We start from the raw sequence: 47,448 nt of genomic DNA on the forward strand, positions 1-47,448 counted from the left end.
AATCAGTCGACACATCGAATGGCGCTCCGCGCGCATCTCCTCGATTCCGCCGGAAGCGGGCCGCAATCATGTTTCGGGCCCTGCCATGATCGCCGTCGATGATGCACTAGGCCAGCTGCAGGCAGTTCTTGAGTACGCCAGGTCCCACCGCGGATCGGGGAGGGATGTCCTCGGCGCCGAAGTACTCACCGATGCCGGCACCGCGCTGGGCGCCGTAGTCGATGTGATCGTCGAGGTCGGCGATGCCGAGAGCAGGCGGTGTGATGTCGTCGGGTACGGGATCGAATCATACAAGTCTCTGGGGCACTGCGAGTCCCACTCGCTTCGTGCGCGACGGCCTGGCTGGTTTCGGCGCCGCCGCGTTCCGTGCGCAACTGAAAGGCTCACCTTGATGCGTTTCTCCGCTGCCGTCGGCCGCAGAGTGGCCGGAACCGACGCTGCTGACACGGTCGGACAAGTCGCCGGATTCGTCGTCGATCCGGCTGGGCGCCGAGTGCTTACCGTGCAGGTGAAGAAGTCCGGTTCGGGTACTGCGTTGCCATGGTCGAACATTGGCACGTTCGGCAACGATGCGGTCATCGTGCGCGCGGCGGACGCGATCGGCGAACCTGACGGCGCGATCGCGAGCTGACGGGCAGGGACCATGACCTGATCGACAAGCGAGTGCTTACCTCAACGGGAAACGAGTTGGGCACACTTACCGATGTCGACTTCGATCCGGATTCCGGGCCAGTCACCTCGCTGATTCTCGATGCCGAGGACGTGGGCGGCGCCCGTTTGGTCGGTGTCGGCTCCTACGTCGTCGATGCCCACTGATTCGCAACAGTTCCCGTTCTGGAACCCGCGGCGAGCACCGATCGCCGATGCCCTGCGCACCCGCCTGTGGCCGCTACCGTCACAGGGGGTGATCGCCGCGATCGTGGGGGGGGGGAGTCGGAACCGTGCAGCTCGATGCGGCCGTCGGCGGCTCGCTCCCGCATCGTTGTGGCGCTTGTTGTTCGGCGGCGGACCGAACGAGGCGAGGGAGGTCCTCGGCAGTCGTGGGATTGCTGATCACTGTGATGTCGTTGACCTTCTGGCTGGCGCTGGTGACATTGCAACCGGCCAGTAACCGGCTCTCGCCGCGGCTGTTGCGTACCTTCGCGCGTGACCGCTTCTGCAGCGCACATTGGCACTGTTTCTCGCGACATATTCCTCGCCCACCTGGTTCGCGAAATCCGGGTGGAGACGATGCTGAACAACGTCTACGACGACACCTCGTCCGGGTTTTTGGTTCGCCTGGACGAGCAGGTGCTGCTGGCCGCGGCGGTGCAAGCGGAGGCCGTGACTAGGGTGGACCGCGAGCCTGGCAGTTCCCTGGTGGCGGGAACACCGGTAGCTGTGGTCGTGCGGTCGTGCGGTCGCCGTTTCCGAGGGCGGTATATGGCAACCGAAACGTGAACGGGCGCGGCACGAAATCCCTTGCCGCGCCCGTCAGTTTTGGCTCAGTGACTACTTCACATTCGCGACGCCCGGGGCGAGGAATCGCTTGCTGTTGACAGCCTCCGATGTGCCGGTGCGGTCCAGATACGGCGTGATGCCACCGTTCCAGAAGCCGAACCCGCCGCCGAGGATCAGGCAGAGGTCGATGTCCTCCGCCGCTGCGACGACGCCCTCGTCCAGCATGATCTGGATCTCCTCGGCGAACGCCCGACGCGTGCGCTCGAGGACCTCCTGTGCAGTGGAGGGCTTGTCGCCCTGTTTCCACAGTTCCGCGACCTCGGGGTCGACGACCTGTTTGCCGTCGGCGCCGTAGCTCCACACCGCCGACTTCTTGGCCTCGACCAGGGCCTCGAGTCCGGGCGAGCTCGTGAACCGCTCCGGGTAGGCCGCCTGCAGGGTCTCGCCGGTGTGCAGCGCCACCGCCGGGCCGACGAGGGCCAGCAGTGTGAACGGCGACATCGGCATGCCGAGCTCGGTGATGGCGCTGTCCGCCACGTCGAACGGGGTGCCCTCGTCCACCGCGGACATGACCTCACCCAGGGTGCGGGTCACGAGCCGGTTGAAGACGAAGCCGGCCTTGTCGCCGCAGAGCACGGCGGACTTCTTCAGCGACTTCGCGGTAGCGAAAGCCGTTGCCAGCGTTGCATCGTCGGTCTGCTCGCCCTTGATGATCTCGAGGAGCGGCAGCACTGCGACAGGGTTGAAGAAGTGGAAGCCGACCACACGTTCGGGGTGCTTCAGGTCCGCGGCCATCTCGGTGATGGACAGCGAAGAGGTGTTGGTCGCCAGGATGGTCCCGGGGTCGATGTGCTCCTCGAGTTCCGCGAAGATCTTCTTCTTCAGGTCGAGGTTCTCGAACACCGCCTCGATCACGAAGTCAGTCTTCGCGAACGCGGCCTTGTCCAGCGAACCGGACACGAGCGCCTTCAGCCGATTTGCGGCGTCGGCGGACAGCCGGCCCTTGCCCTGCAGCTTGTCGATCTCGGTGTGGACGTATCCGACACCCTTGTCGATACGCTCCTGATCGATGTCGGTGAGGATCACCGGCACCTTCAACTGGCGGACGAACAGCATCGCGAGCTGGCTGGCCATCAGGCCGGCACCGACGATGCCGACGCCGGTGACCTTACGCGCGAGCGACTTGTCCGGTGCGCCCGCGGGGCGCTTCGCACGCTTGTTCACCAGGTCGAACGCGTACAGGCCGGCGCGCAACTCGTCGGCGAGCAGCAGATCGGCGAGAGCCTCGTCCTCGGCGGCGAATCCCTTGTCGAGCGATGCCGGATCGGTGAGGTCGGTGGTCCGCGCCAGTTCGAGGAGTTCGACAGCCTTGACCGGCCCGGGCGCGTTGTTCTGCGTCTTGCCCGCGACGATCGCCTTCGCCCGTGCGACGGCGTCGTCCCAGCCCTGGCCCCGGTCGATCTCGGGACGCGTGGGAGCGATCTCCCCGGCGAGAACCTGCGCGGCCCAGGCGAAGGACTGCTCGAGGAAGTCGGCCGAACCGAACACCGCGTCGACGACGCCGAGTTCGAGGGCCTTCTTCGGGCTGAGCGTCTTGTTCTGGTTCAGCGCATTCTCGAGGACGACGGTGACGGCGTTCGAGGGACCGATGAGGTTGGGGAGCAACTGCGTACCACCCCAGCCGGGAATCAGTCCGAGGAACGTCTCGGGAAGGCCGAGTGCGCCCGCGCTTTCGGAAGCGGTGCGGAAGTGGCTGTGCAGCGCGACCTCTAGCCCGCCGCCGAGCGCGACCCCGTTGACGAACGCGAACGTCGGCACGGACGACTCGCGCAGGCGGCGGAACACCTTGTGGCCGAGCCTGCCGAGTTCGAGCGCCTGGTCACGGTCCGTGATGCTCGGGACGCCCTTGAGGTCGGCTCCGGCTGCGAAGATGAAGGGCTTGCCGGTGATCGCGATCGCGACCGGGTTGGCGGCGAAGGCCTCGTCGAGTGCGGCGTCGAGTGCAGTCAGTCCACCCGGGCCGAAGGACGACGGCTTGGTGTGATCGAAACCGTTGTCGAGAGTGATCAGTGCGACCGGCCCCTCGATGTTCGGAACCGCGACGATCTTGGTGTATGCGTTCGTCACGACCTCGTCGGCGAATGCTGTTGCGATAGAAGTCATTTACTTTGCTCCGTCAAAAATCGGGTTTTCCCAGATCACCGTTCCGCCCATGCCCAGACCGATGCACATCGTGGTCAGGCCGTAGCGGACGTCGGGACGCTGGGCGAACTGGCGGGAAAGCTGGGTCATCAGGCGTACGCCCGAGGAGGCGAGGGGGTGACCGCATGCGATTGCCCCGCCCCACTGGTTGACCCGCGGATCGTCGTCGGCGATGCCGTAGTGCTCGAGGAAGGCGAGGACCTGAACCGCGAACGCCTCATTGATCTCGAACAGGCCGATGTCCTCGATCTTCAGACCGGTACGGGCCAGCAACTTCTCGGTGGCAGGCACCGGGCCGATGCCCATCACGGCGGGGTCGACACCCTGGAATGCGAATCCGACCATGCGCATACCGATCGGTAGCCCGAGTTCGGTTGCCGTGTCCTCGCCGGCGAGGAGTGCGGCCGTGGCGCCGTCGTTGAGGCCGGCGGCGTTACCGGCCGTGATCCGACCGGCGGGACGGAACGGTGTCTTGAGCTTGGCGAGGTCCTCGACGGTCGTTCCGGGGCGGGGCGGCTCGTCCTCGGTGGCCAGGCCCCAGCCCGCCGCGGAACGGGTGGCGACGGGGACGAGGGTGTCGGCAATGAAGCCGGCCTTTCGGGCGGCCTCGTACTTGTTCTGGCTGGCGACGGCATATGTGTCGGTCCGGTCCTTGGTGATGGTTGGGAACCGGTCGTGGAGGTTCTCAGCCGTGTTACCCATGACAAGCGCGCTGGGGTCGACGAGGCGATCGGCGAGGAACCGGGGATTCGGGTCTGCGCCCTCACCCATCGGGTGGCGGCCCATGTGCTCGACTCCGCCTGCGATCACCACGTCGTACTGGCCGAAGCCGATGCCCGACGCGGTGGTGGTGACGGACGTCATTGCACCGGCGCACATGCGGTCGACGGCGAAACCCGGCACGGTCTCGGGCAGTCCGGCGAGGATCCCAGCCGTGCGGCCGATGGTCAGGCCCTGGTCGCCTGTCTGCGTGGTCGCGGCGACCGCGACCTCGTCGATACGTGCGGGATCTAGTTGCGGATTGCGGCGAAGCAGTTCGCGGATGGTCTTCACGACGAGGTCGTCCGCACGGGTCTCCGCGTACATGCCCTTGGGTCCGGCCTTGCCGAACGGAGTGCGGATGCCGTCGACGAACACGACGTTGCGTTGATTGGTGGTGGATGGAGCCACGCGAATTCCTCCTGATGGAGCAGTTTGGTCCCGGATCACGGCAAGGCGTCCGGCCTCCCGGCCAGCGTACCCCTACCGTTACTCATGGGTAACTTGGTGGGTGCGGCGTCGGAAACCTCAACAGCGTACCCGAAGTGCCTGTGTCGGTGGACTAGTGCGCCGGTGTCGGAGTTCAGCTGTCCTCGGTACTTTTCCGTTCGACGGAGGCGAGCGCCGCACCCAGTACGGGCACCGTCAGCCGACGCTGCCACGGCCGGGCCTGACCGGTATCGAACACTTGCTCGGTCGCGGCCTCGAAGTCGCCGTCCTCGGGCGCCGTCCAATCCCAGCAGAGCCGCCGGACGAGTTCGGGTGTCACCAGATTCTCAACTGGGACCGACACCTCCGCGGCGAGCACCGCCAGGGCGGTACGAGCCGCCGTCAGCCTCTCGGCGGCGTCGGGGTCGTGCCGCGCCCACCGACTCGCGGGCGGCGGCCCCGTAGGGGGCGGGTTCTTGGGCGGGAGTTCGGTGTCCGGCAGCGCGCGGGCATCCTCGAGCGCCTGCAGCCAGATGCGGGAGTGCCGCCGTTGGCGGGGACCGCCGAACACGGGCAGGACCCTGAGTGCCTCGATGCTTCGCGGATCATTGCCCGAGGCGTCGATGATCGCCGAATCCGGCAGGACCCGACTGGGGGAGACGTCACGTTTCAGGGCGAGGTCTTCCCTCGCTTGCCACAGCGAGCGGGCGGCGGCGAATTGCCGCTGCGTCTTCAGCGACGTGATATGCGACGTGCGCCGCCAGCGGTCGGGTTTGGGCCTCGGCGGCCCCGCGAGCCGGACGTGTTCGAATTCCTGGGCCGCCCAGTCGCTCTTGCCCTGTTGGTCGAGTTCGGCGGCCATCTTGTTGCGGAGTTCGACGAGCAATTCGACGTCGAGTGCAGCGTAGTTCAGCCACGAGTCGGGCAGTGGACGCTTCGACCAGTCGGCGGCGCCGTGTCCTTTTCGCAGTTCGAAGCCCAGCACTCGGTCGACCATCGCGGCGAGGCCGACCCGCTCGAAACCGGCCAGACGGCCCGCAAGTTCGGTGTCGAACAGGGTTGCCGGTGCCAGTCCCAGCTCCGCGAGCCCCGGAAGATCCTGGTCCGCGGCGTGCAGAATCCACTCGAGTGGGTTGATCACCTCGGCGAGCGGGGCGAGATCGGCGGCGCAGGGGATCGGATCGAGGAGAACCGTCCCGGCGCCCTCGCGCCGCAGTTGCACCAGGTATGCCCGCGCTGAGTACCGGAAACCGGATGCGCGCTCGGCGTCGACCGCCAGAGGGCCGGTGGCCCGGTTCAGCGACTCCGCGGCTTTCGCGACCCCCTCGGCGGTGGTCACCACGTCCGGCACGCCGTCCCGCGGTGCGAGCAGGGCTACGACCTGCCGGTCTGACTCTTCGACGGGAACGTGTGACGAGGTCTCATCGGTGACTTCTGGCATGAAAGCTGACTCTACGTCCCTTCGAAAATGCCGCAGCACGTCATCGGGTTCACGCCCTAGCCTTCATGGCCTAGCCTTCACGGCCAAGGCGGCCTCCACGAGTTCTTCGAGCGCACGAGGAAAAGCGTCGACCAGGTCCCACAGCTGTGGAGCGAGTTCCGGGCAACTCATGAGACCGACATTGAGCTGACCATTGAGCGACATCACCGTTACGTTGAGCGCCGCGCCGTGGAAGATCGGGCCGAGCGGATACATCGCCTTTATCAGAGCGCCAAGGAAATACATCGGGACGGGTGGTCCGGGCACGTTGGAGATGACCAGGTTGTGAACCACGGGATGTCGCTCCGCCAGCCCGAGTGCCGAGTAGAGGCGCATGGCCGTGCCGAACACCGCCTGGCCGGCGAACTGGGACCAATCCTGAAGCAAAGTCGCCCCGAGCGCTTCGTTGTGCCCTTTGGAGGTGGAATTTCCTTCGGCGATCCCGAGCAGGCGCTCGACGGGGTCCTCCATGTGGGTTCTGAGTTCGCTCAGCATGAGAGAAACCTGGTTGGTTCCGGGACGGTCGGTCTTTCCGTGCACCGACACCGGGACTGCTGCGACGAGTGATCTGTCGGGCAGTTCCCGTCGGTTCTTGAGGTAGTGACGCAGCGCACCCGAGCACATGGCGAGGACGACGTCGTTGACTTTGACGCCGAAGGCATCCTTTACCGTCTTGACCTTGGCGAGGTCGAGTTGGGTGAACGCCAGGTTGCGGTGGCTGGTCAGTGTTCCGTTCAACGAGGTGCGCGGCGCGGTGAACGGCGCGGGCATCGCATCCCCGCGGCGGGCGCGTTCCATCCAGCGGGGCAGCACGGCGAGGCTCTCCGGGAGGATCCTGAGTAGCTTCGCGGGCCGTGAGGCCACTGCCAGCAGTCCACCCACGGCGATGTCGAGGGTGCTCGCCTGGCCGGCGCCCTCTACGGACTCGTCGGGGCTGGACCACGCCGTATCCGCCGTGAGGCCGCACAGTTGGGCGATCATGTTCGCGCCGGTGACGCCGTCGACGCCCGCGTGGTGCATCTTCGACATGACGGCGACGGAACCGTCTTCGAGTCCCTCGATCACCCACATCTCCCACAGGGGTCGAGCGCGGTCGAGCGGAATCCCGGCAATGTCTCCGCACATTTGGGCAAGCTCGTCGCGGCCACCGGGGGACGGAAGAGCGACGCGATGACAGTGCCGGTTGATGTCGAAGTCGGTGTCGTCGACCCATACGGGATGGTCGAGGTTGAATCGGGAGTCCTGCAACTTTCGGCGGAACGCCGGTATGCCCATGATGCGTACGGCGAGTTCGGCCTCGAGGTCCGCGAATGCATATCCGCCTGGAATCGTCGAGACGTCGAGGACGACGACCCCGCAGATATGAAGCAGTTGGGTTGATGTTTCGAGGTAGAGGAAGGACGCGTCGAGCCCGCTGAGTCGCTGCACCACTAGATGCTAGAACACGTTCTAACGAATGGTCCAATGGCTTGGGAAAGTCAGTGGTGAAAGCCAGTCCGTTCGCTTGAACAGCTGGAGTTCATCGTTCTCGATTTGCTGCGGCATCACAGGTTGTACATCTGAGCGATCGGAACATGTTCTACGATGAGGACATGATTCGCGGCTTCGTTCTCCGGCAGGCGGTCGGCGCAGCACTCACAGCCAACGCTCTGCGTCCGTTGCCCGGCGCGCCCACGTCGTTCGTCGCGTTCTTATCGGGGTGGCTCACCACGGAACTCGCACCGCACCTTCTCGCCGCGACGGCCACGGACGTCGCCCAGCACGTCGCACGTCGCGGGACACGGACCCGCGCCGACCGTGTGGGGCTCGCGCTGGCCGGAGCATCCGCGGCGGGCCTCGCCGCAGTCATCGCCATCGGACAGGGTGCCCGTCGGGAAGCTGAATCCGCCCTCGTCGAGGCACTCGGCGAGGGCCACGCGGATCGCGACAGTGCTGTCGGACGCACGGGTCGGCCCGTCTGGCGTCAACTCCTCAACCCGTTCTGGATCCGAGACAAGGCGGTCACCAGGGTCCGGGACATCGCGTACCTGCCGGGCGGGCGACGGACCCGTCTCGACATCTACCACCGGCAGGATGTGCCGGAGAAGAGTCCGGTACTCCTGCAGATTCACGGCGGGGGTTGGGTGATCGGTAGCAAGAACCAGCAGGGACTTCCGCTCATGCTCGAGATGGCCTCCCGGGGATGGGTCTGCGCGGCCGTCAACTACCCGTTGTCACCGAAGGCGAAATGGCCGGCGCACCTGATCGCGATCAAGCAGGCACTGGCCTGGCTTAGGGAGAATGTCGAGGAGTACGGCGGCGACCCCGGTTTCATCGCGGTGACCGGAGGGTCGGCCGGTGGTCATCTCGCGGCGATGGTCGCGTTGACGGCAGGTGACCGGCGGTTTCAGCCGGGTTTCGAAGATGTCGACACGTCGGTTCAGGCCTGCGTCCCCTACTACGGCGTCTACGACATCGCCGGTGACACCGGAATCAAGGGGGGTCTCCGCTCGGGTCTGATGCCGATTGTGCTCGGCAAGCGGCGGGCCAGGTTCCCGGACGACTACCGGGCCGCGTCGCCGTTCGGGCATTTGCGAGCGGACGCGCCACCGTTCTTCGTGATCCACGGCACGAACGATTCGCTGGTGCCGGTCGCCGAGGCACGGATCTTCGTCGACGAACTCCGGCAGGTGTCTGACAACCCGGTCGCATACGCCGAGCTCCGGGGGGCGCAGCACGCTTTCGACATTTTTCCCTCGATCCGCAGCATCGGCGTCACCCGCGCTGTGGGCCGGTTCCTCGAGTGGTCGCGGAGAGGCACCACGGCCACGCCTCCGGCAGAGGTCGTGTCCCCGTAGCTGACTGCTCGCTGCCGAGTGGCGTAGCGAACTACTTGTCGCCGAGCGTGCGCAGTTGCGCGACACCGGCGGGTGGCAGGCCCGCGGCATACGCGAGGACCTCGCAGAAGGCCTCGACGTGCGTTGCCAGCTCGACCGAGGTCGCGGTCCAGGACGCCCGCAGCTCCAGTTGGTGTGCGTGCGAGGGTCCAGCGATGTCGCCGTAACGTACAGACGTCGTGGCGGTCACGGTTCCGCCGAGCGCATTGAAGGGTTCATTGCGTGACTCGAGCGCGTCCACGAGCCAACTCCATGCAACCTCCGGAAGCAGCGGATCCTCCGCCACGGCAGCGTCTAGGTCAGCCTGAATGTAGGCGACCAGTCGCATGGTTCCGTTCCAGGCTTCGTCGCCTTCGGGGTCGAAGAGGAGGATCAATCTGCCGAATGCGTCACTGTCGCCCTGTCCGGCGACATCACCGTCGTCTACGTGAACGACCTCTGCACCGACGGCGTAGCTGTACGGCGCAAGACGCTGCGGGGGCCGGATGGGGCCAATCTCGATGTCAGCACGAACTTGTGCGGAGCTCATCGCGGCGACGGCGCTGCGGAACTCGGCCGGTTCGACGGGCGATCCCGAAGTCGTCACAGTTGGGGACGGTAGACCCGGATCGGCACATCTCGTCGGAGGCGCGCCGAGTAGGGGCGCTCGGAGACGGCGTCCAGGCATGGCAGCATGAGAGCTGCCACATAGGAGCCGGCAGAGAGTGTGAGGGTCGATGAGCGGGTTGGAAACTACCAATGCGGGTATGAGTGAGCGGGCGACGTACGCCTCGAGGCGGGTGCTGCCGGAGGCGCCCTTCTTGGCGGCCGCGGAAGGTCGCACTCCAAGTCACCGCCCGGTGTGGTTCATGCGGCAGGCGGGCCGTTCCCTCCCTGAGTACCGCGAGATCCGGGCGGGCACAGGGATGCTCGAGTCGTGCTTCGACCCGGCGCTCGTCTGCGAGATCACCATGCAGCCGGTGCGCCGGCACGGTGTCGACGCGGCGATCCTGTTTTCCGACATCGTGGTGCCGCTGAAGGCCTCAGGCATCGACCTGGACATCGTGGCGGGCACCGGTCCCGTCGTCGCGGAACCGCTGCGGTCGATCGCCGACGTGGCAGCCCTGCCGCGCCTCGTTCCGGAGGAAGTGGGGGCAGTCGTCCAGGCGGTGCAGTTGCTGATTGCGGAACTGGGCTCGACGCCGCTGATCGGCTTCGCCGGGGCTCCGTTCACCCTGGCCTCGTACCTGGTGGAGGGCGGTCCTAGCCGCAATCATGAGCGCACGAAGGCACTCATGCACTCCGACCCGAAGACATGGCACACGTTGCTGGGAAGCCTGGCCGACACCACCATCACCTTCCTGCAGGCCCAAATCCGCGCGGGAGTCGATGCGGTGCAACTGTTCGACTCCTGGGCAGGCACGCTCTCCCTGGCCGAGTACCGGGAATTCGTTCTTCCCCATTCCGAGCGAGTGTTCGCGGAGGTGGCGAGCGCGAAGGTGCCACGCATCCACTTCGGGGTCGGCACCGGTGAACTGCTCGGCGTGATGGGCGAAGCGGGAGCCGACGTGGTGGGCGTCGACTGGCGCATCCCTCTTGACGTGGCGGCACGCCGAGTGGGCCCTGACAAGGCGCTGCAGGGCAATCTCGATCCCGCTGTGCTGTTCGCGGGACCGTCCGCGGTCGAGAAGCAGGTCCGCCGCATCGCCGGCGAGGCGGACGTGGCCCTCGCGGGTGGAACGGCGGGCCATATCTTCAACCTCGGCCACGGGGTCCTGCCGGACACCGATCCGGGAGTGCTGACCGCAGTGGTCGAGTTGGTGCACTCGCTGTGACCGCGACGTCGCCGAATGTGCTCGTTGTCGGCGGCGGCATCTCCGGCCTGGTTGCTGCGTATCGACTCCGGAAACGATTCGGCGCCGCCGCCCGCATCACCCTGGCGGACGGCGCGCCCCGACTCGGCGGCAAGTTGCGCACGGTGACGTTGGCGGGCGGACCTGTCGACGTGGGTGCGGAGGCGTTCATCGCGCGTCGCCCGGAGGTGCCTGCCTTGCTGGACGAACTCGGACTGTCCGGTCAACTGGTGTACCCGGCGGGTCTGCGACCGCTCATCTGGTCCGAGAACTCGCTGCACCCTCTACCGCAGAACACGTTGTTGGGGATCCCCGCCGACGCCGACAGCCTCCGTGGTCTCGTCGACGAACGGACACTCGAGCAGATTGCGGGCGAGGGGGCGATACCCTTCGACTGGACCCCCGGTTCGGATGTGGCGGTGGGTGACCTGGTGGGCGAGCGGTTCGGTGCCCAGGTGGTCCGGCGGTCGGTGGATCCGCTTCTCGGAGGTGTCTATTCGGGTCTGGCGGATTCGATCGGCGTGCGCGCCGCGATACCGACCCTCGCCGCGGCGCTCGACCGCGGCGCCACGAGCCTGTCCGCAGCCGTGGCCGAGGCGTTGCCCGCCCCGAGCACTGGTCCGGTTTTCGGGGCGTTGCGCGGCGGTTACGGCGTTCTCCTGGAAGCGCTGTCGGCGGCTGCGTCGGTGGAGGTCGTGCACGAGCAGATTCGCTCGCTCCGGCGAGATGGCGACGGTTGGCGTGCGGATCCAGTGGGCCGCGTGGACGGGGTAGTCCTCGCCGTGCCCGCCACCCAGCTGCGTGGATTGCTTACCGGCATCTCCCCTCGCGCCGCTGCGGCGGCCGAGGGGATCCCGCTGGCATCCTCGGCGGTGGTCGCGCTGGCGCTCCCGATCGACGCGGACGTTCCACTCAACTCGGGGATCCTCGTCGCCACCGATGCGGCGCTCGGAGCGAAGGCCTTCACACTGTCGAGCCGAAAGTGGACGCACCTCGCCACACGCGAGGCGACCCTGGTGCGGGCGTCTTTCGGACGGTTCGGCGACGCCGGGATCGTCGATGCCACCGACGAGGAGTTGGTCGCCGCGGCGCGCCGTGACCTCGCGGCCGTGACCGGTGTGTCCGATACGCCCGTCGCTGCACACGTGCAGCGCTGGCGCGGCGGCCTGCCGCAGTACGGTCCCGGGCACCTTGACCGGGTTGCGGCGATCGAGCAGGAAATCGCAGGCCTGGACGGTGTGGAGGTGGCCGGGGCGCTGCTGCACGGGGTGGGTGTTCCCGCCTGCATCGCCGCTGCCACGATGGCCGCGACGAGGCTCGCGGATCGAGTGGCACGATAGACCCATGGCACGCCTCGACTTCGACACATTGAACTCTGACATCCGCTACCTCATGTTCTCGGTGTTCCAAGTGGAACCCGGCATTCTCGGGGACGACAGGGAAGCTGTCGTCAAGGAAGCGCGAATCTTCTTCGAAGGTCAGGCAGAGAAGGGCGTCGTGGTTCGCGGTCTTTACGACGTGGCCGGACTGCGCGCCGACGCCGACTTCATGATCTGGACCCACTCGGCGAGCATCGAGGCGCTCCAGGCCGCCTACTCCGACTTCCGCCGTACGACCGCGCTCGGCCGGGCGAGTGCACCGGTGTGGAGCAACGTCGCGTGCCACCGACCCGCGGAATTCAACAAGAGCCACATTCCCGCGTTCATCGCCGGCGAGGACCCCGGCAACTACATCTGCGTGTACCCGTTCGTCAGGTCCTACGAGTGGTACCTGCTGCCCGACGACGAGCGCCGCAAGATGCTTGCGGACCACGGTATGGCCGCCCGCGGCTACAAGGACGTGCGTGCCAACACCGTGCCCTCGTTCGCGCTGGGCGACTATGAGTGGATCCTCGCGTTCGAAGCCCCCGAGTTGCATCGCATCGTCGATCTCATGCGTGATCTCCGTGCCACCGAGGCTCGACTGCACGTGCGCGAAGAGGTGCCGTTCTTCACCGGCCCGCGGGTGGATGTGGACAAACTCGTCGCCGCTCTTCCATGATCCACGGGACCATTCGGTGAATGATTCCAACCGGGCGGCCCCTGCGGCCCGCCGTCAGCACATGTCGCACTGGGGCATGTTCGAAGCTGAGGTGGCGGACGGTGACGTGGTCGCCGCGCACCCGTACACCGGTGACACCGACCCGTCACCGGTGCTCGGCAACATAGCCGGGTCGGTTCGCAGCAAGGCGCGGATCACCGGGCCCGCAGTGCGCCGGGGCTGGCTCGAGAACGGTCCGGGACCGAGCAGTGGCCGCGGTTCCGACGAATTCGTGTCGGTCGACTGGGAAGAGCTGACCCACCGCTTGGCGAACGAATTGCGCAGGGTCGTCGACACCCACGGCAACAGCGCCATCTACGGCGGTTCGTACGGCTGGGCCAGTGCGGGACGGTTCCACCACGCACAGAGTCAGGTCCACCGGTTCCTGAACACCCTGGGCGGCTACACCCGTTCGGTCCACAGCTACTCGTTCGGCGCGACGGGTGTCGTCATGCCGAGAGTTGTGGGCACGTACTGGAAGATGTTTGCCCGCTCCACATCCTGGAAGATCATCGCCGAGCGCACCGATCTCCTGGTGTGCTTCGGTGGTGTCCCGCTCAAGAACACAGGGGTCAATCACGGCGGCACCAGTGATCACCCCACCCGTGGCGCACTCGACGCGTTGCGCCGCCGCGGCGGATCCATCGTCTCCTTCAGTCCGCTGCGCGACGATCTGCACGGCGCCGGCGAACGGCACGCCCCGGTTCCCGGGACCGATGTCGCGATCATGCTCGCTCTCGCCTACGTCCTCGCGACCGAAGGTTTGCACGACACGTCCTTCTTGAACAGTCACTGCGTCGGCTACGACCGCTTCGAGCAGTACCTCCTCGGAGTCTCCGACGGCGAGCCGAAGTCGCCCGCGTGGGCCGAGCGGATCTGTGGAATCGCGGCCGCCGAACTGGTGACCCTTGCCAGGCGGATGGCCGCCGGGCGCACAATGCTGACCGTCACGTGGTCCCTGCAGCGTGTCCGGCACGGCGAGCAGGCCCCCTGGATGGGCGTCAGCCTTGCGGCGATGCTGGGCCAGATCGGCCTTCCCGGCGGTGGGTTCGGCCACGGCTACGGTTCCATGAACGAACCCGGGCTCGCGCCCGTTCCCTACCCGCTGCCCACGCTTCCGCAGGGGCGCAACCCCGTCCGCGACTTCATTCCGGTGGCCGCCGTCTCGGACATGCTCCTCAATCCGGGCGCACAGTTCGACTACGACGGTCGGCGGCTCACGTATCCGGACATCCGGTTGGTGTACTGGGCGGGCGGCAATCCGTTCCATCATCATCAAGACATCGGGCGACTGCGTCGTGCGCTTGCCCGGCCGGACACGATCGTCGTCCACGACCCCTACTGGACGCCGATGGCGCGACACGCTGACATTGTGGTCCCATCCACCACCTCCCTCGAGAGGGCCGACATCAGTTGCACCCGCAACGACCCCCTGCTCGTCGCCATGCATGCCGCAGTCGGGCCCTATGCCGATTCTCGGGACGACTACGACACGTTCGCCGAGGTGGCCGAGAAGCTGGGTGTCGGTGAGGAGTTTACCGAGGGTCGGTCGTCCGAGCAGTGGCTCGAGCACCTCTACGGTCAGTGGCGGGACTTCGTCCGCGCGGACGATGTGCCCGCGCCGAGTTTCGACGAGTTCTGGACTCAGGGCCACGTGCGGATGCGGACGGAGGACGATCTGATTTTGTTCGGCGACTTCCGGGCGGATCCGGTGAACAACCCCCTCGACACCCCGAGCGGGAAAATCGAGATCTTCTCAGCTGACATCGACGGGTTCGGCTACCAGGACTGTGCCGGCCATCCGCGCTGGTACGAGCCGGAGGAATGGCTGGGAGGCCCGCGGGCACAGCAGTTCCCGCTGCACTTGATCGCCAACCAGCCGCGCACCCGTTTGCACAGCCAACTCGACCACGGCGATACCAGTCAGAAGTCGAAGGTTCAGGGCCGTGAGCCGCTACGGATCCATCCCGAGGATGCGGCCGGGCGGGCCCTCGAGACCGGAGACGTCGCCCGCGTGTTCAACGATCGCGGCGCCTGCCTCGTCGGTGTGGTCGTCGATGACGGAGTCCGCCACGGCGTGGTGCAACTGTCTACGGGCGCCTGGTATGACCCACTCGACGCCAGTGACCCCGATTCGCTCTGCGTGCACGGGAACCCGAACGTGCTGACCCCGGACGTGGGAACGTCGTCGCTCGCCCACGGCAGTACAGGTCAGCACGTGCTCGTCGAGATCGAGCGGTACGAAGGCGAACTACCGCCGATCCGCGCGTTCGATCCGCCCACGATCATTCGCCGGTCGGCTGCAGGACCAACGAGATCGAATTGATGCAGTACCGCTGATCGGTGGGGGTGGGGTAGCCCTCTCCCTCGAAGACGTGTCCGAGGTGGCTGTGACACGTAGTGCAGATCACCTCGACGCGGCGCATGCCGAGCGAACTGTCCTCGCGCAGAATGACGGCGTCCGAGTCTGCCGGATCGAAGAACGACGGCCATCCGCAGTGTGATTCGAACTTCTCCGTGCTGCGGAACAATTCGGCGCCACACGCGCGGCAGTAGTAGACGCCCTCCGTGGTCGCGTCGGTGTACTCGCCGACGAAGGGGCGCTCGGTTCCGGCCTGGCGCAGCACCGCGTATTCCTCGGGCGTCAGCTTCTCGCGCCACTCGCTTTCGGAGAGGGCGACCTTCGGCGACGACTGTGGGGGATCATCCTGCGGCTTCGAAGTCATCACTCCACGCTAATCCCTTTCGCGAAGTTCGGCGGCAGCTAGGTCTTGGCGGGGGTCGGCTCGACTCCGGGCTGTTCGGGCCCTTCGGGGGCGAGCGGATCGTCCGGTTGCTTCTCGCCCGGTTCGAGCAGGAAGGCCGGGTCGATCCCCTGATCGAGTCGACCTTCGCGTCGTGCGGTGATGTAACGTACGGCCAGCACACCGAAGATCACCAAGAGAATGAGGCTCCACCCGAGCGTGGTCTTCATGTATTCGGCAGAACGGCCTGCCTCCATGAACCGACTCGACAACCAGCTGTCATAGCTCATGAACCCGTACACCGCCAACCAGGCCGGCCAGTTCCGCATCACCGAGTTCTTGAGCACCACCGACATCAGGAGCGGGAACAGCATCATCGAGTAGTACATCTGGCCGAGCGATCCGAGAAGCCAGGACGCGGTCAGGAGAACACCGGACGTGGTGACCAGGAAGAAGAGTTCGTCGTGACGGTAGTAGCGGTAGAGCAACCACAGCGATGCGAGCACGATGGCGGCGAAAGCGCCGCGGAGGGCATAGATCATGGCGGTGGGGAGGCCGTAGTACTTGCCGTTGCCAACGATCGCGCTGTTGAAGTAGTCGCGCGATTCCATCAGGTACGGCATCGTGTGGCGTACGAAGTCCATCGGGTCTGCCGACAGTGGCCACGCCACGGCTGTGAGGATGAGCGGGATGCCGATGGCGGTGACGAAGACTTTCCACCGCCCTTGTACCAGCGGTAGGAGGAGTAGTGGGGCCAGGATCGGTTTGACCGCGAAGGTCAGCCCGATTGCAGCCCCGGACCAAAGATCCTTCCGCTTCATCAGCAGAATGAGGAAGCCGATCTCACCGAGCAGGACGAGGCCGTTGATGTTGGTGAAGACGAGCGTGTTCGTGACGGTCTCCGACGAGAACGTGCCGAGCAACAGGATCGGGGCCGCAATGGAGTTCAACCCCAGGCCGAACATGCGTAGGAGCAGGTAGAGCGCAAAGAGGATGGCGACTGCGTTTGCGATGATGAACAACCAGCGAGATTTCTCGGGGTCGATCACTGCGATCGGAGCCATCAGCAACGTGCCGGACGGGGGATATAGATAGTGCGGATCCACCCAGTCGAAGTTGGCGGTATACACCGGGCGCCCGTTCAAGAATGCCAGTGCGGCGTTGTAGACCGGGCGGAAGTCGTCGGTGATGTTGCCGTTGACCGCTTTGACGACTACTCGATGCAGCACGGTCATAACGGCGATCGGCCACAGCGCGAAGCTGATCACCTCGTTGGCAGTCCGCCCGGTGCGCGGTTCGAGTTGTCGAAGGAACACTACGGCACGGTACACCGAGAGGCCCTGACATGCGGTCAGGCACCCCTGCGGAGGTCGCCTTTGCGGGGTTCAGTGCGGCGCCACGGCTATGCGGGGCAGGCGCTGCCGTCCGGTGGCAGCACGCCGTCGGCCAAGTAGGTGACGATCGAGTTCTGGGCGCAGTCCGATTGCGCGGCCGGGTGGCCGCTGCCGTGCCACGTCACTGTGGCGGTGGTTGCTCCCGCGCTCGATACGACACCGGTCACGATCCCGACACCCGCGGTCCCGACGATCGGGTCGGCGATACCGTCGAGCACGAGAACCGGCATGTTCAGCTCACCGGGCAGGGCAGGCGGCGCAGTCGTGGGCCACGAGGTGCACGCCAGCAGTCCGATGGCAGCGCTCGGTCCGAAGAGCGGGAATCGCTCGCCCCATAGATCCTGCAGTTCGCGAACCCTGTCGGGCCCCGGCCACTGCTGGCCGTCGGTGCATCGAGTGATCAGCTGGCCGTCGCTCTCCAGGGCTCCTTCGGACTGGAGAGCCAGCGCGAGGATCGGCGCCGTGTTGCCCGCGACTGCGGTCGACACCGCATCGGACAGCGCCGGGACGCGACCGAGTTGGTCGCCACCGGTCGCGGCGAGGGTGCCGGTCACCGCGGTGAGGAGCGCGTTCGTGGAGACCTGCGGGATCTGACCGTTCGAGGCGCGGGTTACGGCGTCGGTCATCGCTGCGCGCGGATCAGCGCCGAGGGAGCAGTTCAGGGCGGTGCACTGATTGGCGAAGGCGTCGAAGGCCGCTTCCTGACCGGCGAGCCGTTGCTCGGCGACGGTCGCGGCATCCACAGTGGTCGCTGCGGGGGAGTCGAGGACGAGCCGCCCGATCCGGTCCGGGTACTTGGCGGCATAGCTGAGAGCGACGGCACTGCCGTTGCCAGTGGCCAGAAGCCCCACGGAATCGACGTCCCAGATACTCCTCAGTGCCTCTATGTCATCAGCGGCATGGGTGCTGTCGAACGCCAGTTCCTGTGGCTGCAGGTAGTCGGTGCACGCGATGGTGGCGTCCCGGCCGAGCGCCGTCATCTTGTCGACCTGGTCGCCCGGCCCCGGGTCGAACTGTCCGAGATCGGCCAGGTTGCGCCGGAGTTGCGGTGTGAGGCACTCGATCTTCTGGGAAGACCCGATGCCGCGACGGTCCAGGGCGACCACCGGCCGCGTGGACAACAGACGCGTCAGGTCACCGGTGCTCAGTGCGGCGAGAGTCGCGGTCGACGACCGATCCGATCCGGACGTCAATATCAGCGGTGCCACGTTCTCGGGTGTGCCGGTGAGCCGTGCACGCAGCGCACCCATCGTGAATGTGCCGGGCAGGGTTCCGCTCTCGTCGACGGCGGCATCGTATGAGGCGCATTCGAAGATGAGGTCGCCCGGTGGTGGTGTTCCCGGGTCCAGCGCCGTGAGGGTGCTCTGCGTGCAGTCGAACCACGCCAGATCTGTCCTAGGGGCCTGCAACTCCGGCAGGGAAGCGCCGGGGTTCTCGGTTTCGGTCGCGGTCGCGCCGGGTTCGCTGCCGCCGCCCTCGCGCTCCACTGCCACGTGCGGCCGGTTGGACGGTCCGGCACCGCACGCGCTGCACACCACGAGAACCATTGCGAGCAATACCGGTCTGCGCATGCCGACCAGCCTGCCAGGTTCCGTCACGGCCGGGGCAGCCGCACCCATCTCGTGAGGACAGTGCCGTCAGAGTCGATGAGGATGTGCGCTGGAGCCATCGCGGTGACCTGTGCGCGCGGCGACGTCGCGATGCGGCCCGCGGTTCCACCTGCGAGCACGGGTGCTGTGGTAAGGCAGAGTTCGTCGATGGCATCATCCCCGGCGAGCCGACCGAACAGGCTCGGGCCGCCTTCGCAGAGCACCCTGTGCAGTCCCAACCCGTCCAACGCGGTGATCAGCCCGGTGCTGGTTACCTCGTGTTCGCCGGCGGTCACCACGCGTGCTCCCGCGCTCGTCAGGTCCGCAACCCGTGCCGGGTCCGCGTCCGCGCAAGTGACGACGATCGGTGCGACCTCGGTGTCGTTGAACAGGCGTGAGTGTGGGTCGAGATGGGCGCGGGCCGAGACGACCGCGATCGGCGGCAGGTCCGACATGCCTGACTCGACCCGTCGTTGTCGACCGTCGGGGCCGATGCGTACGCCGCCGTAGTCCTCGGTACGCACCGTTCCCGCCCCCACGACGACTACGTCGGCCAACTCGCGCAGGGTGTCGTAGACCTGCTTGTCCGCAGGGGTTCCGAGCGCTCCGCTGCGGCCGTCGACGGAGACGGCTCCGTCGATGCTGCACACGAAATTGGCGCGGATCCACGGACCGGGAATGTGCTTCGGGTACGCGTAGAGGCCGCGCAGGGCGTCCTCGGTCAGCTCACCGCCGTCCGATGTGAAGTTGGTCCCAATATGTGCGCGGTGCATGTAGCTGATCACAACACGTGGATACCCTTCGTGTATGCATGCACGCCTTGTCGATCGCAGCCCGATGGTGCCGGCCGATCAGTTGGTAGCTCAGATGGTGCCGCCGGCCATGTTCGACGAGGTGAGCTTCGCTTCGTATATCCCGGACCCCGCAGAACCCAGTCAGACCGCCGCGGTCCAGAAGGCTGAGGAATTCGCGAAGAAGGTTGCGAAGATCCGTGATGGCGGGCGACGCGGCCTGTTCGGTAGGAAGACCCAGGCTGCCGGTGCCGGCCTCTACCTCGACGGCGGCTTCGGTGTCGGTAAGACCCACCTCCTAGCCTCCATCTTCCATAGTGTCCCGGCGCCCAAGGCGATGGGCACGTTCGTCGAATTGACGCATGTAGTAGGCGCTCTCGGCTTCAACAAGGTCGTCGAAGAACTGTCCGATCACAGTGTTGTTTGTATCGACGAGTTCGAACTCGACGACCCGGGCGACACCATGCTGATATCCCGGCTGTTGTCGGAACTGTCGGCCCGCGGTGTGTCCATCGTCGCGACCTCGAACACACTGCCCGGTCAGCTTGGCGAGGGCCGGTTCGCGGCACAGGACTTTTTGCGCGAGATCAAGAAGCTGGGCTCCATCTTCGAGACGATCCGAGTCGACGGACCCGACTACCGTCACCGTGACCTTCCGCCGGCCCCCGACCCGATGACGTCCGCGGAACTCGTCGAGCGCGCGGAGTGCATCCCGGGCGCCACCCTCGACAACTTCGACGAGCTGTGCAAGCACCTCGGAACGCTGCATCCGTCCCGCTACAACAAGCTCGTCGAGGGCATTCCGGCTGTTTTCCTCGACGAGATCCACCCGGCCCAGGACCAGTCGGTGGCGCTGCGACTGGTGGTCCTCGCCGACCGCCTGTACGACGCGGGCATCCCGGTCGCGGTGTCGGGCGCCAAGCTCGACTCGATATTCACGCCCGAGATGCTGGCCGGCGGATACCGGAAGAAATATCTGCGCGCCACGTCGCGACTGCTCGCGCTCTCACGCTTCGAGGTCGCGGCGAGCTGAGCGCGGTTCGTTACAGCGCCCGCTGCATCACGAAATCGTGGTGCAGTTGGGTGCCTACGACAAACGTTTTCGTTCCCACCCGCTTGAATCCGTGTTTCGTGTAAAACCGTTGTGCGCGAATGTTTTCCTGGTTGACCCCGAGCCACAATCCGGCGCACCCGGCGTCGACGGCGCGTTCGACGATCGCGTTCATCATCGCGGCCGAAACGCCGGTCCCGTGATTGCCGGGGAGTACGTAGAGCTTGCTGATCTCAGTGGTCGGGCGCAGCGACACCACCTTGCCGACCTCCGGATCGGCAGGCTCGCCATCGATCAGCATCGCGTAGCCGACGATGGATCCTCCGTGAGTGACCTTCAGGACAGTGCGGTTCGGGTCGGTGAGGTATTCGGAGAACCGTTCGGCCGATAGGACGTCGTCGATGAATTCGGCGATGTCGTCCTGGGTCGCTCCGGGCGGGCAGGCGAGCGGGAACGTTGCCGCTGCCACATCGGCGATCGCCTCGGAATCCCAGATGCCGGCAGGGTTGATTTCGACAGTCACAGCTGATCCACCGCGTCCTTCGCTTCCTGAAGTGTCATCGTGAGTCACGTGCGGATACCCGGGCCTTCAGGATACGGGCGGAAGCCCAAGCAACGGGTGGGGTGGGTGTGCATATGAGTGCTCCTGGTTGCGGTTGGTGGGGGAGATCGTGCCGTGTAATTACCGGTTGTGGCCGAGTGTGAACACTCTACGTGCGCTCGCACACCGGGGCTTGTCTTGTCGGTCGGGTGTCGCCTACAGTGTCAACCATGCAGCGCATCCTCGTAGTTCTCCGCCGTAGCGGGGTCTGATCCGGACCGACCCCTCGCTGCGGGTCGCTGAGCTACGAGTTGGTCCTCCCTACTTTCAGGAAGACCACGAGCATGAGCACTTCCACTTCTTTCGCTGCACCCATTCCCTCGTCGTTGCCGCGGGCACTCCGAGGCGAATCGACCGGAATGAACTGGTCGTCGTTCGAGAATACGTACGCGCCATCGAACGGAACTTTCCGGCTGGGCAGTTGGTCGGAGACGAAGACGGGTCCGGGAACCTCGGACTTCGAGGCGACCCTCGGTATCGGTGAATCCATCCGCAAGGTCGGAGCGAACGCGTCCGGCCCCGTCGCGGCCATGACCTCGATGCTGTACGACGTCGGATGCTCGATCGAGATCTTGTCGTTCCATCAGCACGAGATCGGGGACCGTACCGCGACGTTCCTGCTCTGCGAGAGCGCCGGAACCCGACTGTGGGCGATGGGAATCGATGAGTCCCACACGGAATCGATTCTCCGCGCGATGATTTCCGGCGCCAACAGGTTGCAGGCGGCCTGATACGGAAAGAAGTTCAGCCCAGGTCGATGACCTGGGCTGAACTTCTCGGTTGACCCGAAATGGTGCGCGATACTGGGATTGAACCAGTGACCTCTTCCGTGTCAGGGAAGCGCTCTCCCGCTGAGCTAATCGCGCAGGATGAGGAATTGAGAGCGGACGACGGGATTCGAACCCGCGACCCCAACCTTGGCAAGGTTGTGCGCTACCAGCTGCGCCACGTCCGCATTCGCGAAAGGCCCCGTGCTCGGGGCCCCTCGCTGTCGAGCAGTCTTACATCTATCTCGGTGCGCGATACTGGGATTGAACCAGTGACCTCTTCCGTGTCAGGGAAGCGCTCTCCCGCTGAGCTAATCGCGCGAGGTGGAGACGGGAATCGAACCCGTGTGCACGGCTTTGCAGGCCGTTGCCTCACCACTCGGCCACTCCACCGTGAAGGTTGAGTCCAACCTCTCGAGCGGACGACGGGATTCGAACCCGCGACCCCAACCTTGGCAAGGTTGTGCGCTACCAGCTGCGCCACGTCCGCATGCACCACGTAAATCGCGGAGAATGTTCTCCGTGGTGCGGTTGAGAACATTAGCCGACCATCCGCGAATCTCACAAATCTGCAGGTCAAGAGATCGGGTCGTGAACTCCGTATGGATGCTGCCTGACCGCCGGCCGTCGAGGGTGGGTGCTGCTGCAATTCTCGACGCCGAGATTTTCGTTCGGCCGGTCGGCCGTGTTAATGTTCCAACTCGTTCGAGCGTGCACGTTTGGCGCGTTTCGGTCCCGTGGCTCAGTGGAAGAGCGTCCCGTTCACACCGGGAAGGTCGCTGGTTCGATCCCAGCCGGGACCACGAGCAGCAGAAGAGGGCGTCTCCGGCATCGGAGACGCCCTCTTCTGCTTTCGTGTGCGGTCGGCCGAAGGGTGGCATCAATTCTGTCAAGATTCGGTGACCGGCACGCCGACGGTGCTATGAGGTACCCCCGCAGGTCGCGCCCGGTAAGGTGGATAGGTGACTGGCGGCAAAACTGGGCGGGGACCCGCGTTCGAGAAAGTGGATGACTCGGATTTGTCCCCGTTCCAAGAGGTGGAGGGGCGCTGGCACAGGTGGCGAGCGCACATCGCCGCCACACCGAGTCTCAACTTCGCGTATCGCGTCGCGGTGGGCGTGATCGGAACTCTGGTACTCGCAGCCGGCATCGTGGCGATTCCCTATCCGGGGCCGGGTTGGCTGATCGTGTTCACGGGACTCGGGATCCTTGCCTCCGAATTCGCGTGGGCCCATCGGCTGCTGCATTACGCGCGCAAACGCTATGACGAGTTCATTGACTGGTTCTTGCGAAAGTCGCTCGTAGTCAAGGGAGTAAGCGCGCTGCTGACGTGTGCCGTCGTACTGGCCACGCTGTGGCTGCTCGGAACCTTGCGTCTGCTCGGAACGTGGGTCGGTCTCGACTATTCATGGTTGGAGAGCCCGCTCTAACCGGACGCGTGGTTGGGTGCCAGTGCTGGGCCGATAGCATGGGCTGGCGTATTCACCATGTCTGCGCCGCACACCCACCTAGGAGAGCATCGCCGTGACCACCCCCGTACCTGTCGCCTCAGCAACCCTCGTCCGGGTGCCTGCGGGGACTACGGCCGGAACAGCGGTTCGGGAGGCCGGCTACCCGAGCAAGGGCCCGGATGTCGTCGTGGTGGTCCGCGACGGTGACGGGGAACTCAAGGATCTGTCCTGGGCCCCCGAGGTCGACGTCGACGTCGAACCGGTCGCGGCGGACACCGACGACGGCCGCAGCGTCATCCGACACTCGGCGGCCCACGTGCTCGCTCAAGCCGTCCAGCAGGAGTTCCCCGAGGCCAAGCTCGGCATCGGCCCGCCCATCAAGGACGGTTTCTACTACGACTTCGCTGTCGATCGCCCGTTCACTCCCGAGGATCTGGTACGTCTCGAGAAGCGGATGAAGAAGATCATCAAGGGATCGCAGCGCTTCTCGCGCCGTGTCGTCGAGTCGCTCGTTCAGGCGCGCGCCGAGTTGGCGGCGGAGCCCTTCAAGCTCGAACTGATCGACGACAAGTCGGGAATCGACGATCCGGAGATCATGGAGGTGGGCGGCAACGAGCTCACCATCTACGACAATCTGGATCCGCGGACCGGTGAGCAGATCTGGGGCGACCTGTGCCGTGGTCCGCACATTCCCACGACGAAGCACATCCCGGCGTTCAAGCTCACCCGTAGTTCCGCCGCGTATTGGCGCGGTAACCAGGACAATGCCGGTCTGCAGCGCATCTACGGCACTGCCTGGGAGTCGGCTGAGGCGCAGGATCGGCACCTCGAACTCCTCGCCGAGGCCGAGCGCCGCGACCACCGCAAGCTTGGGTCGGAGCTGGACCTGTTCAGCTTCCCGGACGAACTCGGCTCCGGTCTGCCCGTGTTCCATCCCAGGGGCGGCATCATTCGCATCGAGATGGAGGACTACTCACGTAAGCGCCACGTGGAGGAGGGGTATGAGTTCGTCAACACTCCCCACATCACGAAGGGTCACCTGTACGAGGTGTCGGGTCACCTAGACTGGTACCGCGACGGCATGTTCCCGGCGATGCACATCGACGAGGAACTGAACGAGGACGGCACCGTGCGCAAGCCGGGCCAGGACTACTACCTCAAGCCGATGAACTGCCCGATGCACAACTTGATCTTCCGGTCCCGCGGTCGGTCGTATCGCGAACTACCCATGCGGCTGTTCGAATTCGGCTCGGTGTACCGGTACGAGAAGTCGGGTGTCGTCCACGGACTCACCCGGGTGCGCGGCATGACGCAGGACGACGCGCACATCTACTGCACCCGCGAGCAGATGCACGACGAACTGACCACAGCCCTGCAGTTCGTTCTCGGTCTGTTGAAGGACTACGGCCTCGATGACTTCTACCTCGAGTTGTCGACCAAGAACCCGGACAAGTACGTCGGTGACGACGCGGTCTGGGAGGAAGCCACGGCGACGCTGGCTGAGGTTGCGGAGGCATCAGGGTTGAACTTTCTGCCGGACCCCGGGGGCGCCGCGTTCTACGGACCCAAAATCTCGGTGCAGGTGCAGGACGGACTGGGGCGCACGTGGCAGATGTCGACCATTCAACTCGACTTCAATCTGCCCGAGCGTTTCGACCTCGAATACACCGCAAGCGATGGCACCAAGCAACGTCCGGTGATGATCCATCGCGCACTGTTCGGCTCTATCGAACGGTTCTTCGGTGTGCTGACCGAGCACTATGCGGGTGCGTTCCCGGCCTGGCTCGCGCCAGTTCAGGTAGTGGGCATCCCGGTGGCGGAGACCTTCGCCGATCACCTCTTCGGCGTGGTCGATCAGCTGAAGGTGGCCGGAATCCGTGCGGAGGTCGACGCGAGCGACGACCGGATGCAGAAGAAGATCTTCAACAACACCGCTCAGAAGGTGCCGTTCATGCTCCTGGCGGGTGCCCGCGACGTGGAGGCGGGTGCTGTCAGCTTCCGTTTCCGCGACGGGAGCCAGATCAACTCGGTGCCGGTCGACGATGCGGTTCGTATCGTGATCGACTGGATTGCTCGCCGCGAGAACGCTTCGCCGACAGCGGAGTTGCTGCGACCCGGTGGGGAAGGGTGACTCGCATGGCCGGAGATGAAGACGTGAGTGCCGACGAATTGTCCGGCGGCGTGGGCCGTCTCGTCGACCGAGGCCCGGGAGAGCCGGATCACCTTCAGCGGATCTGGTCGCCGCACCGCATGTCGTACATCGCTGAGGCCCCGAAGTCGCGGGGAACCTCGAGCGAGCCGTTCATCGACATTCCGAAGATGGATGACGCGGAAGGGCTGATCGTGGCACGCGGAGAGCATGTGTACGCGGTGCTCAACCTGTACCCATACAACCCGGGGCACCTGATGGTCGTGCCCTATCGCAAGGTTGCCGCATTGGAAGACCTCACGCCGGAAGAGAGCGCCGAACTGATGTCGTTCACGCAACAGGCTCTGCGCGTGATCAAGCGGGTGTCGCGGCCGGACGGTTTCAACGTCGGCCTGAACCTGGGTGCGGCGGCCGGTGGCTCGCTCGCCGAACACTTGCACCAGCACATCGTTCCTCGATGGGGCGGCGACGCCAATTTCATCACGGTACTCGCCGGGGTCAAGGTCATGCCGCAGCTATTGCGGGAGACCAGAGAACTACTCGCGCAGGCCTGGAATGGGTGACCGATAGATGAAGAGCGTGCGAGTTCACAGACTTGCGCGTACGGGGTTCTGGCACGAGGTGAAAGACGGGGTGGAGAGGTGCTGAGCTTCTTCGGACGGGCGTCTGTGTCCAAGGTGACGGCACCATTGGGGAAGGCCCTGGTCAAGACTGGGCTCACCCCGGATTCCGTCACAATTATCGGCACCGTAGCGACAGTGGCCGGTGCGGTTACGCTATTTCCCAGCGGGCATTTGCTCTGGGGCGCGATCGTCATCTGGCTGTTCGTGATGTTCGACATGCTGGACGGAGCGATGGCCCGCGCCCGCGGCGGCGGAACCCGTTTCGGCGCGGTGCTCGACGCCACCTCCGACAGGGTGGCGGACGGTGCGATCTTTGCAGGTCTCGCCTGGTGGGCGGTGTATCACGAGAACAGTAAACCGCTGCTGGTCGCGACTCTCGTCTGCCTCGTCACCTCACAGGTGATCTCGTATGCGAAAGCGCGTGCCGAGGCGAGCGGCCTGTCTGCAGACGGTGGGCTCATCGAACGACCCGACCGACTGGTCATGGTGCTGGTCGGTGCGGGTGTGACGGGACTGGGCGTCCCGTGGGCGATTCACGTCGCCATGTGGTTGCTGTCCGTGGGGAGTGTGATTACCGTGTTTCAGCGAGTTCTTGCTGTTCGTGGGTCGGTTGGGGCACGGGACATTCTGCCCGTGCCGGCAACGGACACGACGTCCGAAGACGGACAGTCGGCCGCGCAATGAACGTCTCGGAGCGCCTGAGCGACCTGGGTTACGCGACTGGTTGGCGACTGGTACGTGCCCTGCCGGAGCGAGTGGCCGTGACCCTGTTCGACAGGGGAGCGGACTTCGCGGTCCGCAAGGGTGGGCCGGAGCAGTTGCGCCGGAACCTCGGCCGCGTCCTGGGCGTGCCTGCGGAGGAGGTACCGGATTCGCTCGTGAAGGCGTCGGTTCGGTCCTACGCGCGTTACTGGCGCGAGGCGTTCCGGCTTCCGTCGATGGACCTCGTGAAGACCGGTGCCGCCCTCGACGCCCTCGTCGAGGGGAAGGAGTACCTCGATGCCGCGAAGGCGAACGGCAAAGGGGCGGTGGTGGCACTCCCGCACAGCGGCAACTGGGACATGGGAGGGGTGTGGTGCGTGCAGCACTGGGGTGCCCTGTCCACTGTCGCCGAGAGGCTGAAGCCTGAATCGCTGTACCGACGTTTCGTGGACTACCGGGAGGGTCTCGGATTCGAGATATTCCCGCTCAGCGGGGGGGAGCACCCTCCATTCGCCGAACTTTCGGCGCGCTTGCAGGACAACACGATTGTCTGCCTCCTCGGTGAACGAGATCTGGCAAGGAAGGGCGTACCCGTCACCTTCTTCGGTGAGCCGACGCGCATGCCGGCCGGTCCGGCCAAGCTCGCGATCGACACCGGAGCGCCGCTGATGTCCGCGCACTGCTGGTTCACGGACGATGGGTGGGGATTCCGGATCGATCCGCCCGTCGACACCACGGCAGGCGTGGCCGCGGCCACACAGGCACTGGCGGAACGGTTCGAGACCAACATTGCGGCCCACCCAGAGGACTGGCACATGCTTCAGCCGCTGTGGCTCCGCGATCTCTCGCAGGGCAGGCGCTCGCGCATGGAGAATTCGTGAAGATCGGAATGGTCTGCCCGTACTCGCTCGATGTCCCGGGCGGAGTGCAGGCTCACGTCGTGGACCTCGCGCAGGTGCTGATCGAGCGCGGGCACAAGGTGAGCGTCTTGGCCCCGGCCTCCGACGACGTCGACCTGCCCGACTTCGTCGTCTCCGCCGGTCGGGCGCTCGCCATCCCGTACAACGGGTCGGTGGCCCGGCTGAGTTTCGGCCCGGTCGCCAGCGCCCGGGTCAGGCGCTGGATCTCCGACAACAACTTCGACGTCCTGCATATCCACGAGCCCAACGCGCCGAGCCTGTCTATGCTCGCACTCCGTGTGGCCGAGGGTCCGATTGTGGCCACCTTCCACACCTCGACCACGAAGTCGTTGGTGCTGAGCACGTTCCAGTCGGTGCTTCAGCCGTATCTGGAGAAGATCAGTGGGCGGATCGCGGTATCGGAACTGGCGCGTCGGTGGCAGGTGGAGTCGCTCGGTTCCGACGCGGTCGAGATCCCCAACGGAGTCGACGTCCAGGCGTTCGCCAATGCCGAACCGCTGCCCGGATATCCGCGTGCCGGGCGCACCGTCCTGTTCCTCGGACGGTATGACGAGCCACGCAAGGGCATGGAAGTGCTGCTGCGGGCGCTGCCGACGCTGGTGGAGAAGTATGCCGACCTCGAGGTGCTGGTGGTCGGCCGCGGCGACGTGGACAAATTGCGCCGCGAGGCTGGGCCCCTGTTCGGGTACTTGCGTCTCCTCGGCCAGGTCGACGACGCGGAGAAGGCTTCCGCATTGCGGAGCGCCGACGTGTACTGCGCGCCCAACCTCGGCGGTGAGAGCTTCGGAATCGTGCTCGTGGAGGCGATGTCCGCCGGGTCGGCGGTTGTGGCGAGCGAACTGGATGCGTTCCGCCGGGTCCTGCGGGACGGACAGGCCGGCGTGCTGGTACCGGTCGGTGACGCTGCGGCGCTCGCCGCAGGGATCGACGCTGTGCTGGGCGACCCCGAGCGCCGCGCCGCGATCGTCGATGTCGGCCGAGCCGTGGTCAGTGAATACGACTGGCCGGTGGTGGCCGAGCAGATCCTGCGCGTATACGAGACGGTCACCGTAGGCCGCGACAGCGTCCGGGAGGTCGGCTCGTGACGTTTTCCGCCCTCACGATCCTGGTTCTCGCTCTCGCAGTAGCCGTCGTGCTTGCCGTGGGGCTGTGGGCATATGGAACGGCCAATCGACTCGACCGTCTGCACGTCCGCTCCGACCTGTGCTGGCAGGCCCTCGACGCGGCACTCGCCCGACGGGCCGTGGTCGTGCGGGCAGCGGTGGCGGCGTTGGATCCACCCGAGGGCCGGTCCCTCGCGGCGCTTGCCGCCCGGGCAGAACGGTCCGACAGGGTCGAACGAGAAGTCGCCGAGAACGCGTTGTCGAGCGCGCTGTCCTCCCTCGACCTGGAGAACCTGCGACCGCAATTGGTAGCCGAACTGGCAGACGCCGAGGCCAGGGTGCTGATCGCCCGCCGGTTCCACAACGACGCCGTCCGTGACACCCTGGCACTGCGGACGCGCCGACCGGTTCGATGGCTGCATCTGGGTGGCATGGCCCCCTTGCCCACGTATTTCGAGATCACCGAACGGTCGTCCGCTGCCGCGGTCACCGAGGGCCTGGCGCTCGATTCGGTGAGGACGTCCGCCAGGGTGGTCCTGCTGGACGACCAGGGTCGGGTTCTGCTGCTCAGAGGGCACGATCCGACCGTTCCTGACGTCTACTACTGGTTCACCGTCGGCGGTGCCGTCGAACAGGGGGAGAACCTGCGCGCCGCGGCGGTGCGGGAGATCGCCGAGGAGACCGGGCACATCGCTTCCGCCGATTCGCTACGCGGACCGATGTGGCGTCGGGTGGCAATTTTCTCCTGGAACGGTCAGCTCATCCGCTCGGAGGAGTTGTTCTTCGCCCTACGCGCAGGCAGATTCGATGCGCACCGCGATGGTTTCACCGAATTCGAGGAACGCACGATAACCGGCCACCGGTGGTGCACTGCGGACGCAATCCGCGAACTGGCCGCATCAGGTGAGCCCGTTTACCCGCACGATCTGGCGGATCTGCTGGACGAGGCGGGCGCGGTCGCCTCGTCCACGGACGATCCCGAGGTGCGCGCGATAACGTGAGCAACGCTCGCGCGGTCCGGAGAAAGCCAGCAAAAGCCGACTGGCTACGGAACGGCGCGACCCGTCGTCCTAGAATCAGGTAATGCAGCGTGAATCTCGTCCTGCACGCATGCCGTCATCGAAGTCAATCGTCATAGAAGTCAATCGTCATCGAAGTCCACCAAGGCCCCAACCAGGAGACCGCTGTGAGCACCCCCGACACCACTCCCACCACCGGTACGGCGCGCGTCAAACGCGGCATGGCCGAGATGCTGAAGGGCGGGGTCATCATGGATGTCGTCACCCCCGACCAGGCGAAGGTCGCCGAGGATGCAGGTGCCGTGGCGGTCATGGCACTCGAGCGTGTTCCCGCGGACATTCGCGCCCAGGGCGGCGTCTCCCGGATGAGCGACCCGGACATGATCGACCGCATCATCTCCGCTGTGTCCATCCCGGTGATGGCCAAGGCTCGCATCGGTCACTTCGTCGAGGCGCAGATCCTGCAGTCGCTCGGTGTCGACTACATCGACGAGTCCGAGGTTCTCACCCCCGCCGACTACGCCAACCACATCGACAAGTGGGAGTTCACCATCCCCTTCGTGTGTGGCGCCACCAATCTCGGTGAGGCACTGCGCCGGATCACCGAGGGTGCGGCGATGATCCGATCCAAGGGTGAGGCGGGCACCGGCGACGTGTCCAACGCCACCACCCACATGCGCACGATCGGCGGCGAGATCCGCCGGTTGACCTCACTGAGCGCGGACGAACTGTACGTGGCGGCCAAGGAATTGCAGGCCCCCTACGATCTAGTTGTCGAGGTCGCGAAGGCAGGCAAGTTGCCGGTCACCATGTTCACCGCCGGCGGAATCGCGACCCCGGCTGACGCGGCGATGATGATGCAACTGGGCGCCGAGGGCGTTTTCGTCGGCTCCGGCATCTTCAAGTCCGACAACCCTGCCGAGCGGGCTGTGGCGATCGTGAAGGCCACCACGTTCTTCGATGACCCGGATGTGCTCGCGAAGGTTTCCCGCGGGCTAGGTGAGGCGATGGTCGGCATCAACGTCGACGACATCCCCGTCCCGCACCGCCTTGCCGAGCGCGGCTGGTGACACCCGCGATCATCGCGTGATTCGAAGGCTCTTACCGGTGTGAGAGTGTCAGTGGAACGAGCATGGGAAGAGGTCACGGATGGCGACGATCGAAGAGATTCTCGAAGTGGAATACCTCGAGGAGAACATCTTTCGAGGAATCGCGACCGAGACCACACTTCCCCGGACGTTCGGTGGGCAGGTGGCCGGTCAGGCGCTGGTCTCTGCCGTCCGCACCGTCGATCCGCTATTCTCGGTGCATTCGCTCCACGGTTACTTCCTGCGCCCCGGCAAGCCCACGATGCCGATTGTGTACCTCGTGGACCGGATCCGGGACGGTCGGTCGTTCGTCACCAGGCGGGTCAGTGCAGTGCAGGACGGCCAGGCGATCTTCACCATGTCGGCGTCGTTTCAGGTTGCAGACGAGGGCATCGAGCACCAGGACGAGATGCCCGTGGTCCCGCCGCCGGACATGTTGCCGTTCGCCCGCGACTCCGAGGACCCTGCGATTGCGTGGCTGGCCCGTGAATGGTCGGATTGGGACATCCGGATGGTCGGGGATGGCGAGATCGACCGTCGTTCCGGCGCCGCCGCTCAGCAGCAGGTGTGGTTCCGCTCCCGCAGGGCGCTACCCGACGACCCCGTCTTCCACGTGTGTGCGCTGGCCTACATGAGCGATATGACGCTCCTCGGCGCATCGAAGGTGCCGCACCCCGGCGTGGTGACGCAGTCCGCGTCGCTCGATCACGCATTGTGGTTTCTGCGCCCGTTCCGGGCGGATGAGTGGTTGCTGTACGACCAGACGTCGCCGTCCGCCGGGTTCGGCCGAGCGCTGGCTCAAGGGCGGATCTTCGATCGGGCGGGAAACCTGGTCGCGGCTGTGGTGCAGGAGGGGTTGACGCGGTTCCTCCGCACTGACTGACGGCCTCAGTGGGAGACGCGCACCGCGGGCTTCGACGGATGGTCGTAGCGCACTAGCAGGTCCGGTGCTTCCGTGATGTCGGCATTGCGGCGCAGTAGCGCATCGACGGTCCAGTGCCGGTCGGGCGGGGTGTGGCGCCGCAAAGCCGCCTCACTGAGGTGGAGTTGCACGGTGACATCGAAACCGAGGTCCCGGCCGAGCAGCATCGGGCCGGTCACCAGAATCACCTGCTCGTCAGCGGCGGGTACCCGGGCGCAGCGGGCGGACCGGTCCCGGGCCTCGTCCCACAGGCGCGGCAACCACCTGCGGTTCGTGCGGACGGACTGCACCACCTCGCGCCGAAGAGCGTCGTAGTCGAACCACCGGGTGCGGTAGGCGAGTTCGTCGTCGCGTCCGTGCTCGAACCGAAGCGATGCGGGCCGGACGTAGTCGTGGACTGACACGACACCACAAGGCCGCCCCCGCTCCCGCAGGGACGCGCACACCGCATCGGCCAGGGGGATCGGGTGCGCAGCGTCCGGTGCGTCGATCGCGACGACGGCGATGTCGTCCACCGCCAGGCAGCGTTCGGTGACGAGTGCGGCGAGACCGTCCGGGCTCGTCGGTGTGAACATCGTCATGGCACCTATGGTGCCTCGAGGCCGACGACGGCAGATAACCTTGAACAGGCACAAAAGGAGGGCACATGGCGAGCATCGGGGACATTCTCGAACTCGAGAAGCTGGAGAAGGACATCTTCCGCGGCGCTGTTCATCCGTCGGTTCTCGAGCGGACCTTCGGTGGTCAGGTTGCGGGTCAGTCGTTGGTCTCCGCAGTGCGTACCGTCGACGAGGAATTCCGGGTCCATTCCCTGCACGGGTACTTCTTGCGCCCGGGAAATCCGTCGGCGCCCACGGTGTACCTGGTCGACCGGATTCGCGACGGCCGGTCCTTCTGCACCAGGCACGTCACCGGCATCCAGGACGGCAACGCGATCTTTACCATGTCGGCTTCGTTTCACACCGCGGACACCGGGATAGAGCACCACGTCACGATGCCGTCCGCGCCCGAACCCGAAGAACTCGTCGACGCGCAGACCATCGAGGAATTCGCCGCCACCGAGCTCTACCAGGAATGGAAGGATTGGGACGTCCGGATCGTTCCGGCCGATTCCACCGACAGGATTCCGGGTATCGCCGCCCAGCAGCGCGTGTGGATGCGCTACCGCGAAAAGCTTCCGGATGATCCGGTCTTCCATGTCTGCACTCTGGCCTACCTCAGCGACATGACGCTTCTCGGCGCCTCGAAGGTGCCGCACCGCGGCGTGGTGACGCAGACTGCGTCTCTGGACCACGCGATGTGGTTCCTGCGCCCCTTCCGCGCCGACGAGTGGTTGCTCTACGACCAGACGTCGCCGTCTGCGGGCTTCGGTCGCGCCCTCACCCAGGGACGGATGTTCGACCGGAAGGGTTCGATGGTCGCCGCCGTCGTTCAGGAGGGATTGACCCGCGGTCAGCGTGATCAGGGTAGGCGCGGCATCGAGACGGGAAACCTCGCATGACCCGCCCCCTCGTCGGAGTGCTTGCCCTGCAGGGCGATGTTCGTGAACACCTGGCTGCACTGAATGATTCGGGCGCCGACGCCGTGGGTGTCCGTCGCCCGGAGGAGCTCGGGAAGATCGACGGCCTGGTCATTCCAGGCGGGGAGTCGACGACGATGAGCAAGCTGCTGCAGATTTTCGAACTCCTTGAACCGCTGCAGGAGCGCCTGCGCGACGGGTTGCCTGCCTACGGGTCCTGTGCCGGAATGATCCTGCTCGCGAGCAAGATCCTCGACACACGACCCGACGCGCAACACCTCGGGGCGATCGATATGACGGTGCGGCGCAATGCCTTCGGTCGTCAGGTCGATTCCTTCGAATCCGACCTCGATTTCGACGGCATCGTGGGCGATCCGCTGCGCGCCGTCTTCATCCGGGCTCCCTGGGTCGAGCGGGTCGGCAACGACGTCCAGGTTCTCGCCCGCGTGCCCGAGTCGGGTGGCGCGGCCGCCGGACGGATCGTGGCGGTGCGGCAGGGCCTTGCAATGGCCACGTCATTCCACCCCGAGGTGACGGGGGACCGTCGGGTGCACGAGTTGTTCGTCGACATCGTTCGTGAGGCCTAGCTCGCAGGGCGTGGCGTTACCAGGGTATTGAGCAGGGCAGCGCCCTGTTCGGCGGCGTCGACGGTGACTGCGAAACGGCGGCCGTCGGTGCGGGTCAACACAATTCCCTCACCGCCACGGATCACGACGGCGGTCCCTCGTGGCGTGAACCGATAACCCCAGCCGCCCCAATCCCCGGGCCGGACCACGGTCACCTGCGCCTCAGTGATGGAATCGAGTGGGATCCTCCGCCATCGCACATTCCACGAGGACACGCTCAGGCCCCCGCGGTCGATCTGCACGGTTACCGAAGCGAACGCGCCACCGATTACGGCGAGGACGAGGAACGCGGCGACTAGCCAGATGGCTCCGAGTAGTGCGGACACGACGGCAGCCAAGGCCATCGTCAGGGCGAGAGTCGCCGCCCACCGGCCGCGGGCGTAGCCGATCCAGGCTGCGCGCTCGTCGGGCGTCAGCGGGACAGGCAACGTCGGTGCGGGCCCGTACCGCGCGGTGCGCGGCGACCGAAGGAGCAGGGCGAACATAGCTATTGCCCAAAGGATTCCGCCGACTACGGGAACAAGGAACCACCAGCTGAGCGTTGCGGCTTCTGGGGAGCCGGCATTCAGAGTCGCTGCGACGCTGACGATCCACACCGACGCTGCTGTCCACCCGGCGAGAGCGCTCGCGAAGAGCCAGGGTACGTGGTCGGTGTGAACCTGTGCGGCCACGACACCGGCGATCACCGTAGCACCGGCGCAGACGGCGAGTGCGATCCAGAAATAGGTAACGGTGTCGCTGAATCGATCGGGTTCGATGCCGGACCAGTGGCTGGCCACCACGGGCGGAAGTTCGCTACCCCAAGCGAGTCTCGCAATCACCAGCGCGAGGAGAGGTAACGCCGTGCCCGCGGCGGCAGCCAATTTGCGCGTACGGGAAATCGTCATCGTTGCGTCATCTCCTTTATCACGTCGAGCATTTGGTCGGTGTCGAGTCCGAGGCGTCTCGCCTCGGACACGAAGGCGCGCGCGGCTTCGGTCAATCGTGTGCGAACCGGGTCCGTGTCGGTGCGGACGACTGCGCCTCGGCCCCGGCGGAGGTCGATCAGGCCCTCGTCGCGCAGTGCTGCATAGGCGCGCAACACTGTATGGAGGTTGACGTCGATGGACTCGGCCAGCGCCCGGGCAGAGGGGAGGCGGTCTCCCGCACCGATCTCGCCGCGCATGAACGCGCCACGCACGTTTGCGGCGATCTGCTCACCCAATGGCGTGGTGGAGCTGTGGTCGACCCGCATCAACATGTGTGCATTATATGCAAACAATGAGTGGACATGCAAGCCTGTTGCGGCAGGATCGCGCGGGAGCGACCGGGCTGCGGGTAGCATCGTCAAAGCTGAAACCGCGCATTCGGCGTGCCAAAAGCAGCAGGAAAGGGGCTTGAATCGCATGAGCGGCCACTCCAAATGGGCCACCACCAAGCACAAGAAGGCTGTGATCGATGCCAAGCGTGGCAAAGCCTTTGCGAAGCTGATCAAGAACATCGAGGTGGCGGCCCGTACCGGCGGCGGCGACCCTGTGGGAAATCCCACCCTGTACGACGCCATCCAGAAGGCGAAGAAGACGTCGGTCCCGAACGACAACATCGAACGCGCGCGCAAGCGCGGCGCCGGTGAGGAAGCGGGCGGCGCCGACTGGCAGACCATCATGTACGAGGGCTACGGCCCGAATGGTGTCGCCGTCCTCATCGAGTGCCTGACGGACAACCGCAACCGGGCGGCCGGTGAGGTTCGTACCGCAATGACCCGCAACGGCGGGAACATGGCCGACCCCGGCTCCGTGTCCTACCTGTTCACCCGCAAGGGTGTCGTCACCCTAGAGAAGAGTGACCAGTCCGAAGATGACGTACTGATGGCGGTCCTCGATGCAGGTGCGGAAGAGGTCACCGATCTCGGCGACACACTCGAGGTCGTGAGCGAGCCCACCGACCTCGTCGCCGTCCGTAGTGCTCTGCAGGAGGCTGGAATCGACTACGACTCCGCCGAGGCGGACTTCCGCGCTTCCGTCGAGGTTCCGGTCGACGTCGACGGCGCTCGAAAGGTCTTCAAGCTCGTCGATGCACTCGAGGAGTCCGACGACGTGCAGAACGTCTATACCAACGTCGACCTGTCCGACGAGGTCCTTGCGGAACTCGACGACTGATTGAACGACGCACGGCGGGGTGTGGAGGCGGGCTCGCCCGCCCGTGGTCCTGCGTGTTGGTGCGCCGACTCGTCCGACCCCGCCGCTAAGCTATCGAACAGTTGTTCGGCATCGGAGAGGTGGCTTTGCGTGCGTGTGCTGGGTGTGGATCCCGGTCTGACCCGGTGCGGGTTCGGCGTGGTCGACGGCGGAAGTGGTCGTACCGTCACTGCCGTGGCTGTCGACGTGGTCCGAACTCCGACAGACCTGGAGTTGTCGTCCCGGTTGCTGAGGATCTCCGAGGCGGCCGATGAGTGGATCGATCTGTACCGACCAGAGGTGGTCGCGGTCGAGCGGGTGTTCTCCCAGCACAACGTACGCACCGCTATGGGCACGGCCCAGGCCGGCGGCGTCGTGGCCCTCGCCGCCGCGCGCCGCGGCATCTCCGTGTGCTTCCATACCCCCAGTGAAGTGAAGGCGGCGGTCACAGGCAGCGGTTCGGCCGACAAAGCCCAGGTGACCGCCATGGTGACGCGAATTCTCAAGTTGTCTGCCGCGCCCAAGCCCGCCGACGCGGCAGATGCACTGGCGTTGGCGATTTGCCACTGCTGGCGGGCGCCGATGATCGAACGCATGGCCCGCGCCGAGGCCGCGGCAGCCGAGCAGAAACGCCGCTACCAGGCCCGGCTGGCTGAGCTCAAGAAGGCAGGTCCAACATGATCGCGTCCGTCCGCGGCGAGGTGCTCGAGATCGCCCTCGACCATGCGGTGATCGAATCCGGAGGAGTGGGATACCGCGTCAATGCGACGCCGGCGACCCTCGGCGGCCTGTATCGCGGAACCGAGGCCCGACTGGTCACAGCGATGATCGTGCGCGAGGACTCGATGACGCTTTATGGGTTCCCCGATGCCGAGTCCAAGGATCTGTTCGGGCTCCTGCAGACCGTTTCGGGTGTCGGCCCCCGCCTGGCCATGGCCACCCTCGCCGTGCTCGAACCCGAAGCCCTGCGGGCGGCGCTGGCCGAAGGCAACGTCTCGGCGCTCACCAGGGTGCCCGGTATAGGTAAACGCGGCGCTGAGCGGATGGTTGTCGAACTGCGCGACAAGGTCGAGGTGGCCGCGTCCACCTCCGGGGCCGTGCCGTTCGGCGGGAACGGGAGCGGGTCGGTTCGCGACCAGATCGTCGAGGCCCTGATCGGACTCGGCTTCCCGGCCAAGCAGGCCGAACAGGCTACGGATTCCGTCCTCGCCGAAACGCCTGAGTCGACCACTTCGTCGGCGCTGCGTTCAGCACTCTCGCTTCTCGGGAAGACGAGATGAATCTCGAACCCAGGGAAGACACGGAAGACTACGACGAGGAATCGGCGGTCTCTGCCGAACTCGTCAGCGGCGACGGCGACATCGAATCGAGTTTGCGGCCGAAGAGCCTCCACGATTTCATCGGGCAGCCTCGCGTGCGGGAACAGTTGCAACTGGTGCTCACCGGAGCCAAAATGCGCGGTGGCACACCCGACCACATCCTGCTGTCGGGACCGCCGGGTCTGGGCAAGACCAGCATGGCGATGATCATTGCCGCCGAACTGGACTCCTCGCTCAGGCTGACGTCGGGGCCGGCGCTCGAACGCGCGGGCGACCTGGCTGCGATGCTCAGCAACCTCGTCGAGGGCGACGTGCTGTTCATCGACGAGATTCATCGCATCGCCCGTCCCGCCGAGGAGATGCTGTACCTCGCGATGGAGGACTTCCGGGTCGACGTCGTGGTCGGCAAGGGCCCCGGCGCCACCTCGATCCCACTGGAAGTTGCGCCGTTCACACTGGTCGGCGCCACGACACGCTCAGGCGCGCTGACCGGGCCCCTGCGCGATCGTTTCGGTTTCACCGCACACATGGATTTCTACGAACCCGCAGAACTGCGGCAGATCCTCATGCGCTCGGCGGGCATCCTCGGAGTGCAACTGGGTGAGGAGGCGGGCGCCGAGATCGCCCGCCGGTCCCGGGGCACGCCCCGTATCGCGAACCGCCTGCTCCGCCGGGTTCGGGACTACGCGGAAGTCCGAGCGGATGGCGTCGTCACCTGTGGGATCGCCCGCGCGGCCCTTGCGGTGTATGATGTCGACCAGTTGGGCCTGGACCGACTTGATCGGTCTGTTCTCAGCGCTCTGGTGCGAAGTTTCGGCGGCGGACCGGTTGGTGTTTCCACTCTCGCCGTAGCCGTCGGTGAAGAGCCGGCCACCGTCGAAGAGGTTTGTGAGCCCTTCCTGGTGCGAGCCGGGATGATCGCTCGAACGCCGCGCGGACGTGTCGCCACCGCGGCCGCATGGATCCAGTTGGGGCTCACGCCTCCACCGGACGCGGTAACGGGGGGAATCGAAGTCCGGGTCAATGAACCTCAGTCCGCATTGTTCGATCCAGAAGTGTTCGATCCAGAAATGTTCGATCCGGGGGGCGCATGATCAGGTGGGCGAAATGCCCGCATCGTGCCCGCCCGAACCGCTGTTTGGCCCGGTAATGGCACACTGGTGTCCTGCATCGGCCCAACCGGGGCCAATGCTAACGACCGTTCGACATACCTCGAGGTTGACTGACTGATGGATTTTCTCTTCCCGCTCCTGATTCTGGCGCTGCTCGTCCCGATGTTCCTGGGGATCCGCCGACAGAAGAAGGAGGCGGCAAAGACGACCGCTCTCCAGGATTCACTCTCGGTGGGAGACCGCGTTCTCACGACCTCAGGTCTGCACGGAATGGTCGTCGGTTTGAACGACGAAACGATCGAACTCGAGATCGCTCCCGGTGTGGTCACCACGTGGTCGCGACTGGTCGTCCGCGAGCGGATCGTGGACGCTCCGATTTCGGATGCCGAACCGATCGAGCACGAGTCGATCGAGGCCGATACCCGGGGCGACGACCGTGGGAACGACAAGGGCAATACGCCTCGGTTGCGCAAGGATTGATTGGCGCAATCGTCGCGAATTGATTGGCGCAATCGTCGCGTCGACGGCGCGCCGGACCGACAGCCGGGGCCGAACCCCGAGTTCGCCGACTTGGCTTGCTCCGAACGTTCCCACTCGAACTGTACGTACTGAGGAGACATAGAGATCGTGGCACCTTCCACAGGATCGGTGCATCCCGTCCGCTCCCTCACCGTTTTCGCGGTGCTCGTGGCGGTTCTGTATGCCCTGGTGTTCTTCACCGGTGACAAATCCACTACACCCAAGCTGGGCATCGACCTGCAAGGTGGAACCCGAGTCACCCTCACCGCACGCACCCCGGACGGCAGTAACCCGACACCGGACAGCCTGCGGCAAGCACAGGAGATCATCGAGAGCCGGGTGAACGGTCTCGGAGTCTCAGGCTCAGAGGTAGTCATCGACGGCGACAACCTCGTCATCACCGTCCCCGGCGACGACAGCGCCCAGGCTCGCTCATTGGGCCAGACAGCGCGGCTGTACATACGTCCGGTCCAGACGTCCCAGGTTGCGGCTGGTCCCGGGGCTCAGGCACCGGCCGGGGAGGCTCCACCCGGAACCGAGGCACCGGCGGACGCGGGGGCGCCGGACGGAACCGATGCACCGGCACCGCAGAACCGGCCGTTCCCGGCGCAGGATCCGTCTGCACCACCAGCACCAGCACCGACTCCGACGACGGAACCGGCACCAGCCGGGACCGACGGAGCTGATACCTCTGAAGCTGCAGACGAGATCGCGGCCGCCCGGGCTACGCGCCAGAGCACTGACCCGGCTGTCCAGCAGCAGGCCATGGCCACCCTCGACTGCTCGGTGCCGGATCCTCTCCGCGGCAACGACGACCCGGCACTGCCGCTGGTCGCGTGTTCCACCGAGGGCGATGCGGTGTACCTGCTCGACCCGGCGATCATCGACGGCCAGGAGATCGACGACGCGTCGGCCGGGTACAACCCCCAGCAGTCGCGGTACGAGGTGAGCCTGACGTTCAAGTCGTCGGGCAGCAGTACGTGGGCCACGTTCACCTCGCAGAACATCGGCAGGCAGGCTGCCTTCACGCTCGACTCGAAGGTGGTCAGCGCACCCGTCATTCAGGGCGCCACCCCCGCCGGTAGTGCGACGTCCATCACCGGTTCGTTCACCCCGGAAGGGGCTAACGAACTTGCGAACACGCTCAAGTACGGTTCGCTGCCGCTGTCGTTCGCGTCCTCGGAGGCCGAGACCGTGTCGGCGACGCTGGGTCTCGCTTCGCTGCAGGCCGGTCTCATCGCGGGGCTCGTCGGCCTGATCCTCGTTCTGCTCTACTGCCTGCTTTATTATCGGATGCTCGGTGTGCTCACCGCGCTGTCACTGGTGCTCTCCGGCGTCATGGTCTACGCGATCATGGTGCTGCTCGGCCGGTACATCAACTTCACTCTCGACCTCGCGGGCATCGCCGGTCTGATCATCGGTATCGGGATGACGGCCGACTCGTTCGTGGTCTTCTTCGAGAGAATCAAGGACGAGATGCGGGAAGGGCGCAGTTTCCGGTCCGCGGTTCCCCGTGGCTGGGCACGCGCACGTCGTACCATCCTCTCCGGTAACGCGGTCAGCTTCATTGCCGCCGCGGTGCTGTACGCCCTCGCGATCGGCCAGGTGCGCGGCTTCGCGTTCACCCTCGGCCTGACCACTGTTCTCGACGTCGTGGTCGTGTTCCTGGTGACGTGGCCGCTGGTCCATCTGGCTTCGAGGTCAGCGTTCTGGTCCAAGCCGAGGGTCAACGGGTTGGGTGCGGTGCAGCAGATCGCCAAGGAACGCAAGGCTGCCGCAACGGCAGCGGCGAAGGAGTCACGAGTATGAGCGAATCGACCACGTCGTCCCGGTCTTCAGCCCAGACGGCCTCCGACCCTTCGCTGTCCGATTCGGGTGTCGACCAGGCGTCACTGCCACATCACAGCCTGCTGTCGCGGCTCTACACCGGAACCGGTGCGTTCGAGGTGATCGGTCGCCGACGCTTCTACTACCTCTTGACCGGCTCGATCGTGATGATCTCGCTCCTGAGCATCCTCATCCGCGGGTTCACCCTGGGTATCGATTTCGAGGGTGGCTCCCGAGTCCAGTTCCCCGTCGGAGACGGCGTGGAGACCTCGCAGGTCGAGAGAGTGTATTCCGACGCGCTGGGGATGGATGCCGTCTCGGTGCAGACCGTGGGCTCGGGCTCGGGTGCAACGGTGCTCATCCGCTCCGAGACGCTCGATACGGCCCAGGTCGCGACACTGCAGGACGCGTTGTTCGACCAGTTCCAACCCACGGACAGCGACGGCACGGTCAGCAGGAACGTGATCAGCGTCGCCGAGGTCAGCGAGACGTGGGGCGGCCAGATCACCGAGAAGGCTCTGATCGCGCTGCTGGTGTTCCTGGTGATCGTCAGCGTGTATATCGCAGTCCGGTTCGAGCGCGACATGGCGATCGCCGCCATCGCCGCGTTGTTCTTCGACATCGCCGTCACCGCCGGCGTGTATTCACTGATCGGCTTCGAGGTGACCCCGGCGACCATCATCGGTCTGCTCACAATTCTCGGTTTCTCGCTCTACGATTCCGTGGTGGTGTTCGACAAGGTCGAGGAGAACACGCGGGGCATCCTGCACCTGACCCGGCGCACCTACGCCGAGCAGGCGAACCTGGGGGTCAACCAGACGCTGATGCGGTCGATCAACACGACCTTGATCAGCGTGCTGCCTGTGATCTCGCTGATGGTGGTCGCGGTGTGGATGCTCGGAGTCGGAACGCTGAAGGACCTGGCGTTGGTGCAGCTCGTCGGAATCATCGTCGGCTCGTACTCGTCGATTTTCTTCGCGACGCCGTTGCTGGTGACCCTCAAGGAGCGATGGGGACCCGTGGCCGCCCACACACGTAAGGTGCTCGCTCGCCGGGCAACTCAGGAAGACGAGAGATTGGCGAGGGTCGACGTCACGGCGGGCGCGAGCCTGGCATCCGCGTCTTCCGCGGGTGTCCCGCGGCGCCGGACTGCGGCAACCGCGCCCGCACCGGGTTCACGTCCCACCGGAAAGCAAAACAAGAAGAGGCACTGACATTGCCCGAAACGCACAACACCCGTCATGGTGTGCCCGTCCGATCCGGCAGGACTGCGGCCGTAACCGGTGCCGGTCTTGTCGCCACGGCCCTCCTTGCCGGGTTGCTCGTCGGGTGTTCGGAGGAGGGTGAGCAGATTCCGTCGATCGGTTACGCGATCGACAACACCGTCACTACGTACAACGCCAACAGTGCGGCGGGCGCAGTCTCGGGTGCGCGCCAAGCATTTGCGCGGGTGCTGCCGGGCTTCACCTACACGGGGCCGGAGGGTGGATCGGTGGCCGATACCGACATCGGTACGGCCAACCTGATGCCCGGTGAATCTCTCACGGTTCGGTACGAGTTGAACCCGGACTCTGTGTACTCCGACGGTGTCCCGACGTCCTGCGACGATCTCGTGCTGGCGTGGGCGGCGAACAGTGGCCGCTTCACCCGCCCGAACGACGAGGGCGCGATGGTCCCGATGTTCGATGCGGCGAGCACCGCCGGCTACTCCGACATCGACCGGATCGACTGCCGGACCGGGGCGAAGGACGCCGTGGTCACCTTCAAACCGGGCCGGAATGTCATCGACTGGAAGTCGTTGTTCGGCGCGACGGAGATGATGCCGGCTCACGTCGTCGCCGGCGCCACTGGAATATTCGACATTGTTTCTGCAGTGCAGAATTCGGACAATGTGGCCATGGCCCGCGTTGCGGACTTCTGGAACGGCGCATGGACGATGACGCCAGGGAACCTCGATCTCAGCCTGTTTCCGGCATCCGGACCCTACAAGATCGAATCCTTCTCTGCGGAGGACGGTCTCGTGCTCGTCGCCAATGATCGCTGGTGGGGGAACCGCCCCGCCACGTCCCGGATTGTGGTGTGGCCCAAGGTTTCCGATGTGAGATCGAAGGTCGCAGATGGCTCGGTCGAGGTTCTCGACGTCGCTACGGGATCGGTGCCGGATGTGAATTTCGATGGCTTCGACGTGACGGAAGTGCCCTCTTTCAGCGTCGAGCAGTTCATCCTGTCCACGGCCGGCGTGTTCGAGGACCCGGCCGGGCGACGGGCGTTCGCACTGTGCCTGCCCCGCGAGGAGATGGCGTCGAAGTTCGGCGTTGCATCGGGTCCGGGAGGGACCGGGGGACCGGCCGACACGCGCTTTACCCCCCCGGGCAGCCTCGTCTACCGATCGGCAGCAGATGCCGAGGGCGGCCGATACAAGAGGCCGGACACGCAGGCATCTGCTGCAGCACTGGCCGAAATCGACAACCCGCCGGCGAGCGTGCGCATCGGGTATCTGGGGCCCGATCCACGGCGCGCCGCGATCGTGGCGGACGTGGCGGCCGCGTGCGCCCCGGCGGGGATCACCGTGCAGGACGCCGGATCGCCCGATTTCACGCCGTTCATGCTGCGTGACGGTCAGGTGGATGCGGTGCTCGCAGGTACCGCCTCCGCTCCCGGTGCGGCGGGTACCGCGGCAGACACGACGGCGATGTACGCCTTGCGCAGCGGTATCGGATCGAACTTCGGGAACTACGCTAACGGCAGGATCGACGAGATAGTCGACCAACTTGCGGTCGACAGTTCGATCGCCGACCAGCTTGCGCTGTCGACGGAGGCGGAGAACATCCTGTGGTCGGAAATGCCGACGGTGCCGTTGTTCCACCAGCCGCGCACCATCGCCTTCGAGTCAGGCATGCAAGCGGGATCGGCGAATCCGACACGCTCAGGGGCCGGCTGGAACATGGACAGGTGGATTTTTCGCAGGTGACCGAGCCTGCCCGCACATGTCGCGCCGGCACCAGGCCCAACCGGTGGGCCGGGTGACTTCCGAGTACTAATGTTGTGGCTGGTGGCGTCACACCGTCGCCGGGGCACTTGTGTGAGACCAATCAGGCTCGCAGGGCCCGAGTCATTCAGTGGTAGGAGGTGACGGCATGACTTCGAATCTTGATCGGTCGCAGAACACGGATTCAACCTCGTCGACGCAGTCCGATGCCGAGTCACCTGCAGCGAATCCGGCTTCCGGTGACAATCGCGGAGCGCAGGGAGCCGCCGTTCCCGCTTCTGCATCTCGCCGGGTGCGGGCGCGACTTGCCAGGCGGATCACGGGGCAGCGGAACACGACCGTCCGTCCGGTTCTCGAACCCCTCGTCAGCCTGCATCGGGAGCTTTACCCCAAAGCCGACCTCGCGGTCCTGCAGCGCGCCTACGACGTCGCCGAGGAGCGGCATGCCGACCAGCGACGCAAGTCGGGCGATCCGTACATTACGCATCCACTCGCCGTGGCCAGCATCCTCGCCGAGCTGGGGATGGACACGATCACCCTGGTTGCGGCCCTTTTACACGACACCATCGAAGACACCGGGTATTCCCTCGAACAGCTGACCGCAGAGTTCGGCGAAGAGGTGGCGCACCTCGTCGACGGGGTCACCAAACTCGACAAGGTGGTACTGGGCAACGCCGCCGAGGGCGAGACCATCCGCAAAATGATCATCGCGATGGCCCGCGACCCCCGTGTACTCGTGATCAAGGTGGCCGATCGGCTTCACAACATGCGAACCATGCGGTTCCTGCCGCCCGAGAAACAGGCACGCAAGGCCCGCGAAACCCTCGAAGTGATCGCGCCTCTCGCGCACCGACTGGGCATGGCGACCGTGAAATGGGAACTAGAGGATCTGTCGTTCGCGATCCTGCATCCCAAGAAGTACGAGGAGATCGTGCGACTGGTCGCAGACCGCGCACCCTCACGGGACACCTACCTTGCTAAGGTGCGCGCGGAAATCAACGCGACTCTGACGGCGTCGCGCATCAACGCGATCGTCGAGGGCAGGCCGAAGCACTACTGGTCGATCTACCAGAAGATGATCGTCAAGGGCCGCGACTTCGACGACATCCACGACCTCGTCGGCGTGCGGATCTTGTGCGACGAGGTCCGCGACTGCTACGCGGCAGTCGGTGTGGTCCACTCGCTGTGGCAGCCGATGGCGGGCAGGTTCAAGGACTACATCGCTCAGCCGCGCTACGGCGTCTACCAATCCCTGCACACCACGGTCGTCGGACCGGAGGGTAAACCACTCGAGGTGCAGATTCGCACCCATGACATGCACCGGACCGCGGAGTTCGGCATCGCGGCACACTGGCGGTACAAGGAGTCCAAGGGTAAACATTCGGGCGACGTCGCCGAAGCCGACGACATGGCGTGGATGCGCCAATTGCTGGACTGGCAGCGTGAGGCCGCCGATCCGGGGGAGTTCCTCGAATCTCTCCGCTACGACCTTGCGGTCAAGGAGATCTTCGTCTTCACACCCAAGGGCGACGTGATCACGCTGCCCACGGGGTCGACACCCGTCGATTTCGCATATGCCGTGCACACCGAGGTCGGACACCGTTGTATCGGTGCGCGGGTCAACGGTCGGCTGGTGGCGCTCGAGCGCAAACTCGAGAACGGTGAGGTGGTGGATGTCTTCACGTCCAAGGCCGTCAACGCGGGCCCCAGTCGCGACTGGCAGATGTTCGTCGTCTCGCCGAGGGCCAAGACGAAGATCCGGCAGTGGTTTGCCAAGGAACGACGCGAAGAGGCGCTCGAGACAGGCAAGGATGCGATTGCCAAGGAAGTCCGGCGAGTGGGTCTGCCACTGCAGCGCCTGATGAACGCCGAATTGGTGTCGGCCATCGCACACGAACTGCACTACACCGACGTGTCGATGCTCTACACCGCTGTCGGCGAGAGCCACGTGTCGGCGCAGCACGTAGTGCAACGTCTGGTGGCACATCTCGGGGGTGTCGGCGACGTCGAGGAGGAACTGGCCGAGAGGTCCACTCCGTCCAGCATCGCGATGCGCCCGCGGAGTACCGGTGATGCCGGCGTGCTCGTTCCCGGGGCCGAAGGCACGGTCGCGAAGCTGGCGAAATGCTGTACGCCCGTGCCCGGCGACGAGATCATGGGCTTCGTGACCAGGGGCGGGGTAGTCAGTGTGCACCGCACCGACTGCACCAATGCCGGGTCCCTACAGTTGCAGTCCGAGCGCATCATCGAGGTCGAATGGGCGCCCTCGACCGAGTCGGTGTTCCTGGTAGCCATTCAGATCGAAGCACTCGACCGGCACCGCCTGCTCTCGGACGTGACGAAGGCGATCGCGGACGAGAAAGTCAACATCTTGTCGGCGTCGGTCACCACATCCGGTGACCGTGTCGCGGTCAGTAAGTTCACGTTCGAGATGGGCGACCCGAAGCACCTCGGTCATGTCCTCAGCGTCGTCCGCAACGTCGAGGGTGTCTATGACGTGTACCGCGTGACCTCCGCGGGCTGACGGCTCGCGGGAGCATGCTCCCGCGAGGTAGTGCGCGCTCGATTCGACGAAAGTTCTTCGACTCCGGCGGAACTCCGTCAAGCGCTGATCCCCGCAGTGAGGATGGTGGCCAGTTCCCGGTAGGCGAGGGCGTCGTCGAGTCCGGTGGCCTCTCGTACACCGCGTTGCTGGATCCGCACCATCATCACGGCGACGAGATCTGCGGCGAAGGCAGCGTGCACCCCCCGGAAGTCGCCGCAAGCGACGCCGTCGGCGATCAATTGCTGCACTCGACCGGCTGCGATCTTCGTGTTCTGCTCATAGACCACGCGGGCTGGCGGGCAGGCGTCGAGGTCGGTCATGAACTGGTCGGACGCCGGGGAGAGGGCGGAGCCGACTGCAGACAGATACTCGGTGATCCGTTCGCGGGCACCGGAGATCGCCGCGATGTGAGTTTCGACGTCCTCGGTGGCGCGACGGAAGAAATGCACGGTGGCCGCGCGGACGAGTTGTTCCTTGCTGCGGGCCAAGGTGTACAACGTCGACTTCGAACACCGCAGCCGTGACGCGACGTCGTCGAGTGTCAGATGCGCGAATCCTTCGGACAGAAACAGATCTACCAACGCGTCGAAGAGCTCGGTGCGCCGACGGGTCGCGAATCCGGGTCTGATCGGCTGTTCCATGTCGCAAATAGTACTGACGGACTCCTTGCAGTACCATTCCGGCGACCGCACTGTGGACCGCAATTCAGCGGTAGGTAGCGAGGAACCCCGGCCGTTCAGGGTCGGGAGGAATCGCGTCACTGTGCGGGGCCGTTTCTTGTTTTCGATGTAGTCCTTGACGATCGACAGGGGCGCACCGACGGTA

At 65.5% G+C, this 47,448-nt stretch carries 44 protein-coding genes and 6 tRNA genes; 31 read left to right on the plus strand and 19 right to left on the minus strand.

Annotated elements, in window-relative coordinates; all coding sequences use genetic code 11:
* The 3 genes from RM2_RS24850 to RM2_RS25365 all read left to right on the plus strand — a co-directional run.
* Positions 1-631, plus strand: a 631-nt coding sequence (locus RM2_RS24850) for a PRC-barrel domain-containing protein (RefSeq protein WP_218017244.1), incomplete at its 5' end; no start/stop codon positions are given.
* Between the two features lie 17 nt (positions 632-648).
* Positions 649-816, plus strand: a complete 168-nt coding sequence (locus RM2_RS18560) for a PRC-barrel domain-containing protein (protein WP_281250428.1) — start codon at positions 649-651, stop codon at positions 814-816.
* A 330-nt stretch (positions 817-1,146) separates the two neighbouring features.
* Positions 1,147-1,440 (plus strand): hypothetical protein, encoded by a 294-nt coding sequence (locus tag RM2_RS25365; RefSeq protein WP_084721878.1) that lies wholly within the window; start codon positions 1,147-1,149, stop codon positions 1,438-1,440.
* A gap of 51 nt (positions 1,441-1,491) precedes the next feature.
* Here the strand turns inward: RM2_RS25365 and RM2_RS18570 are convergent, their stop codons facing one another.
* The 4 genes from RM2_RS18570 to RM2_RS18585 all read right to left on the minus strand — a co-directional run bounded on the left by RM2_RS18570 (position 1,492) and on the right by RM2_RS18585 (position 7,738).
* Positions 1,492-3,603 (minus strand): 3-hydroxyacyl-CoA dehydrogenase NAD-binding domain-containing protein, encoded by a 2,112-nt coding sequence (locus RM2_RS18570; RefSeq protein WP_072691025.1) that lies wholly within the window; start codon positions 3,601-3,603, stop codon positions 1,492-1,494.
* A complete protein-coding gene (locus RM2_RS18575; RefSeq protein WP_072691026.1) occupies positions 3,604-4,812 on the minus strand; it encodes a thiolase family protein in 1,209 nt (402 codons plus the stop codon).
* Between the two features lie 172 nt (positions 4,813-4,984).
* Positions 4,985-6,271, minus strand: coding sequence for an HRDC domain-containing protein (locus tag RM2_RS18580; protein WP_072691027.1), 1,287 nt, complete (start codon positions 6,269-6,271; stop codon positions 4,985-4,987).
* Between the two features lie 63 nt (positions 6,272-6,334).
* A complete protein-coding gene (locus RM2_RS18585; RefSeq protein ID WP_072691060.1) occupies positions 6,335-7,738 on the minus strand; it encodes a WS/DGAT/MGAT family O-acyltransferase in 1,404 nt (467 codons plus the stop codon).
* 164 nt (positions 7,739-7,902) lie between these two features.
* On the opposite strand from RM2_RS18585, the gene RM2_RS18590 reads away from it, so the two are divergent.
* On the plus strand, positions 7,903-9,147 hold the full coding sequence (locus RM2_RS18590; RefSeq protein ID WP_072691061.1) for an alpha/beta hydrolase: 1,245 nt from the start codon (positions 7,903-7,905) through the stop codon (positions 9,145-9,147).
* A gap of 31 nt (positions 9,148-9,178) precedes the next feature.
* Here RM2_RS18590 and RM2_RS18595 read toward each other — a convergent pair whose 3' ends face one another.
* A complete protein-coding gene (locus RM2_RS18595) occupies positions 9,179-9,772 on the minus strand; it encodes a DUF3000 domain-containing protein (protein ID WP_072691028.1) in 594 nt (197 codons plus the stop codon).
* A 160-nt stretch (positions 9,773-9,932) separates the two neighbouring features.
* Between RM2_RS18595 and hemE the strand changes: the two genes are divergently transcribed.
* The 4 genes from hemE (at position 9,933) to RM2_RS18615 (ending at position 15,423) form a co-directional block, all read left to right on the plus strand.
* Complete coding sequence (gene hemE, locus RM2_RS18600; RefSeq protein ID WP_174553877.1) at positions 9,933-11,000, plus strand: uroporphyrinogen decarboxylase; 1,068 nt, start codon at positions 9,933-9,935, stop codon at positions 10,998-11,000.
* Positions 10,997-12,358, plus strand: a complete 1,362-nt coding sequence (locus tag RM2_RS18605; RefSeq protein WP_072691030.1) for a protoporphyrinogen oxidase — start codon at positions 10,997-10,999, stop codon at positions 12,356-12,358. Before hemE ends, RM2_RS18605 begins: the two co-directional genes overlap by 4 nt.
* Positions 12,359-12,362: 4 nt before the next feature.
* A complete protein-coding gene (hemQ, locus tag RM2_RS18610) occupies positions 12,363-13,058 on the plus strand; it encodes a hydrogen peroxide-dependent heme synthase (protein ID WP_072691031.1) in 696 nt (231 codons plus the stop codon).
* 61 nt (positions 13,059-13,119) lie between these two features.
* Positions 13,120-15,423 carry a molybdopterin-dependent oxidoreductase gene (locus RM2_RS18615; RefSeq protein WP_373863357.1) on the plus strand — a complete coding sequence of 768 codons (2,304 nt, stop codon included), beginning with the start codon at positions 13,120-13,122 and terminating at the stop codon, positions 15,421-15,423.
* Here the strand turns inward: RM2_RS18615 and msrB are convergent.
* From msrB to RM2_RS18635, 4 genes are read right to left on the minus strand one after another with little or no spacing between them, the layout of a single operon-like run.
* A complete protein-coding gene (msrB, locus tag RM2_RS18620; RefSeq protein WP_072691033.1) occupies positions 15,383-15,823 on the minus strand; it encodes a peptide-methionine (R)-S-oxide reductase MsrB in 441 nt (146 codons plus the stop codon). The genes RM2_RS18615 and msrB overlap by 41 nt on opposite strands.
* A 38-nt stretch (positions 15,824-15,861) precedes the next feature.
* Positions 15,862-17,196: a glycosyltransferase family 87 protein gene (locus RM2_RS18625; protein ID WP_072691034.1), complete on the minus strand. Its 1,335-nt coding sequence runs from the start codon at positions 17,194-17,196 to the stop codon at positions 15,862-15,864.
* A 47-nt stretch (positions 17,197-17,243) separates the two neighbouring features.
* Positions 17,244-18,806, minus strand: coding sequence for an alpha/beta fold hydrolase (locus RM2_RS18630; protein ID WP_072691062.1), 1,563 nt, complete (start codon positions 18,804-18,806; stop codon positions 17,244-17,246).
* Positions 18,807-18,829: 23 nt separating this feature from the next.
* The gene (locus RM2_RS18635; RefSeq protein ID WP_072691063.1) at positions 18,830-19,597 is read right to left on the minus strand and encodes a pyrimidine reductase family protein; all 768 of its coding nucleotides are present in this window, start codon (positions 19,595-19,597) and stop codon (positions 18,830-18,832) included.
* 34 nt (positions 19,598-19,631) lie between these two features.
* On the opposite strand from RM2_RS18635, the gene zapE reads away from it, so the two are divergent.
* Complete coding sequence (gene zapE, locus RM2_RS18640; RefSeq protein ID WP_072691035.1) at positions 19,632-20,648, plus strand: cell division protein ZapE; 1,017 nt, start codon at positions 19,632-19,634, stop codon at positions 20,646-20,648.
* A gap of 10 nt (positions 20,649-20,658) precedes the next feature.
* Here zapE and RM2_RS18645 read toward each other — a convergent pair whose 3' ends face one another.
* Complete coding sequence (locus RM2_RS18645) at positions 20,659-21,189, minus strand: GNAT family N-acetyltransferase (RefSeq protein WP_072691036.1); 531 nt, start codon at positions 21,187-21,189, stop codon at positions 20,659-20,661.
* Between the two features lie 362 nt (positions 21,190-21,551).
* Here RM2_RS18645 and RM2_RS18650 point away from each other — a divergent pair, with 362 nt between their 5' ends.
* On the plus strand, positions 21,552-21,998 hold the full coding sequence (locus RM2_RS18650) for an alpha-isopropylmalate synthase regulatory domain-containing protein (protein WP_072691037.1): 447 nt from the start codon (positions 21,552-21,554) through the stop codon (positions 21,996-21,998).
* A gap of 60 nt (positions 21,999-22,058) precedes the next feature.
* Here the strand turns inward: RM2_RS18650 and RM2_RS18655 are convergent.
* The 5 genes from RM2_RS18655 to RM2_RS18675 all read right to left on the minus strand — a co-directional run bounded on the left by RM2_RS18655 (position 22,059) and on the right by RM2_RS18675 (position 22,524).
* Positions 22,059-22,133, minus strand: a tRNA-Val gene (locus RM2_RS18655).
* Positions 22,134-22,149: 16 nt separating this feature from the next.
* Positions 22,150-22,222, minus strand: a tRNA-Gly gene (locus RM2_RS18660).
* A gap of 61 nt (positions 22,223-22,283) precedes the next feature.
* Positions 22,284-22,355 (minus strand) — tRNA-Val (locus RM2_RS18665).
* Position 22,356: 1 nt separating this feature from the next.
* Positions 22,357-22,427, minus strand: a tRNA-Cys gene (locus RM2_RS18670).
* 24 nt (positions 22,428-22,451) lie between these two features.
* Positions 22,452-22,524: transfer RNA gene (locus RM2_RS18675), tRNA-Gly, on the minus strand.
* Between the two features lie 241 nt (positions 22,525-22,765).
* Between RM2_RS18675 and RM2_RS18680 the strand changes: the two genes are divergently transcribed.
* The 10 genes from RM2_RS18680 to RM2_RS18725 all read left to right on the plus strand — a co-directional run bounded on the left by RM2_RS18680 (position 22,766) and on the right by RM2_RS18725 (position 31,972).
* A tRNA-Val gene (locus RM2_RS18680) sits at positions 22,766-22,837 on the plus strand.
* A 201-nt stretch (positions 22,838-23,038) separates the two neighbouring features.
* Positions 23,039-23,464, plus strand: coding sequence for a TIGR02611 family protein (locus RM2_RS18685; protein WP_072691038.1), 426 nt, complete (start codon positions 23,039-23,041; stop codon positions 23,462-23,464).
* Positions 23,465-23,558: 94 nt separating this feature from the next.
* Entirely contained in the window at positions 23,559-25,616 is a 2,058-nt protein-coding gene (thrS, locus tag RM2_RS18690) for a threonine--tRNA ligase (RefSeq protein WP_072691039.1), read from the plus strand.
* 5 nt (positions 25,617-25,621) lie between these two features.
* Complete coding sequence (locus tag RM2_RS18695; protein WP_072691064.1) at positions 25,622-26,197, plus strand: ATP adenylyltransferase; 576 nt, start codon at positions 25,622-25,624, stop codon at positions 26,195-26,197.
* A gap of 78 nt (positions 26,198-26,275) precedes the next feature.
* Complete coding sequence (gene pgsA, locus RM2_RS18700; RefSeq protein ID WP_072691040.1) at positions 26,276-26,941, plus strand: phosphatidylinositol phosphate synthase; 666 nt, start codon at positions 26,276-26,278, stop codon at positions 26,939-26,941.
* Positions 26,938-27,840, plus strand: coding sequence for a phosphatidylinositol mannoside acyltransferase (locus RM2_RS18705; protein WP_072691041.1), 903 nt, complete (start codon positions 26,938-26,940; stop codon positions 27,838-27,840). Before pgsA ends, RM2_RS18705 begins: the two co-directional genes overlap by 4 nt.
* Complete coding sequence (locus RM2_RS18710; protein WP_072691042.1) at positions 27,837-28,964, plus strand: glycosyltransferase family 4 protein; 1,128 nt, start codon at positions 27,837-27,839, stop codon at positions 28,962-28,964. The genes RM2_RS18705 and RM2_RS18710 overlap by 4 nt, the downstream gene beginning before the upstream one ends.
* Positions 28,961-29,983, plus strand: a complete 1,023-nt coding sequence (locus tag RM2_RS18715; RefSeq protein ID WP_072691043.1) for an NUDIX hydrolase — start codon at positions 28,961-28,963, stop codon at positions 29,981-29,983. Before RM2_RS18710 ends, RM2_RS18715 begins: the two co-directional genes overlap by 4 nt.
* A 185-nt stretch (positions 29,984-30,168) precedes the next feature.
* Positions 30,169-31,071: a pyridoxal 5'-phosphate synthase lyase subunit PdxS gene (pdxS, locus tag RM2_RS18720; RefSeq protein ID WP_072691044.1), complete on the plus strand. Its 903-nt coding sequence runs from the start codon at positions 30,169-30,171 to the stop codon at positions 31,069-31,071.
* Positions 31,072-31,150: 79 nt separating this feature from the next.
* On the plus strand, positions 31,151-31,972 hold the full coding sequence (locus tag RM2_RS18725) for an acyl-CoA thioesterase (RefSeq protein WP_072691045.1): 822 nt from the start codon (positions 31,151-31,153) through the stop codon (positions 31,970-31,972).
* 5 nt (positions 31,973-31,977) lie between these two features.
* Here RM2_RS18725 and RM2_RS18730 read toward each other — a convergent pair whose 3' ends face one another.
* Positions 31,978-32,592 carry a nucleoside/nucleotide kinase family protein gene (locus RM2_RS18730; protein WP_072691046.1) on the minus strand — a complete coding sequence of 205 codons (615 nt, stop codon included), beginning with the start codon at positions 32,590-32,592 and terminating at the stop codon, positions 31,978-31,980.
* A gap of 65 nt (positions 32,593-32,657) precedes the next feature.
* Here RM2_RS18730 and RM2_RS18735 point away from each other — a divergent pair, with 65 nt between their 5' ends.
* Both RM2_RS18735 and pdxT read left to right on the plus strand, forming a co-directional pair.
* Positions 32,658-33,512 (plus strand): acyl-CoA thioesterase, encoded by an 855-nt coding sequence (locus tag RM2_RS18735; RefSeq protein ID WP_072691047.1) that lies wholly within the window; start codon positions 32,658-32,660, stop codon positions 33,510-33,512.
* Positions 33,509-34,117 (plus strand): pyridoxal 5'-phosphate synthase glutaminase subunit PdxT, encoded by a 609-nt coding sequence (gene pdxT / locus RM2_RS18740; RefSeq protein ID WP_072691048.1) that lies wholly within the window; start codon positions 33,509-33,511, stop codon positions 34,115-34,117. Before RM2_RS18735 ends, pdxT begins: the two co-directional genes overlap by 4 nt.
* Here pdxT and RM2_RS18745 read toward each other — a convergent pair.
* Positions 34,114-35,043 carry a hypothetical protein gene (locus RM2_RS18745; RefSeq protein ID WP_072691049.1) on the minus strand — a complete coding sequence of 310 codons (930 nt, stop codon included), beginning with the start codon at positions 35,041-35,043 and terminating at the stop codon, positions 34,114-34,116. The genes pdxT and RM2_RS18745 overlap by 4 nt on opposite strands.
* Entirely contained in the window at positions 35,040-35,396 is a 357-nt protein-coding gene (locus RM2_RS18750) for a GntR family transcriptional regulator (RefSeq protein WP_072691050.1), read from the minus strand. Before RM2_RS18750 ends, RM2_RS18745 begins: the two co-directional genes overlap by 4 nt.
* A gap of 145 nt (positions 35,397-35,541) precedes the next feature.
* On the opposite strand from RM2_RS18750, the gene RM2_RS18755 reads away from it, so the two are divergent.
* The 9 genes from RM2_RS18755 (at position 35,542) to RM2_RS18795 (ending at position 46,602) form a co-directional block, all read left to right on the plus strand.
* Complete coding sequence (locus tag RM2_RS18755) at positions 35,542-36,294, plus strand: YebC/PmpR family DNA-binding transcriptional regulator (protein WP_072691051.1); 753 nt, start codon at positions 35,542-35,544, stop codon at positions 36,292-36,294.
* Positions 36,295-36,423: 129 nt separating this feature from the next.
* The gene (ruvC, locus tag RM2_RS18760) at positions 36,424-36,993 is read left to right on the plus strand and encodes a crossover junction endodeoxyribonuclease RuvC (RefSeq protein ID WP_072691052.1); all 570 of its coding nucleotides are present in this window, start codon (positions 36,424-36,426) and stop codon (positions 36,991-36,993) included.
* The gene (gene ruvA, locus RM2_RS18765; RefSeq protein ID WP_072691053.1) at positions 36,990-37,592 is read left to right on the plus strand and encodes a Holliday junction branch migration protein RuvA; all 603 of its coding nucleotides are present in this window, start codon (positions 36,990-36,992) and stop codon (positions 37,590-37,592) included. The genes ruvC and ruvA overlap by 4 nt, the downstream gene beginning before the upstream one ends.
* Complete coding sequence (gene ruvB / locus RM2_RS18770; RefSeq protein ID WP_072691054.1) at positions 37,589-38,725, plus strand: Holliday junction branch migration DNA helicase RuvB; 1,137 nt, start codon at positions 37,589-37,591, stop codon at positions 38,723-38,725. The genes ruvA and ruvB overlap by 4 nt, the downstream gene beginning before the upstream one ends.
* 135 nt (positions 38,726-38,860) lie before the next feature.
* A complete protein-coding gene (yajC, locus tag RM2_RS18775) occupies positions 38,861-39,223 on the plus strand; it encodes a preprotein translocase subunit YajC (protein WP_072691055.1) in 363 nt (120 codons plus the stop codon).
* A gap of 147 nt (positions 39,224-39,370) precedes the next feature.
* Positions 39,371-41,071 (plus strand): protein translocase subunit SecD, encoded by a 1,701-nt coding sequence (secD, locus tag RM2_RS18780; RefSeq protein ID WP_072691056.1) that lies wholly within the window; start codon positions 39,371-39,373, stop codon positions 41,069-41,071.
* Positions 41,068-42,303: a protein translocase subunit SecF gene (gene secF / locus RM2_RS18785; RefSeq protein ID WP_072691057.1), complete on the plus strand. Its 1,236-nt coding sequence runs from the start codon at positions 41,068-41,070 to the stop codon at positions 42,301-42,303. The genes secD and secF overlap by 4 nt, the downstream gene beginning before the upstream one ends.
* A 2-nt stretch (positions 42,304-42,305) precedes the next feature.
* A complete protein-coding gene (locus RM2_RS18790) occupies positions 42,306-44,060 on the plus strand; it encodes an ABC transporter substrate-binding protein (RefSeq protein WP_072691058.1) in 1,755 nt (584 codons plus the stop codon).
* Positions 44,061-44,226: 166 nt separating this feature from the next.
* Positions 44,227-46,602 (plus strand): RelA/SpoT family protein, encoded by a 2,376-nt coding sequence (locus tag RM2_RS18795; protein ID WP_072691059.1) that lies wholly within the window; start codon positions 44,227-44,229, stop codon positions 46,600-46,602.
* A 77-nt stretch (positions 46,603-46,679) separates the two neighbouring features.
* Here RM2_RS18795 and RM2_RS18800 read toward each other — a convergent pair whose 3' ends face one another.
* On the minus strand, positions 46,680-47,264 hold the full coding sequence (locus RM2_RS18800; protein WP_072691065.1) for a TetR/AcrR family transcriptional regulator: 585 nt from the start codon (positions 47,262-47,264) through the stop codon (positions 46,680-46,682).
* Between the last annotated feature and the right edge of the window lie 184 nt (positions 47,265-47,448).

Origin of the sequence: Rhodococcus marinonascens NBRC 14363 (genome assembly GCF_001894885.1) — a bacterium.
GTDB lineage: Bacteria > Actinomycetota > Actinomycetes > Mycobacteriales > Mycobacteriaceae > Rhodococcus_F > Rhodococcus_F marinonascens.

Bases quoted from the DNA above. Each gene is read 5' to 3' on its own strand.
- RM2_RS18570 (WP_072691025.1), bottom strand. From the start codon at position 3,603: ATGACTTCTATCGCAACAGCATTCGCCGACGAGGTCGTGACGAACGCA.
- RM2_RS18580 (WP_072691027.1), bottom strand. From the start codon at position 6,271: ATGCCAGAAGTCACCGATGAGACCTCGTCACACGTTCCCGTCGAAGAG.
- RM2_RS18590 (WP_072691061.1), top strand. From the start codon at position 7,903: ATGATTCGCGGCTTCGTTCTCCGGCAGGCGGTCGGCGCAGCACTCACA.
- hemE (WP_174553877.1), top strand. From the start codon at position 9,933: ATGAGTGAGCGGGCGACGTACGCCTCGAGGCGGGTGCTGCCGGAGGCG.
- hemQ (WP_072691031.1), top strand. From the start codon at position 12,363: ATGGCACGCCTCGACTTCGACACATTGAACTCTGACATCCGCTACCTC.
- RM2_RS18615 (WP_373863357.1), top strand. From the start codon at position 13,120: ATGTCGCACTGGGGCATGTTCGAAGCTGAGGTGGCGGACGGTGACGTG.
- msrB (WP_072691033.1), bottom strand. From the start codon at position 15,823: ATGACTTCGAAGCCGCAGGATGATCCCCCACAGTCGTCGCCGAAGGTC.
- RM2_RS18630 (WP_072691062.1), bottom strand. From the start codon at position 18,806: ATGCGCAGACCGGTATTGCTCGCAATGGTTCTCGTGGTGTGCAGCGCG.
- RM2_RS18635 (WP_072691063.1), bottom strand. From the start codon at position 19,597: ATGCACCGCGCACATATTGGGACCAACTTCACATCGGACGGCGGTGAG.
- zapE (WP_072691035.1), top strand. From the start codon at position 19,632: ATGCATGCACGCCTTGTCGATCGCAGCCCGATGGTGCCGGCCGATCAG.
- RM2_RS18650 (WP_072691037.1), top strand. From the start codon at position 21,552: ATGAGCACTTCCACTTCTTTCGCTGCACCCATTCCCTCGTCGTTGCCG.
- RM2_RS18695 (WP_072691064.1), top strand. From the start codon at position 25,622: ATGGCCGGAGATGAAGACGTGAGTGCCGACGAATTGTCCGGCGGCGTG.
- RM2_RS18705 (WP_072691041.1), top strand. From the start codon at position 26,938: ATGAACGTCTCGGAGCGCCTGAGCGACCTGGGTTACGCGACTGGTTGG.
- RM2_RS18725 (WP_072691045.1), top strand. From the start codon at position 31,151: ATGGCGACGATCGAAGAGATTCTCGAAGTGGAATACCTCGAGGAGAAC.
- RM2_RS18730 (WP_072691046.1), bottom strand. From the start codon at position 32,592: ATGACGATGTTCACACCGACGAGCCCGGACGGTCTCGCCGCACTCGTC.
- RM2_RS18735 (WP_072691047.1), top strand. From the start codon at position 32,658: ATGGCGAGCATCGGGGACATTCTCGAACTCGAGAAGCTGGAGAAGGAC.
- pdxT (WP_072691048.1), top strand. From the start codon at position 33,509: ATGACCCGCCCCCTCGTCGGAGTGCTTGCCCTGCAGGGCGATGTTCGT.
- RM2_RS18745 (WP_072691049.1), bottom strand. From the start codon at position 35,043: ATGACGATTTCCCGTACGCGCAAATTGGCTGCCGCCGCGGGCACGGCG.
- RM2_RS18750 (WP_072691050.1), bottom strand. From the start codon at position 35,396: ATGTTGATGCGGGTCGACCACAGCTCCACCACGCCATTGGGTGAGCAG.
- RM2_RS18755 (WP_072691051.1), top strand. From the start codon at position 35,542: ATGAGCGGCCACTCCAAATGGGCCACCACCAAGCACAAGAAGGCTGTG.
- ruvA (WP_072691053.1), top strand. From the start codon at position 36,990: ATGATCGCGTCCGTCCGCGGCGAGGTGCTCGAGATCGCCCTCGACCAT.
- ruvB (WP_072691054.1), top strand. From the start codon at position 37,589: ATGAATCTCGAACCCAGGGAAGACACGGAAGACTACGACGAGGAATCG.
- yajC (WP_072691055.1), top strand. From the start codon at position 38,861: ATGGATTTTCTCTTCCCGCTCCTGATTCTGGCGCTGCTCGTCCCGATG.
- secF (WP_072691057.1), top strand. From the start codon at position 41,068: ATGAGCGAATCGACCACGTCGTCCCGGTCTTCAGCCCAGACGGCCTCC.
- RM2_RS18795 (WP_072691059.1), top strand. From the start codon at position 44,227: ATGACTTCGAATCTTGATCGGTCGCAGAACACGGATTCAACCTCGTCG.
- RM2_RS18800 (WP_072691065.1), bottom strand. From the start codon at position 47,264: ATGGAACAGCCGATCAGACCCGGATTCGCGACCCGTCGGCGCACCGAG.